Consider the following 53,951-nt stretch of genomic DNA (forward strand, 5'->3'; position numbering starts at 1 on the left):
CGTGGCGCACTTCGGAGCGGTACAGCGCCAGGTCCCACTGGCCGAGCCATGCTTCGCCACGGCCACCGATTTCCAAGGTGGTGGCGGTCTGGTTTTTCAGGCTGACGCCTTCGCGCTGTAATCCAGTGGCCGGGCCGCTGCCCGCTGGAAAGTATTTGTTGGAACCCCAGATCATCGACCACGCATGCGGCGGCTCGACCGAGCGGCTCAGGTTGCCGTACACCTGCAGCTGCGGGGTGAAGTCATAGCGTAGGCCGATGCGCGGCGCGTAGTCCCAGTCATGCTGGCTGAGCGGCGCCTGGCCTTCGGGATAGGTGACCTGGGTCTCACGGCGGGTGTAGATCGCGGCCAGGCCGGTGGTCAGCCACAGGTCCTGGACCAGCTCCAGGTCGTTGCCGATATGCAGCACGGTGTCGGAGCCCAGGTAGCTGTAGTCGCGGGTCTTGGTGCCGGGGGCGTAGGTTGCGGTGTTGCCGGCCGGCGTGCGCACGTATTCCGACGTGCCGTTGTTGGGCATCGCCTGGGTGGTGCGCAGGCCGAGGGTGGTTTTGCTGTCGTGGCCGAACAGCGTGTCCTGGCGGATGTAATTCAGGGTGCTGCTGATATCGGTGTAGGCCACCTTGAGACGGTTGGTGCCTTCGCGCAGGTCCATCGGGTAATCGTGATAGGCCAGCCCGACTTCCAGGCGCGAATTGTCGTCCAACTGCAAGGTGGTCTTGTTGGCGATCCAGGTGGAACCCGGTTGCAGGCGCTTGGAATCGCGGGCAACGTTGAGACTGTTGGCGGCACGCGGGTCGTGGCTGATCTGGGCGCGGGTGAGTTTGCCGGGGGTGTCGTTGGTGGTTTCGCGGTAGCGGAAATAAAAGCGGGTTTCCAGGTCCGGGTTGAAGCGGTAGCCGAAGTTGGCGGCCATGCCCTTGCCGGTGGCGGCGCTCTGGCGCTGGTAGCCGTCGGATTCCGAGTCGGTGAGGCTGATGTAGTAGTCGGCATCCCCCAGCACCTGGCCCGAACTGATCTCGCGCTGGGCATAGCCACGGCTGCCGGCTTCGTAGCGCACTTGCAGCTTGGGCGCATCGTAGCCGGTATGGGTCACGTAGTTGACCGCGCCGCCCAGGGCCAACGCGCCTTGATCAAAACCGTTGGCGCCACGCAGCACCTCGACGCGGCTTTGCCACAGCGGGTCCTTGAGTTCATAAGGGGTGCCGCCGGGGCCGGTCAGCGGCAAGCCATCGAACATTTCGTACAGCCCTGAAGCATGGGCGCCCGGGCTGCGGTTCAGGCCCGAACCACGAATGGACAGCTTCACCCCTTCATTGTTTGCCGCCTTGGCATACACCCCAGGCTGGTACTTGAACACGTCTTCATTGGTGCTCACCCGCCCCTGCTGCACGCTGCTCATGTCGATGTAATTGGTAGCACCGGGCACGCTCTTGAGCTGCGCCTGGGCGACTTCGCCGGCGCCGGCCTCGGGCGTGGTAACTTCGACCGGCGCCAATTGCAGGTCTTCGGCGTGCACCAGGGAGCTAAAGGTCAGGGCGGCGAACAGGAACGGAGGTGGGCGCAGCAGCATGGGCGGATCCTTGGAATTCGGGGGCGTGAAAGGCTGGGCCGTCACGCGAACAGTGATGGGAAGACAACGATGCCCGCCAAGTCACGCCTTAATAACGGACCAGACGCTTCCCACAACAGCGTCGGACCGGATTTATTTTTTAAGTCCAAAATCGAATTAATACATGCAAACTCAGTATTTAAAGAAATAACCAGTACGCATTACTGTGGAGCCATCGAGTCACCTACGAGATCGCCTCCCATGCCTGCATCCGCCACCGTCATCGACTTTACCCTCCACCGCAAACGCCGCCAGGCACGTGCTGCGGCCGAGTTGATGTGGGCGATGTACGCAGCGCGCGCAGGGTTGGCGGTGTTTACCACCCACGCCGCAACGCCCAGCGATACACGCCGGGCGTAGGCCAATGAATTTCCTGCATGTGATTCCCGAACCGCCCGAACCGCTGCCCAAGCCCAACACCGATGACGATGTGATCAGCCTGTGCGTTGCGCATAACCTGCAACGCCTGCGCAGCAAACGGCACTTGTCACTGGACGCCCTGGCACGCGCCTGCAGCGTGAGCCGGGCAATGCTGGCGCAGATCGAATCCGGGCGCAGCGTGCCGTCGATCAAGGTGTTGTGCAAAATTGCCAAGGGCTTGAAGGTGTCGGTGGCGGCGTTCCTGGAAGACCGCGCGTTCGAAGGGGTGGAAGTGTTGCCGGCGCAGCAGAGCAAGCGCCTGGTGAGTGCCGATGGCGCGTTTATCAGCCGCGCATTGTTTCCCTACGATACGGCACGCCAGTCCGAGTTCTACGAGATTCGCCTGCGGGCACTCGGCGAGGAAGTCTCCCAAGGCCACGGCCCGGGCATCCAGGAAAACCTGGTGGTGGCCCAAGGCGTACTGGAAGTCAGCGTCAATGACGAGCGCTACCTGCTGTCCACCGGCGATTCAATCCTGTTCTACGCCGACCAGCCCCACCGCTACCGCAACCCGGCGGACAGCGAAGCCGTGGCGTTCCTGGTGATCACCTACCCCGAACGGCTGGATTAATCACGGCAAAAAAAACGCCCCGACTTATCGGGGCGTTTTTTCATCGCGCGGGACCTGTCAGCAGGTGCAGCACATCATCGGCATGCCGTTGCAGCTCATCATCATGGGCATGGCGCAGTCATTCATCATTTTGTTCATGAGCATGCAGCAGTTGTTCATCATGTCCATGCTCATGCCCGGCATCGGCATCATTTTGCACATCATGCCGTCAGCCATCATGGTGCATTCCATGACGCACTTCATCATCGGCATCGGCATGCCCATCATCGGCATCATGTTCATGCCGGTCATCATGGCCATGGCGTCGGCCGACATGCACATCATCGACAGGTTGGCGCACTGCATCATCATCGGCATGCCGCAGTTCATCATCATCGCCATCATTTCGGCATTGGTCTTGAACTGGGCCATGTCCATGCCGGCTGCCGGCTTCATGGTGCACATCATGGCGTCAGCGGCCATTTCGCATTTCATGGTTGCCATCATCATCGGCATGCCCATCATCGGCATCATTGGCATGGAGGTGTTCATCGGCATCTGCATTGCATTCATCATGTTCGAAACTCCGTAATCGACAGGAAATGGCTAGGTTCTGGCGCCGATTCTAGAGAGACCGGAGGGCTGCGCAAGACGCCGGCAGAGCAGCAGGAATGGGTGTTCCCAGGCACGCTTAGTCGAACAAGACAGCTGTATTTGGCGTGATAACAGTGATTAGGACGCTATTGCGTTACTTATATCCGTTACCTGGCGGATATGGACGTCATGGATATTCGATTGAGGAATCTCGTCCAATCTTAAGGAAATAAACGGTCTAACGGATGAGCCTAGCCGTCGGGCTTTTCCAGCGACTGCATCAATTCATCGGCCTCCGACCCTGGTGGTAGCCTGAACCCATGCATTTCATCAGTGGCCAGAATTTCCCCCAGAGCAGCGAGCAACTGCGCCTCTGTCGGCGAGTCTCGCAGCAATTTATGCGCGGGCAGCAACAGCTCAGAGGGGACGCCGTGAACGCTCGCGGCGTCGATCACAGCAAAGAGGATAAAGCGCAGGCGTATTTCGCGGTCCGTCGGCCAAGCCGTTTTTCGCTTACCCAAGGTAGGGCCTCGTTTTTTCAGAAAAATCCGAGGCTATTGCGCACAGGGAGGTGTTTCAAGCATCGGAATGCAAGATAGGCCGCTTCCTACATCCAAAGCAGAAACAGCATACCGAACAACCCAATTACTGCACGGGCAGGAAATTCATCAACAACAGGCTTTGTGCATAGTTAAGGCCAATACGGCGGTAGCGTTCGTCGAGCATCTGGGTCAACAGGTCCAGACGCGCAACAATCTTGCCGAACTCGACGGCGAAACTCAGGTTGCTGCCCTCCTCCGAAATCTCGTTGGAAAACAGGAGCAGGACGCCATTTGCATCCTGGCGCTTGCTGAGCAACCAGGTGGCCTTCTCGATGTTGCGCGCGGCATTGCTGACGAACTGCGGGTTGATCGAGTCGGTAATGTAGAACTCGGTACGCCCACCGTGGGCGGTCACGATCATACTGCCGATGGCATAGATAAACGCCCCGACCCGATCGCCCTGAAACTCAGGGCTCAAGGAGTAGCTCAGCGCCGCCAGGTCGCGACGCTCCCCGAGGGCGGGTAATGAGCGGCGCTGCTCAATGGCCAGGCGGATCTCCCGCGCAGCGCTCACCGCATCCGGATAACCCGACTGGCGCCACTGGTTGGGGTTACGCAGGTAGAGCTTGTTCATGAGCAAATACAGGCTTTGCAAGTTGTCGCGCATGCCCAGGGTCGCCATGCGATCGACACTGGTCTGGAAGAATTCATCGGGTTTGCCATCGCTGAACTGCTTGGCGATATCCCGCCCCTGCTGCTGGGTGCAGCCACTGGCGCAGAGTATCAACACCACGGCCAGCCACAGGGGCCGAGGCACTCGTCGAGTCTTGAATAAAAGTAACGTGCGATCCATCGGCACCCGATCTGGTTCTTTTGCCCACGCGGGAAATCGGCAGGGCTGGGACAAAGATAGATTGGATAAATGAAAAAAAGTGCAATGGGCTGGGCATATAGTTGTAAGCAGAGCCCGCCGGGGACTGAATCGGCCCAATCGTGAAAGATTCGTTTCAGGGCCTATACTCCATGGAACAGTTACGAGTGTTGTGGGCGATCCAGGGAGGATCTACATCGCGTATGGCACTTCCCCCCGCAGCTGTACAGGAGGGTCGCACAGATGAAACATCCCATTCGAGCTCAGATTTTTGTCCAGGTGATATGCCTGCTTTCGGTGGCTCAGCTTTTCTGCTGAGCCATGGGTCACTGCCTTTAAGATCAGCTGCGCGTGTGGCTGGGGCAGTTTTCGCCCTGTATTTGGGCCCATCAACTTAAATGCCATTGCTGCCGCAGTAGCGTTCGCGCGGGTTTCAAGCGCAGACGGCCCGACACTACGCGTCTGGTATTAACGCGAATGTTTCATTTATCCAGATTCACCAGCTCGTGCATCCGCGCCCCTATCATTCCCCGCAACCATTCAGCGTGAAACGCCATTTCGTCCAGAGAGATACCCTCACCCAACCGATATTCGAAAACCTTGTCCTTGGGTACCTGACCCACGAGGTGGAAATGCCCATAGCGATCAAACCGGGCGAGGACGTAGGGGCAGACGTAAATGATGTTGCTGAATGGCACCCGCACTTCGTAGGGCCTGCGGCCACGACGGATAACCGTGAGGCTAAGCAGTTGCTGGTTTTCATCGAACGTGAAGGCCTCCACATGAGGCGTAGAGGCCATCCAGGCAAACATCGCACCGATGAGCACTGCGGTACCGAGCATGAACAGGATGAGCGCCGACGTCGTAAACTCGATTCAGCGCTGGGCGGCGTGCCCTGAAGCGCTCCGAGCCCGGCCAGGAGCAACATCACCAGCCCATAGCCCGGCAACAGCATCAGTAGCGCAATGTAGAACCCCAGGATCCCCCGACCACTGCCGCCAACGCTCGGTAGATCCGGGCCGTAATACCAGGTGGGTGGGTGCGCGACCGGGCTTCCAGTGCTTGGCGCTCCGGGAAGCGTGGCGACGAGGTGAGGTGGGTCTTGACGGTTCATCCAACAGGCTCCAGGGGTTGCAGCGTTCAATAATGGGCGAAAAGCCAGGAACCTTTGCGTTCCCCTCAAACCGTTAGTTGGACGCCCGCCTACGGGCGGCCTTACTTGAGCAGGGCAATCACCGCGCAGACAATCATGATCGCCAGCGCCGGCCACTGCATGGGCATGAAAAAGAAGTGATGGCGCACGCCATCTTCATGCACCTGCCGATTCAGGACAAAGCCCAGCACGGTATTGATGGCCGAGCCAATCCCCACACCCATCAACAGTTGCATCAGTGAGGTATTGCCGGGTTTGACGCTGGGGTCGGGCCACACCCCCATCAGCAGCAACACCATGGCCACCGGCGTGAACAGTGTCAGCCAGCCTGCGCCGCGATAGATCATCGTTTAATCCTCATGAATGACACGATTGGCTCAAGCCGGTTCGCGTGCTTGCTCTTCAGCCGCAAACACGGCATCGAGTGTGTTGAGGAACAGGTCGTGGCTCAGAATGCCGGTGGCGATGGTCGACAACACGGGTTTGCCGCTCTCGTCCTTGATCACCACCTTTTCGGTCCAGGCGTTGAGGTCGACGGTACGCAGCGACGACATCGGCACCTTGCGCCCCTGGTATTCGAGAAAATCCTGGCTCACCACAATCGGCGTCGTGGTGATTTTGAGGAAGTTGCCGCTGACACGCTTGCCCCAGACCTGCCCGGAGCTGATGCAATTGAACCTGACCGCCCCACCCGACTCCAGCGTCGCCCGCACCCCCGGCAGACGTGCACGTACGTGCAGCTCACGGACCAACTGCTGGAAATCGTGAAAGCCCTTGAGGCTCTCGATCACTCGATGAAACGGCTCCGTGGCATTACGACGGTAAGCCACGTTGGTGATCATGCCGGTCAGCACGGTTTGCCCGGAGCCAAACAGATACAAGTCATCGATCTCGGCAAAGGCGGTGTATTCGCGCTGATCGTTGATGATGCGCTCGATACCATGCTCATACACGTCGTAAAGCGGCGCACGCAGTTTCCTGTGCCAGGCGTAAGCGGCAAATACACCCAGCCCGAGAACCGCCAGCAAAGCGCTGGTGGCGTAAATCAAGGTATGGGGGCTGCTGAAGCTGAAGGCCATGCCACGGGACGTCTGGAGGCTGACCGGCCCTTCATTGCCCGGTGGCAGGATCGTGCCCAGATACAACACAAACCCGGCGAGACCTAACAACACAACGCCAAATATCAAACTGAAAATCAGAAAACCCTTGCCGTGACGGAAACTGGCGATCAGTTCGCCGGTGGCGGAAGGCGCTTGGGAGGGGGATGACTGCATAACGCTTGCGTCCTTGTAATGGGGTTGCGCGCACCGCTGTTTATGCGGGGCCGATTGAACCCTGCCGTCATTGGGCGGGCTTGGCACGGCAGGTTGGAACATGGCTCATTAACATCGTTCCCTGTGCATATGGGTTAATGCCAACGGGTTCACAACCTTCGCGACATTGGGGCCGGAAACACGAAAGCCCCGCTAAGGCGGGGCTTTCGTTTAAGTCCTGGCGGGAAACCACGCCTGGGACCCTCGTCATCTTTCGGACAATGCAGCGCTTGTTTCACCAACTGGCAAAAGACGTCCCCGGACGCGGAATCATTATCGGGCTTGGCGAAGCACAAGCTCCGACAGACGGGTCTTAACTCGGAAGCAGAACTCACGAATTTGAAATTGATAAGCGGGCATAACCATGTAGTTTAAATCGGGACCCAATGAGTCTTTAATTTCCATGTATTTGGCAGTCTTGGCAGCAATGGCCTGGTATTGCGCCTCGTATTTATCGTAAGACGCTTTGTTGTAGACCTTTAAAACATCCAGTTCTTTACGGCATTGCTCAGCGCGATTTTGGTTCAAGTTTGTTTCTGCTTCTGACTGAGCAGACTCCAAAGAAGCTGCTTTTGGGGCGTCAGCACTGGCGTTCGCAGGTGCAGCCTCGTATCGCACAGTCCACTTTTCTGGAGTCGAAGGTGCGACCTCAGGCGGTGCTTCCCGGACGACGGCAGGAGGTGGAGTCACATCAGGTTTTTCGGGAGTTTTCGTAGCGCATCCAGAGAGGGCAAGCCCTACCACTACAACGATGCCACACATTTTATCCATCGGTTCCACCAAGAGGTAATTACGGATGGCTGAGTCGTTAGGTTCTGGGTAAAAGTAATAACTCATTCAATGATCGAGTGTAATTTTTCTACCAGCCTCAAGGCGCTCAGCCTCTCTTCCTTGAGTGCGCAGATGAACGATAGTAGTAAAAAAATAAAAAGATGACGAGCAAAAGCTGGCTGAAAAAACCACGAATTAAATGAGCCAGTGGAAGTGGCTTCAGTTGCTTGATTCAGGTCCCGGGCTGCATCGGCAATCATCAGTATTGGCTGCGCGAGTCTGCTACAGGGCACAGTAATCAGAAGATCGCCAAACCCCAGAAACGCAAAAGCCCCGCATAGCGGGGCTTTCGTTTGAATCTTGGCGGGAAACCAGGGATTCGAACCCTGGGAACGCTATTAACGTTCGCCGGTTTTCAAGACTGCCGAGTTAACTATACAAATCAATATCTTAGGCATTCATCATTTCCGCACTTGAATATTTTCTCGTGCCCTGCAGGCCCCGCAGATCAAGGGGTGTGCATCACGTTGCGGAAATGATTTGTTCCCTCCCCGGCGTCCTGCCGACCGAACACAAACTACCCAAAGAACACCAACTGCTAAGCTGTCCACTCCATCAGAGGAACGCCGATGTCCAACTCAGACCTACTCCCCTCCCTGCTATCCAAACTCTACGAAAACCAGTTGGCACTTGAAGCCTCCATCATGGAGCTGTCGAACTGGGTGGAGCAGCGCGGCTCCGCAGATGTAGCCGAGAACATCCGCGGTGCGCTGCACACCATTGATGAGAATGAAGAGTTCATCAAGCTGACCTTGGCCGTCCTCATGGCGCCCGACTGATCGTTGGGTAAACCACAGCCAGCCGCCTAGAACAAGCCGCCTAAATCTGAAGGCACCCAATTCATAATCACAAGCTCCCCGCTGAGGTCGGCCTTTCCTTGCCGCTGATTGGTTGTGCTGTACCGGATATCCAGGGTTTCAAAGTGGAACCCTTCGAAAACGCGCCGAATATCTGGATGGTCATTGATGCTCACCATCACCTTGCCTTTGCAACGACGCATAAAGTCAGCCATCCGCTCATAGTTCTCAAACGGGAAGTCCACCCCATATCCGGCAGTCTGCCAGTAAGGCGGGTCCATATAGTGGAACGTATGCGCTCGGTCGTAGCGCTCAGCGCACTCAAGCCAGCCCAGATTCTCAACGTAGGTACCAGACAGACGTTGCCATGCCGCAGACAGGTTCTCCTCAATCCGCAGCAGGTTGATGGCCGGACCGGTGGTCGCAGTACCAAACGTCTGCCCCGTCACCTTGCCGGCGAAGGCATGATGCTGCAGGTAGAAAAACCGGGCGGCGCGCTGGATATCGGTGAGCGTTTCCGGCCGTGTCATCTTCTGCCACTCAAACACCTGGCGGGAGCTGAGCGCCCATTTGAACTGGCGTACGAATTCTTCCAGGTGGTTCTGCACCACGCGATACAGCGTCACCAAGTCGCCGTTGATATCGTTGAGTACCTCGACCGGCGCGGCCTGAGGCCGCAGGAAGTAAAGCGCGGCACCGCCGGCAAATACTTCGACGTAACATTCATGCGGCGGAAAGAGCGGAATCAAGCGATCAGCCAGGCGGCGCTTGCCGCCCATCCATGGAACAATTGGGTTTGTCATCTTTGCAATCCTTTGCAAGGTAAGTGTTCATTGGGTGACATGCTAATTTTTGCGACCTCAAATGTAGGTCAGCGGGCAATAGCTCTCACATAAGCCTGACACGCTCGCAGCGCAATCAATCCTTGGTCACCGGCGTCGGTGATGGCGATAATTCGTTGAGCATGCGCTGGGTCAAGTTGGGCTCGACGGGCTGCATGAACCACGCCGACGGTGCTGGTGGTGGCAGGCACATTGCAGCCACCGGCTGAATCGGCGGCGTCGAGAAGGACTGACAGCCGGACATCAGAAGTGGCAAGGCGATCGCGCAAAACAGCCTGGTTGCGTTGGGCATCGGATAATTCCCTGGTGTGTTTTTGGTCCTGCCCGGCGAGCTGCTGCTCTAGGGCCAGGCGCTTGTCGGTCTCGTCGCGAGCCTGTTTGGCTGCTGCAGCACTGACCAGGCCGAGATCCGTCTTGAATTGGTCGGCCTGATCCGCCAACCTTCCGCCGTAGCGCCAGTCTTGCACCTGCCAGGCGCCGGCGGCGCTGATGACCATCGCCAGCAGGATCGCGCCCAGAATCTGCCCGGGCGTCATGCCAGCACCTTCAGCGCCTTGTCGTACAGCGCCTGGCGGTCGGCCAGGCCGTTGACTCCACCATTGATACGACGGGTGATCTTCATGAATTCCCCCTGATCCGCCAGCGTGTTCAACCCACGGGTAGACCAGAACCACGCCGCCGACATCGCGGCGTGCTGCGGCAGCTCGAGAATTTCTGGCTTACTGAGCAGGTCCAAGCCAAGGGCTTCCCCGCACGCGGAGTAATTGGCTCGTCCGGTGATCTGGATCAGGCCCCGTCCGCGATACTTGGAGCCATCACCCTTCACGGTGTTGCCCAGATCTGCGCGCCCTTCATAGCCGACCTGCTGCGCCGTCGGCCCCCAAATCTCTCGCACCAACCGCAACTGGCCCGACTCGTGCCCGACCTGGGCGATGAACGCGGCAGCCCGGAGCGAGCCGACAATGCCGTAACGGTTCATAGCCGTGTTTAGCACAGAAACAAAAACGCCGGCTTGGCGGCCGGCGTTCGGAAGGATCTGCAGCAACTGCTGCTGAGTAATTGGCATACAAGCTCCTAACGTGAATAGCCCGCACGCGGCGGGTATGGATGGTGCACTGCGTCGCTACGCCAGGCTGACAACCTTGACGGGCTTCGTGGCTTTCTTCGTTTTCTTGCCCTTGGCTTTGGCCTTGCCCTTTTTGCCGCCGTTGCACTCGACGGTGGTGGACCAGCCGGCTTGGGTGAATGTCTGCTCCACCGAATCCACCAAATACTCGCCATCGAGTCCCACCTTGAAGCCCTGGGCGTTGATTGAGCGCTCCGCGAAAAGATCCGTGCGCCCGACCATTTCCAGGCGCACGCCCGCCGTCGAGCGGTTGAACGCAGCCAATCGCGCCTTAGCCGCTGACTCGGCGGCGGTCTTGTTCGGGTGAATATGGCGGTCGGTGTGCACTGCCGGCAGGCCATCCGGCACGTCGTCGTTGTCCAGGGATACAACCGATAACTTGCCCGTCTTCTTGTCCTGGTGCTTGGCCGCCACGGTCTTGTGCGCGTTACGGTCGCCCAGGCGAAACTGCCAGCGGCTTACGTCGCTGCGCGTGATGGTGATCGCGCCAATCACCTTGCCGCTGGCACTTAGCCCAGCTTGGCGCTGCATCACCATCAACTTGCCGTCGCCCACCTTGGCGGTGCAGTCGTATTGCTTGGCCAGGCGCGTGACAAAGCTGAAGTCAGATTCGTGGAGCTGGTCAGCCCGAGCGACTTTCGTGGCGATGGTGCAGGCCGGCGTCCAGCCATTGCGCGCCGCGATGTCGGAAACGATTTTCGACAGTGGCACGTCTTCCCAACTGCCGCTGCGGATCGACTTGCCAGTGCCGCGCATGTCGCTCGCCTTGCCCCGGATAACGATGGTGTCCGGCGGACCCGATACCTCGATCTCATCGACCACATAACGACCCAGGCGCACCAGGGACGTTTCCGCATAGCCAAGGTAGACCTCGATCCCGGCGCCGCGCTTGGGTAGCGTCACCAGGCCGTCGCGGTCATCAATGCGCAGCTCAAATTCGTCCGACTCCATGCCGGGCTTGTCCGTGGTGCGCAACAGCAAAAGTCGATCGTTAATCAGCGACGTGATATCGGAACCGTTCGCGACGATTCTAAATTGGGGAGTCATAGGGCATTGGCCAATAAAAAACCCGCAAAGGGCGGGCTGTAGGAAAGGGAGGCGTTACGCGTAACGGAACAAGGGCGCAGCCGATAGAACTGAATCAATCCCACAGCGCAACTTGCTCATCCACAGGGCCTGGCAGATCCGGCAAGACAATCACCACACCGGCACGGTAAGGCTGATCCTCGTCCGCCAGGCCCTGATTGGCCGCCAGCACGGCCTCAACACTGCCCACCAGATGGCCATAGAAGTTATGGCAAATGGTATCGAGCAGATCCCCGTCAGATGTTCTGCATGTCGTCGCCATAGCGCACAAACTCCAAGGTAAACGCCTGTTTGCGGGGGATACCGCCCTGCATCAGCGCGCTCTGGTCTTCGTCAATGGTCTTGAGGCACCAGGTGCCCAGCACAACGCCATAACCCGTGGTCAGGGTCACCGGCTTGAGCTGGGAGCCTATCGAACGCAACGTGTTGAGCTGTTCCAGACCGCCACGGTAGCCCGGGAAAATATCGCCCTTGAGTGTGATCTTCTCGTCACCCATGCCCACGGCCTGCTGGGCAGACCGACGCGTCAGGCGCTCCTGGGAGGCCCAGCGGTACTCGGTCGAGCGACGCAGCGAATCAAAGGCCGCCGTATCGAGGTTGAAGTAATACGGCTGCGCTTTCGGGTCCAGCGGCTGAATGATCAGCAGATGGGGGAACGGCTTCACCGCCTCTTTCGCCGGCGTGCCGTCCGTAGCAAACGCACCGGTTGGCAGGATGTTGGCCAACGACGGGTCAATCTTGCCAGCGATCTTGTTGATCGCGGTAGCCGCCCGGCCGGCCTGCTCTTTCAAGGTGCCCAGGCGCTCGTCAATCTGCGACAGGGCGCGTGTAGCCCGGTTGTAGGTGGCCACCACCCGGCCAACCTTGGCTTGAGCAGTGGCAATCCCACGCATAACCCGCTGAAGCTTCTCCCCCACCGCCGGACCAATGAACGGCAGATCCTCCAGCTCGTTGGCCGCGCCGGTGATTTCGCTGATCGCACCGTTTACCGGCCCAATCACCCCGTCGATACTGCGCCGGCCCGCTTCACCGGCCGAGGCCAGGTACTTCAGGCCGGACTGTAGCTGTGCCAGTGATTCCATATTCCCCCCTTAGAGATGCGGCGCGTCGTAGAGCTGTCGGTTTTCGAGCTGCTGGGCGATCTCCCGACGATGCTGCTCGAGCAGCGGCTGCAACCTGGCCGCAAGCTCATTCGGGTCTTTCACATCGCCTTGTACCGTGAGGGTGAAGGGCGCGCTAATGTCCACCTTGGGCTCGATCTTCGCCGGCTGTACCTTGGCAACCACGGCCGCCGCAAGCGGTCCAGCCGTCGCATCTGCGGCGGCCTGGGGCATCATCATGGCGCGCGCAACATCGCCCGGATTAAGGGCGCTTGGCGTTGCCGGCAACGCGCCCTGGCCTGGATTGGCCAACATCAGCGGCCCCGTACGCGACGGGGCAAACGACTTGGCAATATCCCCAAGCACCGGCGGAATGTCCTTGCCGGCATCCTTCATCATCAATGGACCGGCCACGGGCATGACCTTCTTGCTTTCGTCAGAGCCAAACATCGACTTGCCGATGGCACCGCCCAGGGCGTCACCGCCCAAACTGCCCAGATACCCCCCAATCAGGCCGCCCACAATGGTGCCGATTACCGGCACTGCCGAACCAATGGCCGCACCGGCCGCCGCTCCGGCAAGCGTGCCAGCAAGTCCGCCAGCCGCAGCGCCATAGCCTTCGGCTTTTTCGTCCTGGGTTTCAGCGTTGTCGTAAGTGTCTTTGACCTTAAAACCGGCCTCTATCACGGCCAATACTGCCGGCCCCTTCATGCCCGCCCCAATGCCACGCCCGGGGCCTCGGCCGCCACGACCGCCGCCCTTGCCCTTGCCTTTCCGGTCCTTTACACCGGTGTCATCAAGGTCACCCATCCCCATGCCACCAGATCCGCCCACGGGCATGTTGGTGACAATGACTTTTTGCGGGATGTTGGGGTTACCCATCAGCGAGCCGCGCCCAAGGTTGAGCAGGCCCTTGGCGATCTTGAATCCGCTCATAGCGGTCTGAAACGCGATCACGGCCGCCACGGCGGCGCCGATCCCTGTCACAACACGGGGCGATTCGTCCGACAGCTTGGCCAGCCCCTGGGTGACATAGGCCAAACCATCCGCCACTTTGTCAGTGACAGGCCGGAATGCATCGCCAATGGCGCGCATGGCCTCGTCCATACCCTGGGCCATTTCCGCCCATTTTTGCGCTGACGCCTGCCGGCGTTCCTCAAGGTTCTTATCAAGGATCCCGGTGGCACTGGCCGAGTCTTTCTTGAGCTGCGCGTACAGCTCTTTGTTCTGCATGAAGGCCGTCAAAGCGCCCTTAACCTGCATGTCCGCGAACAGATCCCCGGTACGCAAAGCCTGCTCCAGGGAGGCAATCATGGCCTTGGCTTTCTCGGGGTCAGTCTCCTTACTGATCTTCGCCGTAGCGGCGGCCATCGCGGCGGCCTTCTTCGGATCCGTTGCCGCAATGTACTTCTGTGCCAGCTCAAAGCTTGATTCCAGGGTCGATTTACCGTTCTGCAAGCCGGTATTCATCGACGCTTGGTAATCGATCCCGGCGTCCTTGTAGGCCTTGACCGTATCGCCAGAACCGATTTTCTCCATCCAGTTCTTGAGGTTGTTGGCCGCTTCGTCGGCACCGCCAGCGGTCTTCATTTGCACCTGAAGCATTGAGCCCAGTTGCGTGACCGCATCCATGCCGGTGATACCGATCTTGCCCATGCCCGCCAGCAGCTCGGGGAACCAACGCGCCATGTCGGCCGCTTCAAAGCTGCCCGCCTGGCCCTGATAGGCGATGGCCTCCAGCGCCTTTTGCATCACGGCCGGGTCGGAGATTTTGGCGTTCTGCCCCAGGGCGTTGATCATGCGGGCCGTTTCGCCGCCGTCCGAACCCTGGCCCACGGCAAACTTGGCCGCTACCGGCGCGTACGACAGGGCCTTATCCAGCTCCATGCCGGCACCCACCAAAGCGTTGACCACCTCGGCCACCTGATTCCGGGCCATGCCGGTATCGCGCGACGTGCCAATAATGGTCTTGGCCATCTGCGCCTCTTCGGGCTTATTGGCAATGTTCGCCTTGATCGCAATGTCACGGACAATCGCGCCAAAGTCCGCGCTCACCTTCGTCGGAATGGCCATCGCTGCCGTGGCGGCCGCCGCCTGGCCAATGCTGCTTTTCATCTGCTGCTTACCAGCATCGAGCTGCATATGGCCCTTGGCTTTAAACTCGGCCTTTGTCGCCGCCTGCCCCATGGCCGCATAAGCCTTGGTCAGGTTGCGCACTTCAACGCCCTGCTTGCGCAGGCCGTCCAGATTGTTGTCCAGCTTTCGCCGTAGCGCATCCGCGCCTTTGTCGCCGGCCATGTGCGCTTTGCGCCATTCATCGCGCAGGCGCATGGTTTCGCCAATGGTCTTTTCCAGCACCCGCGCCCGGGAACCTTGTTCCTCCAGCTTCTTGATTTTGTTGCTGACGTCCTTGAACGCCGCCCCCACCGTCGAGCTGACAGCCCCGCCAATGACCAGGCCGAGAGCAAGTTTGTTTGCCATGTGCGCGCCCTATACGTCGGGAAGATCAACAGCGGCTCAATCCGTGAGCCACCACACCATCACGTTAAAGGGCATGGCCAGTATCTCGGCAGACGAGAAACCCGTCTCTTTTGCCAAGCGTTTGGCCAGCGCCTTAAGCGTGCCCTCGTTACACGTCGTCTTCTTCAACCAGGCGAAAATAGCCCGCCTGAAGGCGCATGTAGTCCTTGAATTTGAGGGCCGTAAGTTCCGCCTCGGTGGCCGTGAGCAGACTGCAAAACAAGCTCAACTCTTGCTTTTCATTGTCGCCATTGCCGGCGATTTTGGCGGCCATAACATCCTTTACGCTGGGCGCGCGCATCATCAACTTGTCGGTCACAACCCCATTGAGATTGGCCTTGTGCTTGAGCGTCACGGTAACGCCTTCGTCACTCAGGACCAGCCAGGCCGGGAGCGGTGCAGCGAGAGATACGTTGGTCATGTCATCAATCCTTAAAGGCCCAGGGCCGTACGCTCAGCGGCCAACTGATCAACACCGTTGATCACCTGCACCATGTTGGCAAAGTCGATTTCGTACATCACACGACCGTCGATTTCGAGCTTGTAGTAGGTGACGGCCACGGCGTGCTTGATTTCGGCCTTGTCGCCGGGCTTCCAGTCGCCCATATCCACCTCTTTGAGCGAACCGCGCAGCGTCAGGGTTACCGCTTTGACGGTGCCTTTCTGGCCCCTGAACGAACCACGGAAAACGAGGTTGCACGCGGTCTGATCCGCCAGGCCAAAGAACTTCAGCGCCTCTTTACGCACGCCGTTGGTGGTGAATGCCGCTTCCAGCTTTTCCAAGCCGGTGGGCAGGTCAACCGGACCGCTCATACCGCCGCCCCGGTATTCCTCGGTTTTGGTCGAAAGCTTGGGCAGCGTCATGGACGGCACGTCACCGGAAAAGCTCACGCCATCAACAAACATGACGCAGTTGGTCAACATTTCAGGAATCATTGCTCGGCCCCCTTAGGCTGCTTCAAGTACTTCGGCCAGCCACTCGTTGGTGACCTCGATCAGGAAATTCGGGTTTTCAGCAGGCGGCACGTCGGTGAAGCGAATGCGCCAGAAGATTTTCCCCTGCTCAATTTGGCTAAGCGTGTTGCGCTCGGTGTCCGCGTAAACCTCGAAATTGATCACCGCGCCGGCGTTCTTCTGGTCGCGCATGAAAGCTTGCAGGCCCTGCGTCACGTCAGACACATAGGTTTTCGTGATCGAACGGTCTACCGCCCACTTGTGGCCCGCCTGGATGGCATCCATGAGGATGTCGCAGGTGCGCACACGGGTGACAAACGACCACTTGGCATCAGCCGAACAGGTACGGTTACCCCACAGGCGGTAGCCGCCATCACGGATGATCGTGGTGATGTTCGCGTTATTGAGCAGGTTGGCCCGGCACGTCTCATCGCCGTCCAAGTACTCCACCGGCCGGGTGGTACCGGTGATGCCGACAAACTCTTTGTTCGACGGCGACGCCCAGTAGCCGTACTCGGCATCGGTCCAGGCAAACAGGCCCGCCACCCAGGCGGAGGAAGGGGAATTTACGGTTACGCTGTCGACGGTGCTCCAGAACTGCACGCCCGGATCCACCAGGTAGATCCGCTTACTGCCGAAGTTCAGCGCGTAGGCCATGGCAGCCTCATCGGTGGTGTTCGGACCGTCGACAATGGCAATCGCCCGCAGCTTGCCGGCCAAGGCATCCATGGCGGTGGCCACCGCCTGGGTGGCCGAGTGCCCCGGGGCAATCAGCAACTTGGGCTGGGCGTTGTGTCGGCTCTTGCCATCCAGCAGCGCCTGAAGGCCCGTGCGCTGCCCATCAGCCAGAACGCCACCGATGATGGCGGTCGTTTGCAGCGCGGCGTCAGCGAGCTTAGGGACGCCAATGGCGACGATTACAGCCTTTGCCCGTACATAGATCGCCTGGCAAGCCCGGGTGATCGCCGAATCAACACCGAACGCGGCAATGGCTTCACGCTCGGACGTGATCAGCTTCAGCTCGCCGGCTTTGGCAGTGCCACCGCCAAGCACGCCCGGGGTGAAGGTGTCGCACAGGCCGATGATCGAGGACGACGGGAGCGAGATGGTGCGCGCGCCGGTGTCGATCAGCGAGGTAGTGACGCCGTGAAAGAAACTCATAGGGCTCAATCTCCAGAAACGAAAAAGCCCCGCATGAGCGAGGCCGTAGGTTGTTCGTGTTACGCGTAACGCTTGGCGCCCAGCGAGGGCGCCGGCAGGGGGTTAGATGGACTTCCAGGGGTTGAGCTTGAACGTCATCCCCTTGGCCGGCTCACCGGTGGCCATCGCATGCTCGGGCTTGATCTTGAAGCCCAGGCGCAGCACAAAAGCCCGATCAGCGCTCAGTTGCCAGACGCAATACAGGCCGTACCAGCGAGCCAGGCCACCAGGGCGCCGAGCGCTTACGAACTGCCAGCCAGCCTGCCCGGGCTTGTCCTCGACCAACGCGGCGCCGAGGTGATCAATCAAGCATTCACCCACGGGGCAACTGAACACCGGCAGCAGACGCATGTTGTTCACCGGGTTGCGCAGGGCTGCCCACCACCAACGGGCAAGCCAGCTGGTGACAGCAAGTGAGCCGATCGGCAAACCAGCGCGGCGCAACAGCGGGAGCAGACCGAACAGCACCAGGGCATCGCAGTTGTCTGCCCACCAGTTGCGCTTATCGCCGTCGAGTCCGTCGAAGTCATTGCCAAAGAGCCAGGCCCAGCGGCGCAGGTTGACGATTGGGCGGCCATCGCTCAGCGACACCCCGGCAACCGGAAACAACACCGCCAGCGAGACCACAGGCACGCCCAGGACAATCAGCACCAAGCGCAACAGCACCAGGCCCAACCATTGCAACCCGGCCAAAACGAACGCGCACAGCCAGGCCGCGCTATTGAAAGCGTCTTTCATCGTTGTACTCCCAGAGGGAAAAGCGGAAAAGAAAACGCCCCGTCAGTGCGGGGCGTTATTGGGATTGGTCGGCGATCCAGGCCGGCGCGATTGGCCGACGCTCGCTATCAGGGAAGTCCGGCGATTGCGGCCAGTCGCGCAGGGCCTGCATGTACACAAGCAACTCTGCGAACTGCTCAGCGGTAAGTGTCGTCTGTTCCGAGATTTCAACTTGATCACGGTGACGCTCACGCAGCCACATAACTGAAGCTAACGTAAAGTCCCGCCACTCGCGCTCCAGCTCAGCAGGATCAAGGGCAAGCGCAGGCGCATCAACCAAATAGGGCAAACCCTTTTCATCATGAGCGCGGATCTTCCCTACTGGAGGGTTGCCAATTACTGACAGATACAGAGCCTCGGATATCTCTACCGCATCAGGTGGCATTACAGAATGAATCCCGAGCAAATAGCTCGTCTGCGTACTTTCACTATAAAAACGCTTCATCAGTAACCCCTTAATACCCTAAAGACCACCAGTGGTAACCAGACGTGGCCATGCCAGTACCGTAGCCATTCATTCGGAACTGAGAGACGCTAACCTTTTGCAAACCAACCCCAACAAACGTACTTGCACCGGATTGAGAACCATCGGCAGTAGCCGAAACGTTAAGGCACTGATTAGGGAACGCCATAGGAAACGAAATTAGCGCTGTTAAGTCATCAAGACTGCCAGGCACATACCCCCACTGAATGACCAAGCCCCCCAGCCAAGACGGGAAAGCGACGTAACCATTCGCGGCGAGACTGACTGCAAAACCAAAGCGCAGCTTTTTAGGCGTGACCATTACGGCGTCGTTTGCGCTATCGAGCATTTGCGCTGCCGTGGCCACCTTGGCCGTGCCCTGATTGATTTCCGTCGCCTGGGCCGCAAGAGCCGCCAGCGCTGCAATATCAATGTTTCCCTGATTGATCGGCGCGTTCCAAGCCTTGATGCACCACATTACCGCCAAGTTGCGCGGGCGAGTTTCTGTTCCGCCGGTTGCATTTGTCCTCACGCCCGGATTAGTTATCGGTAAGGCGCCAGGATCGCCATAAAGCCACAAGGTCTGATCAGTGCCCTGGGTGCCAGTGTTCGTTACCGTATGATCGTGGCTCTTCAGCTCATCAGTCTGGTAGCTTCCAATCGCCCGGCCTGCATCAATGCCTCGACCATGATCCCAGCCCCGTAGGAACTCGGCGCGCGACTCAGGCAATCGGAAGTTTCCGGCGCCCTCGTCGCCTTTGTTGAATGCCCCACCCAGGAACGTGGCAAGGTCTGGATAAGCCGCAGCGCTTTTTACGCTACCGTCCAGCTCCAGAAAGCCCGGCGCTACCTTGTTCACCGGGAAAGCGATCATCGACCCAACCGGCAATGCCGAGGCCTGGGCAACTATCGACTCAATTTCAGGCTTCGTGTAAGTGTCGGTAATACCGTGGCCCGCCAACGTGGTCGGGTTGGTACCCGCGATCACGCGGCCGTACTTATCGACGGTGACATTGGCATAAGAGCCAGCACTGACGCCGGTGCGGCCCACAGCCAATTCAAAAGCCAGAGCGGTAGTGCCCAGCACAATCGGCGCATCCGTCACCAGTTGCCAAACGCTGTCGCCGTTGACGGTGCCGGTTTCGACACTCACGAACAGGCCCGGCGTTACCTCGACGCTACTGTCTGCGTCCTGGGTGCGCTTCCACACGCCGGTCGAAGAAACCAAGTACAAGCCGTTTTCCTTCGCGGCCACCTGATCTTTCACCAGCACGCGCGCGTCTGCCGGTAACAGCACGCCGTCGATAGTCTGCACACCGCTCAAAGCGATGTTGGCCGTGGTGGCCACCAACACCGAATGCTTGAAGTCCATTTTTGCCATGGCTTCAACAATCTGAGTGTCAACGTATTCACGGGTCGCCAGGACAATCGCAGGATCAATCTTCAGGACGACGCTCGCGGTATTCGCGACGATGAAATTCATCCGAATGATTTGGGTCTTGCCGGTCCCCTGCACGAGCAAGGGTTTGAAACTCGGCGCACAGTTGGCCACCGCTACCAGGTCGCCATCGGCGTCATACAGGCCGATTTCCCGGATCCACTTACCGCCCACGTCTGCCGGGATAACCTGCTCGGTGATAATGATGTTCGGATTTGCCGGATCGGTTCGCACCTGATTGACCGCCGCGCGGCGCCATTCGTTGATCAGGCGCGTTTGCGTGCGGTTGGGGATTGGGTCCGCGCCGTTGGCATCCCCCACGCCCATTTGGGCGAAGGTCCAGGGCTGGCCCAAGGCGGTAGCGTTTGCCTGTTTCGCCTCCCCCACTGCCGTGAGAATGGCGAAGAACTGACTGTTCTGATCAATCATGGGTACACGTCCAGGGTGTCAATTTCATCAATACACATGACCAGGCCATAAGTGCCGGTCACCACGATATCGCGGGGGGTTGGTGGGTAAACGTCGATCACTTCACCCTCGCTTACACAGGCGCCGATGCCGATGTAACCGGTGGTTTCCAGACTGATCGCCAGACCGGTCATATGCCGACTGACAGGCTTGGCGTCATCAATGAGCCGGGTCAGCTCTTCGTACATTTCTTCGGTAATGCCGGTGTCCAGAACGCCGACCTTCAGGGCGAACGTGCCCGGCACCCCTTCGGGCACCTTCTGCCACCACTCCATGACCTCGATCAGATAGCCCAGCGGCTCGACCACGCGACGCAATGCGCCAATGGTGCCTTTGTGCTTGTGGATGTAATACGAGGCCTTGATGGCGGCCCGCTTGGTCGCCTCACTCCACCGGTAATCCCAGCGGTCGACCGACCAGGCCCACGCCAGGTGCAACAGCAAATGCGCCGGACAGGTATCGGCGTTGTAGAGCGTGCGCAACGGAACAATGGTTTTTTCGTAAAGCGCTGCCTCCATGGCGCGCTCCAGCTGCGTGCTATTGCTGGGAAGTAGGCTTTTCATCCGCCAACCTCACGCTGTAACCAGTGCAGTACGCGGCCTGGGCTTTAGTAGGGGCCAGGTCGACCCACCCGGTCAGCTCGACACGTGAAACGCCGGCAACATGCACCTGGGCGTCCACAGCGGACCGCGCCACCTCAACGCCAAGACGCTTACGGGGGTTGACCCATTTCGACAGACGGCTCAAGGCTTCAGCCAGAGCGGCGTCGCCTTCTGGTCCTGCGCTGTTCATGTGCAGGATCGCGTCAATTCGGTAATTCAGAATTTCGGCGCCCTGGACTGTCACCCGATCACCCAGCGGCCGCACGTCGTCGTCATTGATGGCTTTAGCCACCGTGGCCAACAGCGCCGGCGTGGCCGTCCCGTCCCCTTCGGTACTCAGCACCGTTACGGTAACGCGTGCCGGCGATGGGCTTTCCGCCGTGGCGTCCCGCACGAGGCCGGACGCGTTGCGCGCGTGCAGGATGTAGCTGTTACGCGGGCCCGCAGTGGTAAGCCCCTCATAGGCCAACTGGATACGCTCGCGGTACGAATCATCATCTTCAAGAACTTCAGCCACCGGTGGAACCGCCAGCAGATCCTCGGGCTGAATAACCAGGCGCTGAAGGTTGACGTTTGCGCCCAACTGATCGAGGTCACCCTTGATCGCATGGGCCAACAGCAGCGCCTTGCATGCGTCGTTAACCCGGGCGCGGTTACCAACCTTGTTATAGGCTCCCACCTCCAGCACCTTGGTAACAGGATCGCTTTCAAGCGCGGCGTTCCAGTTGTCGCCCATATAGGCGCGGAACGCTGACAACCCTTCTTCGTAGACATCTTCAAAGTCCAGCGGCTCAAGCACGTCCGGCGCCGGTAAGGCCGATAAGTCCACGATGCTCATACGCTTACCTCCAAGACAAAACTATCGCCCAGGTACTCGCCGGCAACGAGCATGTTTATTTTCCCATCCAGCAGCGAAAGCGCCGTCACTCGCTCAAGCTTCAGGCGCGGCTCAATGCGGCCGAGGGCATGGGCCGCTTCGGCCTGGACCGCGCTTTTCCAGCCAGCATTGATCGGCAAGTCAACGAAACCGCGTAGCTTGCTGCCGTACTCCGGCCGCTGCCGACGACTGCCCAAGGGCGTACTCAGGATGTCGGCGATGGACTGCCGCAAATGCTCGATGCCGGATATGGGTTGCCCGGTGTGGCGATCCATTCCGATCATCTGGCTTAGCCCTCCTGGGCGGCGTATTCGCTATGAGCCTTCAGGAAGGCCACAGCCTCTTTGTCGGACTCCGGTACCACCACCAGGCCATTGGCCACCGGGTAGGTACGATCGGTATCAGGCACGACCAGCGTGCGCGACGTGTAGACCAGATCACGGAACGTCAGCGACGCTTGCGCGGCCGGAGCTTGAACTTCGGTTACAGGCTTCTCGATGGGCTTGGCCATGATTTCTCCGGGCATGAAAAAACCCGCACGCGGCGGGCTGTAGGTGATTTTTGGTTAATGCTTGTGGTGATTGTCACTATTACCGGCCGCCAGAACATCGGCGTCGCCGGTGATGCTTTGCGTTACGTGTAACGTGCCGTCGATTTCTACCGCACCGATCAACGCAATTTGAGGCGATTTGATCGCGGCCCAACCGGGCGCCAGATCGAACTCGGTACCGCCCACCGTGGCATTCACGGCGTTATCCGTAACGGTTACAACCGTGCTGCCCACCTTGATAGTGACTGTTCCAGTGGGCAGCGTGATTGTGTAGGTCTTGGCCTCCCAGTCGTAAACCAGTGAGCCGCCATCATCAAAACGCCAGACCTCCACATGATCCCGGTTATCCGGCTGGCCGCCGGCATTGCCGTACAGACCAGGGAGAAACGTGCCCATGCCAGCCTGGCCGCTTGGGTTAAACAAAACCCCCTGCTCGCCCAGGCTAGGCGCTCGCCAGTGCCGCGCCTTGCCCGCCGCCAGGCTGTGCCAGCGCACCCAGGCGCTCGTCCATTCGCCATTGCTGACACGCACCGCCGGCGCCGCCAGATCCACACCGACCACCACACAGGGCATCAGCATGGCGGCAATCATGCGGTCATGTTCGGCACTGACGTAGCTCATACCGGATCCTCGGGGTAAACGGGGCCGGTATCACTGGTGAACTCCCCTCCAGGCGACATAGGGCCGCCTGGGGATTCGTCAGGCCATGGCCAAGTGAACTCCCCAACCTCGAAAGGCTGGACCCACTGCACCGACCACATGACGAACTGCTCAAGCTCCGCTGTAGGGGCTTCAGGCTGGGCGTGGACCTGCGCCGGCGGGCCGGTGACAAAATCCAAATCCCACCACTGATCCTTTAGCACCGTCATCATTTGGCCGGCCAAGATAGCGGCCTGGAGCGATGCCTTGGGCCGGTCTGCCTCCACCAGAATGCAGGATTGGAAACGACCAATGATCGCCGTTTTCCCCTCTCCCCGATCCTGGCCCGGGGCCATATCAGTGATCCCGTACAACAGCGCCGGCGTCATCACCTCGGCGCCCAGCTCCGGAAACTGTTCAACATGCACAACCCGGGGCATCTGTTTGCTAATTATGCGAGTGATCGCATCATGTAATGTCGTCAGTTCGCTCATTGGATACGCTCAACACCAAGTCGACCATGCCGGAACCATCGGGCTTCAGACGGACAACCTTGTAACGGCCACCGCCCAACAGGGTCGGCAGCTCAATGGTTAAATGGTCGCCCTTCTTGACGCCTTGCACGTCGACTACTCGCGCGGTCAGGGTGGGCTCTAACACCTCGTCGGCATTGATTGCCCCGCCCAGGCGTGCGGCTCCGGTTTTCCCACCGCCGATTTCGGCGCCGACAAAGGGGGAAGCAAACGCACCGAAGACCCCACGACCATCTGCCAGCGTCGCCGGATCGCCCAGGCGCTCAACCGCCAGGGCGTCCATGCGATCAGCCAGGGCCCGAAAGCCACCGGCCATTACTGGATCAACAGGGCTTCAGCGAAGCCGCCAGACGCGTCAGTCAGCAACTTGCCGAACGGAACAGCGTCTGCTGTGCCATCTGCGACCAACCCACCAGCCAACAAACTGACCTTGGCGCCCTGCTTCAGGGCACCGGTAACCGGCAGCAGCCACGAACCACCCAGGGCACCCACGCACGGCTCGCCCTTCTTGGTGGTATCCATCGGAACCACCACGAGGGAGTTAATAGCCAGCGGAACGCCGGAAGTCGTCCCAGCAGTTGGCGAAGTAAAGGTGACCGTCTGCCCGGCGCCTTGATAATTCTTAGACATCGTTCAATTCTCCATAACGCAAAAACAACAAACCCCGCACTAGGCGGGGTTATCAGGGACAGCGGGGTTTACTTGCCAGCGGCGCTGTAAAGGCCACGGAAGTCGGCAGGCGCAACGCCTGCGTCGATACGCACCTTGCTGGCCACGCCGTCGACGCTGAAGCCGTTTTGCTGCTCCACATACGGGGTGTCGATACCGTTGAGGTACGCCACCTCAATCGTGTCGCTACCCTGCTTAGCAGCCATGTACCAGGCCGTTGCTGACGCATCATCAAGACGCGGCTCACCGATCACTTTGGCAAAGCCGCGGATAGGGTTGATGATGCCCGAGTTAGCATCAGCGCCCGGCACAGAGGCCGAGTTGATAATTTGGTTAGCCTTGTCTTCCAGGGCGACCGGGGTCAGCACGTAGGCCGGGCGAATGTTCAAGGTGCGAGGCTTGCCACCCTCCACCTGGGTTTTTTGCGAAGCCATTGCAGTCTTGCCAGCGATCAAGCTGGCAATGGACAGCTCAGACGCCGGGCCGGCCGCGTTATTTTTGCGCGAAGCATCAAACAACGACTTACCGTCGCGCATCTTCGGCGGACTGGTCAGCACCGCGTAGACCAAATCGCCGATGGTCGCGCGCGCTGCCTGGCCCATCTTGTACGGCACGTCACTCAACAACGACAGATCGTCGTTGATGATCGCCTGACGGGTGATCGAAAACAGCTCGCCGTAGGTGGCCAGCGTGATCGGCTCGCCACGATCACTCAGGGTGATGTGCTTGTACTCTGCGCCCGGGCGCACTTCGCGCAAGCTCGGGAACTCGCCCAGGCCGACCCGCGAAGAGGTTTTGAAGTCGCTCAACTGGCCTTTTTTGGTCCAGAGCTGGAACGTCTCGGGGGCGTCTTCCCAGCCGGTCAAAACCGACTTTCCGGCAATATCCAACAGGATTTGCCCAAAGTCGCTGGAGCTGTGAGTGAAGGCCAGGCCGACCATCTGCATAGGATTGAGCGTGGCCACCAGAATGCCGCGCTCGGTCAGCGAGGCGCGCGCCAGTTCGTTAAGGCGCATATGGTTGAGCCCGTTACTGGCTTCGATTTGGGCAATGCCGATACGCGCCTCCAAGGAAGCACGCACCGAATCACCAACCAGATTGCCGTTGGAAATATGACCGTGCAGGCCCGGGATATTGGAAGGCGTGGTCTGCTCACCCAACTTAGCCAACAACTGCACCCGGGCACTTTCAACAGTGCAGGACATGTCAGCTACGCAAGCCTGCAACAGCTCAGCATGAGCCGTCGCAAAACCGCCGAAAGCGGCAGTGATGCCGGTACGGCGCACGCCTTCCTCAGCAATGACCTGGGCGCGAATCTGATCAGCTGACAAGGAATTTGCCGGAGCCGGTGCAGGCGCGGGTGCTGGAGCCGGGGCAGGCACTTGGTTACGGGGGTTCATCAGACTGTGAAAAGCTTCTGGCGGCATGTGTTCAAACTCCTGCATGCGTTTCGATTTGAGTTGTGCGGCAGCTACCAGCGGATCAATCAACTGATCAGCGAAGCCGGCTGCCACCGCCTCGCTGCCATCCATCCATGTTTCATCCTTCAACAGCGCGTGGATTTCTTCCGCGCTCTTGCCGGTCTTGCTGACGTAGGCCTGCACCAACGTTCCTTCAACCTTGTCGAGCAGGTCGGCATAGCGGCGCATATCGTCCGCGTCCCCGCCCTGCGCTCCCCAGGGCTTATGGATCATCATCATGGCGTTAGTCGGCATATACACCTTGTCGCCCGCCATCGCGATCACGCTGGCCATAGAAGCCGCCAGACCGTCGATGTACACATCTACGCGGGCCGGGTGGGCCTTGAGCGTGTTGTAAATCGCCATGCCTGCAAACACATCGCCACCGGGCGAGTGAATGCGCAGATTGATTTGTGACACGTCACCACAGGCGGCCAGATCCTGGGCGAACTGCTTGGCGGTGATACCCCATCCGCCGATCTCGTCATACAGCAGGATCTCGACACTACCGCGCGCCATGGCGCGCATTGAGTACCAACTCTCCACTGGCTGGTTTGCCGCCGTAATCACGGACGAAACAGTCGACTGAACCGACGCCCTGGGCATCGTCAGCGGCGGCGCTTCACGCTTTCTCTTTTTCGCTTGATAGGTCTGCATTGACGGTCACTTTCCCGTAGAACTTGTGATAGGCGTCGGAGCTGAACACCAGCCCTTTCGCCCGGTTGCTTTCGATTTCCGCCTGACGCGAGCGCTTAAGTTCTTGCGGGTTTCGCCCACGCGCTCGGATCACTTCGGCCTCATCCGCAAAACCGCCCTGCACCAGCGCATCCCAGGCGGTCGCCTCATGCACCGGGTTAATCCAGGGCATCACCGGCCCCTGATAAACCGCGCCGTACACCGAATCCATGTTTACGTCGCCTGGCGGCACAAGTACGCCACTGACCAACGCCATTTCGATAAAGGCCCGGTAAACCTTGCGCGACCAGTAGTCGATGAATTCGTGCTGCAGCAGGTCGTAACCCAGTTGCGACTCCACCAGCTCCTGACGCTGGGCCGAGTAAGTGCCCGTGTAACTGCGCGTCGCCGTGGAGTAGCCAATGCGCGTACCGGCCGCAACCGCACGCAACTGACCGTTGCGGAAACTCTCCACAAACTGGCTGGGCCGGTTGCTTTCGATCATCCCCACGTCTTCGCCGGGCAGCAGCCCGTCAAACACCATGCCTGGGGCAATCGGAATACTTCGGGCACCAGTGGCCTGACCGTCCTTGCCGGCAGTCGTAGGCGCAACCACGTAGTCGTCGGTCGAGCCCTTTTTGATGAACATAGCCAGGGCTGCGCTGATACGGGCAGCAACGCGCTCGCTTTCTTCGTAGTCCTTGATGTCCGCCAAGCGCGTCAACACGGCGTGCAACAGAGGCTGGCCCCTGTTCTGCCCAATTCGCTTGCGGTACGCGATGTGCAACATCCGATCAGCCGGCACGAACTTGGTATCCGCCGACATGCTGAAACCCAAGGCACTGCCGGGGTGACGCTTCAGCAGGTTGTATCCGACGACGCGGCGCCAGGCGTCGCGTGTGATGCCCTGGCAAATCCCTTTCGATTCGTCGTTGTAGCTCCAGGGCAGGTAATCCGGCTCCAGCAACTCCAGAGTGAAAGGCACTTTATGCAAGTGTTTGAAGTTGGCCACCTTGCCAAACAACTGCTGGGCCAGCGCCTCACCATCACGTAGCCAGGTGCGGCACACCAGCCGCTCCATTTGCGCCCGGGTTAGCTCACCCGAGGTTTCCGGCCGCAAGGACCACTCGGCCCACAGGTCTTTGATTTGCGCCGCGAACTTCAGGTGAATATTGCCCGCGTGATCCAGGGGCAGCGGCTCCACCGCGATCCCGGCACCACCCACTACCCGCTCTTCCAACCGGTCGAAAATACCCGTCACCAGGTCGTGGTCTTCGTCCAACTTTCGAGCCTGGCCGCGCAACGATTCAGCGTCGCGCTGCAACGAGTTGTCAGCGCTTCGCGTTTGTCGCTTCGCCTTGTGTGCGCGCGTGACCTCGGCAGCCTCAAAGGCTTGGATTCCGCTACGCGCCGCCAGGCGCCGTAACCCCGCACCCGGGCTAACCGCTGCAATGCAGCGGTCGAGGAAGTTCAACGAAACTCAGCCAGGGCATAACCCGGACTGCCCTGCGCGGCCGCGCACTGGGCGTTAACCCGGCGCTCCCATTCGCGTCGACCTGCTTGGATTTGCGGCAGTTCGGCCATGGTGTGGGTGCGGCCATTAAAAATGGTCGTTTTACCCAGCAGAATGGCGGTCTCTGCCTCCAGATACTTGTCCAGCATCTCCTGCGCGTTTATAGCCATCCGTTACTTTCCACGTTATGCCAGTCGCCAGGGGCGTCGGCTTGAGTTGATAGGGGTTCAGGCCGCGCCGACTCAATCGGCGGCTCTGATTCTTCTGGCTCATCCACGTCCGGCACGACCGGGACTTCCCAAGTGCCCGAGGACGGCACGAACTGGGCTTCTAAAGCGAGCTGGTCCAGATCTAGGCCGAACCGCTCCTGACTGATCCGCAGGGCGGCCAGCGCGTACACGAAACAGTCGAGGGCTTCGTTGCGGCGTTTTCCGTTGGTCCAGCGCTGTACCCGGCGGCCTTTGGAAACCACCCATTCTTTGCGCTCGCTGGTCAGTTGCTTCATTTCGTCTTCGTCACACACCAGCTCGTTGAGGGGCAGGTGTATGCACTCAGGCACCGGACGGTCGCCGTCCGGCTCGATTTTCAAGCGGCTGTAGATCAGCTCCTTGGCGTTATCCGTACCAACCTCAGTAAGGTAAACACGGTCGCCCTTGGTCTTTTTCTTCGGGAAGTTGGCAATCTTTTTGCCGTAGGTCGCAGCGCCGAAAACGGGAATAACCCAGGTGACGCCGTGCTTTTTACTTTCCTTACGCACTTCGTCCGAGTAGTGGCCGCCGGAGTCCCAGCACCAGCGTTCTACACGCATTAGCGTGCCGTCCTCGCGGGTGAACTGGCGGCGTATTTCCTGGCCCACTTTCTTGCGCAGCTCAACGCTTGCCGGGTCACCAGTCAGCACCCAACGGTGAACCAACCACGCTTCTTCACCGGCGCCGAAGGCCCAAACCCGACCCTCATAACGGTCATCCTGCGTGTCAATTCCACCGAACAGCGCGACGCCCCGGGCGGGTACTTTCAGGTAGTTGCTGCGCCGCTTGGCCAGCACTTCCCATTCCAGTTTTTCGCCTTGGTCCTCTTCCCAGGCTTCGCCCAGGGTGGTGTTGATAAAGGTCTTGAGCTTCCCCCGGTCCTTGCCGACCTTCAGCCATTCACTGACCACCGAAGCCCAGGTAACAAACTCGGAATACACGGTCCAGATGTGGAACGTGACAGATCGCGGAGTGGTGATCGGCTGGTCATCAGCGGAAAACCACTCCATGCCGTCGCGGGTCCAAATGCCTTGGCGCTCGCAGATGTAGCGCCCTGTAACTGACGCCTGGATCATTTCGTGGTACTCAAACGAGCAACCGTTGCCGGACTCGCACAAGTACCAGGCCTTTTCTACCTGGCCGTACCCGTCGAGCCGCCAGCGCATGCCGTAAGGCTTGTCGAAGGCTCCCCATTTCAAATGCTGCTCTGTGCCGCAGCACGGACATTTGATGTTGAACCGCAGGAAGTGCGGCGATTCATCAGCCGCCCGACTGATTTGGCAGCCCTCGCCCACTGACTCGTCATCCTCACCACCGGCAACGATCACCCCAGGAGTAGACCCACGTATTGATTTAGGGAACGTCGCACCTTCAAGGCGCTTATCCCCCAGCATCGTCGGGGAGCCCTCACCCTCGATATCGGCGTCGAACTTTGACAGTTCGTCGTAGATCACTTCATCAGGGCTTTTCTCCCGGTAATTGCGCGCCGCCTTACCTCCCAGGCACCAAAGCATTTTCGAGTTATCAAAACGCTTTTCGTCTAGGGTGTTGTCTCGGTGCTTCACGCCGTACCAGGGCGCCAAAGCGCGCACCAGGGGCACATCGCGAATCATCGTTTCGATGTGGCGCTTCATCATGGTGTCGGCGTCCGGATCGGTCGGGCACCAGGACAACACGTTGCGTTTCTTGTGCTGGATCTTGTAGCCCTTGTTGGCTACCAGCATCTTGGTATAGCCAACCCGTGCGGACTTCAGCACGTTGACTACAGCGATCAGGTCATTGCCCATCGCATTAAGAATGGCGATCTGAAACGGCGCCGTGGTCCAGCGCCCCTCCTGATAGGACGACTCGGAGGACAGGTAAAAATGCTTATCGGCCCACTCAACCGCCGTCAGTGGCGGTTCCTTGTAGAGACCGGTTAGGCCCTTACGGACGCTATCAATCAGCGCCCTCATCCAGGGCTTCGACGAACTCATCTAGAAGCTCCGGCAAGGTGTCGGCCAGGTTGACCGCTTCGTTCCGCGTAACGGCTATTTCACGTTGGATAGCCTCGATGTGACGCACCTCGATATCCGGGTGCTTGCGTTTCACTTTGATGTGAATGGTGTCCAGCGTTGAGCCGAGCATCGCGCTCAACTTGCCCAGGGCGAACAGGCAGAAATCCACCGGCACCAGCTTTTTGGCTTTCACCCGATTACGCATTTCCTGGGCGTCGGCTTGCTCAGTGGTCAACCGCAGTTTCTGCTGCGCTTGCTTGTACTCAATCAGCGGATCGATGGGTTGGCCGTCGTCATCGAGCGGTTGTTGTTTCTCGCCCTTGTGAACCAGCCGGTTATCCAGCACAGAACGCACGTCATAAAACGACTCCCGGCCGATCTTGGCGATGGGCGTCACCCCCCATTTATCGAAGGCTTGCGTGGTAATCCCGAGGCTGTCCGCCATGCGTGATTTGTTCAGCCACTCCGGCTTACGGGTGATCGATTGATTAGCCATAACTACACAACAACCAACCTTTGAAAATGGGTCATATATAGCGAAGACGCGGGGCCCGAATTACCCCCATGAGGGGTGGGGGTCCGGGAGTACCTTTGATTTTTCGCAGCGGCCGCCCTGTCAAGCTAAAAAGGCGAGAAAATCGAAGAAAAGGCCACTTTTTTCACCCTTTTTTCTGATTTCATGGCGACTATGGCCATTACCGGGCCGAGGCCATCGCCTCAGCCCAGGCGGTCGCTGCGTCAGCTTGATAGTTCGCGTTTACGATGTTTTGCCCGATCTTGAAGAACGGGAAAATGGTTCGATACCTGGGCGCTGAATCCGCGAAGATGAACACCGGCCGAACTGCATCGCCCATGCCCATCGACTTGCGCTCCCACACACCCTGCGTGCCGTCAACATCACCTGAGAAGAAGCGATGGGCGTTGCCCTTACGTCGACTTTTAGCACTGCCACTGGCGTTTGCCTGATAGCCCCGCGTCGATTCAGCAGCACCCAGGCCCGATAGGATCTTCATCATAGTGCCGCGTGACACGTTGCCGTACTGATTCATAAAGGCCGTGGTGGGTACGGCAAATTGGCCACTGCGCATGATGCCGCGCGCTATCAACGATTTCTCGAAACGCTTGTGAGGCCGCAGGCCACCACTCACCGCCTGCTGTAGGTAAGTGTCGGCAGGAATGCCCGACGCCCATGAGTCTTTGAAGTAGACCTCAGCCGCTCGCGCCTTGGTGGCCATTTTTACGAACAGGCTATTCAGCGTGGTCGGGGTGGGCCGGTCCAGGCGTTTCTGCATCACCGTGATTGTGCCCTTCTTGACCCGCTGGGCCAGTAACGTCGCGGTGCGAGCCATCACAAATGGAATGTGCTTTTTCTCTAGCTCCCGCATGCCCGCAGAAACAGGGAACGCGTCCAGCGACATGTCGACCTTGAACATAGTACCTCTCCTGCTCTGTCGCTTTACTGTCCGTTGGTTGTACGGCCTGTAGCCGGGTCGCTAATGCCGGCCTTGCGCGCCAGGAATTGTGTGTAGAGGCCTCCTGCAACGTCTGCGCCTATCACGGCGATTACGATGCCCAAGCCAGCGGCCAGGTAGAGGTTGTTCCAAAGCGCCATCGCGAGCAGCAGCGTGGCCATACCCAGCAGGCCAGAAGCGAGAAAGCGCAGTGCTACTCGCTGAAGGATCTGGCGAAGGCCCAAGTCACTACCTGATGCGCGAAGCATTTCTCCAGACAAACCGGCGAGGCTCAGCAGAACCAACAACCACAGAGGTACATCGGTCAGAGCCTGATGCTCGGAGTTCATCTTAAGTCCTCAAATAGGTCGGCCTCCACGTCGCTGGCATCCGCTTTAGGCAAGGAGACAGGTGTGGGGCCGAAAACAAAAAAGCCCCGCTCAATGGCAGGGCTTGTAAATAGGAACAAAAAGCCCGGCTCAGTGGCCGGGCTTTGAAAGCGTTTCGCTGCGTTCACAGCAATTCACGCTGCAATGAAAACAGATGTATTCCGCGCGGAAAAGTGTTTTTTACTCCATCGATAAACGGTAAATTACCAATGGACGTACCGCCCCCCCTTAAAGAGCATGGAAGTCATAAACGTGAACAACGAATCTCCGCCTAAAACCGACTCACTTTGCAGCCAATCACACTTAAAGGATTATCTAGAATACTACAAACAACTCACAAACCCTGGATACGCTGTCTTAGTAACTGGCGACTGGGGATCAGGCAAAACACATCAAATAACACAGATATTAAAAGAGAAAGAAATTTATTACATAAGCTTATTCGGATCACAAACCACAGAAGAAATTTATTCAACTGTTTATGCAAAAATGCATCCAGGGCTCGCCCTGACGAAAAATGTAGCGAAATCTACCGACGGAGCTGGGGCCGGCCCAGTCAACGTAGGCGGACTAGTTGCAGGTTTAGCAAACGCTATTATAAGGGATCATGTAAAAAACGACAAAATCATTGTCTTTGACGATCTTGAAAGGAGTAAGATTGACACAAATGATTTACTCGGAATATTCAACAAATATGTAGAGCATCATAAGTGCAGGGTAATCGTACTTGCACATGACAAAAAAATCGCTGAGACCTTTAAAGGGTCTAAAGAAAAGGTATTTGGCCAAACTATCGTCATCACTCCTCAAACCTCGCAAGCATTTGACAGTTTTGCAGGAGATATAAAAAACACAGCTACCGCAAAAATTATAAAAAAACTCAAACAAGTTATATTAGATATTTTTAACGAGTCTGCAACATATTCACTTCGCATCCTCAAGCATTCTGTAGAAGACCTTAGCAGACTATTAGACATCTTAACATCCCAACACAAATCGAATGAAGAGGCATTAGTCGAGTTTAGCAGCCTTTTTGTAGCGCTGAGTTTGGAAGTCAGAGCAGGCCGTTTAGATGAAGACAACCTTAGAAATCGATCCGATACCATATTCAGATATCAAATGGCTGCAAACAGGGACCCTAAAACCGCACGCCCTGTTATTTATGATGCGGTCGAGAGATACAAAAGCATCGATTTAGGAAATCGAATCCTGAATGACAATGTGCTTATACTATTGCTCGTCAAAGGTATTTATTCTACACCCTTAGTCCACGAGTCGTTGAATGAAAGTCTGTATTTTACAAAGGCTGCCGATTTACCTGCGTGGATGGTCTTCATGAAGTTCGATGAACTGAGTGAGTCAGACTCACGTACGGCAGCAGAAAAGCTCATTAGTCAGTTTGAAGCGAGAACAACTACCACCCCTGGCGAAATGTTCCATTTATTCGCTCTCAGATTTCTTCTATCCGAGATGACCTTAATACCTCAAAGCCTTGAACAAGTAGAAGAGGACTGCAAAAAATACATAGAAGATCTTCTTGACCAGAAAAGAATACAGCCATTAAGAGCCCACCTCCAAGTATGGGGAGAGGCATTTTCCGACGGCTTCGGCGGATTTACTTACTGGGTAGAAGAAAGCTACAAACCGCATTTCTCAAGAGTCACCGGCCACTTCAGGGAAGCCGAAAGCAGAGCTACAGTACAAAGCTATCCTGAATTTGCCAAGACGCTAATTGCTTTAATGTCTTCAGACGGTGCTAAATTCGCTGAAAAAATCAGCCATACTAATGGTGGAAATAACGAATTCGCAAACATCGAGATTATGCCGAGCATCAAGCCCATCGACTTTGTACAGGAATGGATGGGATCACCAGCACAAAACTGGCGACACATAAGTCGAGGATTAGAACAAAGATACTCATCAGGGCAACTTTCCTCCTCTCTCAAAAGCGAAAGAGCTTGGATATCGGAAGTTATACAACTTATTGACAGAGAGAAAAACAAAGCCGTACAAATCAGGAAGAAGCGACTTAGTCGAGTTCTGTCAAGCAACCTGAGAGCTTTAGCTCTTAGATCGTAGATCTAAGAAGGGCCTCCCCTAATGGCGGCCCAACTCTCAAATAAATTTTATGCTACCTCTCGCAATGCACTTATAGCGCAATCGACCCATGCAGTTCCAGCCCTTGCCAATTCTCTTGTCTTTCCTTCACTGATTCCATAGTGCTTACCCACTCGGGTCATAGGCCACTTCGCGCCATAGTAAAGCCAAATTATGTCGCCCATCTGCTGATCCCTACGATGGAGCCTAGCAACCGCATTGTCGATGGCAATTGCCCAGTCATCAGTGATGCAATAATTTTTGGACGACGACACTTGAGTCATTGCCTGCCGCATCAGCGCCAAAGTAGGAGAAACGTAACCAGGCACACCCATCCCATCCGTTCTCCACCAGCCCCACTGTTCCAGCAAGTACTCGGTATCTCCCAATGGCCGTCCTGCTGGCTTGCGAATCATCATGCTCTCAATCCCCTGTGTAATTTGTTCCACCTGCTCCCAGGCGGTTTGGTTGCTCGTATTGGCTCTGTGGCCCTGTTGGTGCTGGAGGCGTCTTTAACGCTGAAATCTCACGTTGCTTCTGATGCAATTTAAAACTCAATTGAGTGACCAGCTCATCGACGGAAAGCACCAACTTAGTTCCCTGAACAACCCAACCTGAGCCGTTGCAATCCGTGCAAACCAGCTCATAAAACACCCCGTCCACTACCGCCTTACCCTTGCAGATCGAGCAGGGTTCAAGCTCGATCCGTTCCCGCTTAAAGCCAGGCCCCTGTCGTTTCTGCACGTTTTAAAACCTCGCCCTTAACAAATTGTGGTTCTGGCTCGCAGGCCCCGCCGTTCAAGGCGTCTACGAGGTTTTGCGAATCTTCATATCTAACGCCTGTCTGCGCGTGAATCGCCTTGAAGCCACGCGCATCTAACCAGTCGTGCCACTTCACCAACGCCAGGCGGCGCTGCTCTTTGGCCTGGGTGTTGATGTAGGTGGAAGCGATCTTGCCCAGGGAGTGGTTCAGCAACATCTCGCCGATGTGGCCGTCGACGCCGAGGTCAGTCCAGGCGGTGCGGGCGACCTTGCGCAAATCGTGACTGGTCCAGGCGCCCTGCCCCAACCGAGTGAACACGGCACTGGCTTGGTTATCACTCAGCGGCTTGCCACGGCGCGACGGGAACAGAAAAGCCCCTGTGTAGCCCTGGGCGGTCTGGCGGTCACGGTAACGGCGCAGCAGTGCGCGCACTTGATCAGTCAGCGGCACGCGCAGCTCGGTCTTGCTCTTGGTGTGTTCCGCCGGCAGGAACCACTCACGCTCAGGCAATGCAACGTCAGCCCACCGCGCCTGGCGGGTTTCACCGATCCGGGTGCCGTGGCACAGCATCATTAAGGCCAGCATGGCGTCACCTGGCGCGCTGTCGAAGCGCTCAGCCAGCAACGTCACCAACTCCGGCACCTGCACATCGCGCAGCCGGGGGGGCTTGGGCTGAATGCGCGCCGACGTGAAGTTGCTGAACTTCAGCTCGACCATCGGGTTAACCGGGATCAGGTCCAGCTTGCGCGCCTGACGAAAGGCCATCGCCAGCAGACGAAACAGTTGCTGAACATACGACAGCGACAGCTCAGCCTGCACCGGCCACATCAGCAACCGGTCGAGGGCCTGGGCATTTACATCGCGAAGCAGCAAATTATTCAGCCGCGGCTTTAGCTGGCAGCTGATCGCAGACTTGATGGCCGCCCGGCGCTTGTCGGACAGCGCCCGTGACTTGGCCATGCGCTCGCCGAACCAGTCGAGCAGCTCGCCGACGGTCAGCCAGCCCGACACGCTGGCCGCCCCATCCGCCGCCACACGCAGGCGCACTGCCGGCAACGCCGCGATCACCTGCTTGGTGTTCAGATCGGGAAAGGCGCCGATACGGTGCCACTGCCGCTTGTGGAGCAGATACCAAGCGCCGCGCGCACGGTTCTTGGCGAAACGAAAGTGCAATGCAGGGTGGCCGGCATCGCGCAGGTCACGCACATGCTCGAGCTTGGCGTTGCGCACAATCTCGGCATCCGACAGTTTTACTGTCAGGGTTTTGATTAGGGTATTCAAACATTGCCCTCCTTTCGGGCAAGTAGGTCAACGACCTCAAAAGTCGATGGCCACATCCAATCGCCGTAGCGCTTGGCCATGGCCTCATCAGCGAACAAAGCCACGGCATGGTCAGGCAGGACGTCCATGTCCAATTTGAAGCCGCAGCAATGCACCGCATAGCGGTAATTGGCCGGGACCGGAACGGCCAGGCGAATCGGTGCCATCAGTTTTTTTCCTTTCTGTAACGACCGGCCAGACTGCTGACCTTTTCGGGTTTGGTCGGCTCAACCCAGCCCACTGCGAGCTGTTCGAATCGGCTGTACTGACCGTGAAAAGCGGCGCGCACGGTGCCACCTGCAATATCACGGCCCTTGCCGATAATGATTTCGGCAATGCCTTTGGCTTCGGAGTGTTCGTGGTAGACCTCGTCGCGGTACACGAACAGAATGATGTCCGCGTCCTGCTCGATGGCGCCGGATTCACGCAGGTCAGAACACAGCGGGCGCTTGTTGGGCCGCTCTTCGCATTTACGGGAGAGCTGGCTGAGCAGGATTACTGGAACGCCTAGCTCGCGGGCCATGAGCTTCGCGGTGCGTGTCATGTGGCTAACTTCCTGCTCACGACTGGACGGGCGCGAGTCGGACTCCACCAATTGCAGGTAGTCGATGACAATGAGGTCCAAGCCATACCGACGCTTATGGCGGCGAGCCGCCGAGCGCAGTCGATTCATTGACATCGACGCGCGATCCGACAGGAACAGATTCGACTTCTTGAGCTTGCCGGCGGCACTCATCAGCTCGGCGCCGTGGGTGTTCGGGGCTTTGCCATTTTTGATCAGCTGTAACGGCACCCGCCCTTCGGACGCCATGAAGCGATCCATCAGGCCCGTGTTATCCATTTCCAGGCTGAAGGCAATCACGCTTTTGCCATCACGGATGGCCGCATGAGACGCGATATTCATCGCGAGCGTGGTTTTGCCCATGGCGGGACGGCCGGCAATCACGATCAGTTGGCCAGGCTTGAGCCCTTGCAGCTTCTCGTCCAAATCAGGAATGCCCGTGGACAGGCCGTCAATTTCATCACCACGATCAGCCCGGGCCTGCAGCACCTCGATGTAGTCGTTGAGAAAGTCCTCAGCCTTGACCACTTCGGATGTTGCCGATTGGCTGTCAATGGCGTGGGACTCAGCCTGTACCGCTGCAACCTTGTCAGCCGCAGGCTGGTCACCGTAGGCAATGTCGTTGATCCGCACGCTCAGCTCGATGATCGACCTATCCAGGCTGCGCTCACGAACCGTTCCGGCGTAGGAAGCGGCGTTTGCAACGCTTGGCGTATTGCGGGCAATTTCTGCGGCGTAGGCAAACGAACTCGCACCACCAGGCAGATCCCCCACATAAACCCCGACGGTCACGATATCGACGGGATGACCATCACCGTGCAAGGCCAAAATCCCACGATACAGCTCGGCGTTGTCCTCGTAGTAAAAGTCCTCGGGCACCAGGTCGGCGGCCAATATGTCGATCAGCTCAGGGCGCAGGAACATCGCTCCCAGTACACCGTGTTCAGCTTCCAGGCTGTAGGGATCACGCATTGTAATTACCCTCCACGACCTTCACGAAGTTGCTCGGGGCAATCAGCCAATCGAAGTTGCAGCGGAAAGGATTACCACCAGAGGCCGAGACCTTGCCCATCAGAAACTCGCTGGAGCGAACCAGGGCGAAGTACTCGGCCCAGAAACTGAGATCCTGATGAACATCGCTTTCGTTCCAACGCGCGCTGACCTTTGCAATCCGGTCCTTGGTCAACAACATGACTCGGGGGAACTCCGGGATCGTTGCGTTGAACAAATCGACGATGGCCTGGGTTGGGCATTTCGGCTTCGAAATTTTCGTTGGTTGCTCTGTGCCAACAAGAGGTGACGGTTCACTTGATGGTTCTATTACGGTTCTGGGTGCGGCTGCTGCGGGGGTTTGTGTCGTGAGCTGCGGGGGTGATGGTGCATTTGCTGCGGGGTGTGCCTCCTGCGGGGGTGCATAAGATGCGGGGGTTAGGGTGTAAATTGTCGAACGCCCCATCCGTTCCCGGACAGACAAAATACCCACCTGACCAAGCCACTTTATGGCGGTCTGAACAGTCCTTTCAGCAAGGCAAGTACGCTCAGAGATACGAGCGACCGAAGGCCAGCAAACACCCTCGTCGTTCGCATTGTCAGCTAGAGATATCAGGACAGCTTTTTGTGGGCCGCTCATGCCTTGCAGTGGCCAGCACAGGCTCATGATGATGGTGCTCATGCAGAAACGTTCCGGATAGAAGCCAGGGAGGCCTTTAAGTGATCGAGGCATTCCCGGCGGAATTGAGACTTGGATTCAGGCGAGTACTGGATGCCAATCAGGACCGCGGTACTCATAGCGGCGGATTGATTCGTAGCGCGGTGTCTAGACACCTTTTCAGCATTGTTGAAAAGTGTCGCGACATCCCCAGAACTATTGACTGCGGGGGCGTTATTGGCCATTATTCATCTCGTTAAATAGCTGTACTGAACCGCCCTGCCAGGCGGTTTTTTTATGCCTGTAATTCAGGCGTTATAGATGTCCGGCGCATCCGTGGTAGCTTTTTGCTTCCCAACGAAAAGGCCTGGGAGGCCGGACATGACAAACACACGATTTCCAACCATTACCCGCGAAGAGCTGCTGGCGGCGGTTAGCGTTCTTCCGGAGGGAGCGGAAATAAGTTTCTCCGGGCTTGAGTTCATTGAGTTTGAACCGACTCAAAAAACGCCAGGCGCTTACAGAGTGAGGGCTCTGTTTCGTCCAAACGTGTACCGAACGGCGGCAGGCGAAGTGGTGGTTGATAACCCTGAATGAGGTAGTACAACTTCTGGCATGTTTCGTCGGCGGTGCCATGCGCATGGATTGAGTGCACGGTGCCGCCGACCTTCAGTGTGATGAACGATTTTCCATCCTTGCTCACCGATACCGAGGCGGAAATTTGGTGCTGGGCTCGAATTTCTTCCGCTTTCCGGTACAGCTCGCGAGCTTGCGCATCCAACTGATCGGCCAGCTCATCAAGAGCTACTGTTCGCCGCACTTCATCGTTCAGCCCTTCCATCGCTCACCTCTCTCGTATTTGTTGTTCAAGCAGCTTTCAGCGATTCGCGCAGAACATGCAGCGCTTCGATTGCCTCAAGGATTGCTTTCTCGCCCTGGGCTTTTTCGTGCTGGCTGATGTGGTTGTCAGCCGCTGCATCGAAAATCAATCGACCAACATCACCGCACTCGGCGGACAGAAGTCCCAGCGCAGCCATTAGCGGTTTGGCTGCCGGCTTTTCACGAGCCACCAGCTCGAAGCCGAAGCGATCAGCAAGCGAAATCAGAGGACGCATGTCGCCGGTGTGCAACAGCACGCCGAACAGATGCTCGATAGTCAGGTGATGAGCTGCGTTATCCGGGTTCGAGCGCTGCAGCAGGCTGACGTGTGCCAAGCACATTTTCGCGGCCAGTTGCTCTGCCCCACTTTCCTTGATGGAGGTGTGGCAAGCCCTCAAGAAATCTTCCATTCGTAAATCCTCGCTTTTTGTTTCAGTGGCGCTCGGCCAGTAACGGGTTGCAAAATCTGTTTCATGGAACTCAGGCGGACTTCTTCAGCGCCTGAGATGGATCGTCGTCGCGTTTGGCAACCAGTGCGCCACCAGATTCCTTTTCGAGGACGCATTGCATGGGGTAGGAAAAACCGCCGGTGGTACGGCATTGAGATACGCGGCTTCCGCTCACCGCGAGGGCTTCACCGATGGCGCGGCCGGTGCCGAAATATTTCAGGGCTTCGTCGTAGGTCATGGGGATCGTCTCTATTGGCCACAACAAGTTTAGAGTTCTTAACAATACAAGGCAAGTTATCTAAACAACGAAATGTTTAGAATCCTAAATATGGAATTCAAAGATCGCGTCATCGCGCGCATGAGGAAGCTGAAACTCAGCGCTACAGACATCAGCAAACTGACAGGCGTATCTAAGGCTACCGTCAGCTTCTGGGTGTCCGGAACAAACGGCGCAAAGGGTAAAAATCTTCTTGCGCTAGCGAAGGCATTGGAATGCTCACCTGACTGGTTGTCGGAGGGTACTGGCTCGCCAGATGATTCCGCGTCCGTGGAAGGCCCTAAGGCAGGATCTACCAGTGCAGAACTGGTGGCACACATGCTTGGGACCAAAGCGGGAAAGAACCTCTCAGAGAAAGCACGCGAGATGATGCTCGCAGCCGCGGAAGAGGCAGACAGCCCCGCTGTCAATGGTCAGCAATATTTACCAGGAAATATTGCAGCGCTCCGGCCGATTAACGATGAGATTCTCATTCCGCAGTACGATATCCGTGCGGCCATGGGTCACGGGCAAGTCCCACCGGAGTACAACGAGGCGGTACGCAACCTCGTAGTGCGTGAAGAAATATTGCGTGAGAAAGGCGTCACCTACACTGCCGCTAGTGCCCTCGCCATGATCACCGGCTGGGGCCAGTCGATGGAAGGCACGATCAATGACAAGGATCTGGTGATTGTGGATCGTGGTGTGAAAGAGTTTGTCAGCGAGGGAATTTACGTGATGACTTGGCACCAAGAGCTGTACATCAAGCGGGTCATGCGCCTTGACGAAGACAATTACCGACTGATCTCGGACAACCAGCATTACGAGAATCAGACGGCCCGTATTGAGGATGTGACTATTCATGCGAAAGTGCTTTTTATTTGGAACGGCAGAAAAGCATGAGCATCAATAAGTCGGGGGGCTCCGTCACGCCCTGGCAGGCTAACTGGCATGCGGATTTTAACTTGGTGAATACAGAGAGCAAGGAGCGCTAGTGAGGAAGGTTCTGCAATACCAAGGGCCGGCAAAATTAAGGGCGGCTGAAAGAAGATTTGCGCGGTCTATACGCGCGAGTATAGGACGCCTTAATAAAAAAGGCGGGCGCTCTGAAAAGAGGAAACATGCCGAAAAACCTCACATAGTAGACGCCCCTACGAAGATGGACCTTTACAGCCCAAAAAATCATCGGGCCTTCGTTTTATTCCTTAAGCGAATTAGACAGTGCGTCAGCACGACTAGTAGAACTGTAATAAATCTAAAAAATTGCTCACGGATAACTGCGGGAGCTGGGCTGCTTTTTTATGCAGAGATTGACCGCCTTGTTAAAGCATATCCGCATAACAGTATAAGATGTATAAACCCAGAAAATTTGAGAAGTGGCCCCGGTAGATCTGACAATAGTAACTTTGTAGAAGGCGCCCTCAATCAAATCGGATTTTATCGATTGATCGGACAGCAGAACAATACGAAATCATCCGTAAGATCCGTAAAAAGATGGCATCAATTATCTGGCGACTCTGCGGATGGCAGCCTTGCTAGCTCGCTTTTACAAACGCTGTCAAAAGAAGTCCCTCCTCAAATTTTGAAGCGCTTATACCGAGGAGCAATTGAAGCAATTGCCAACTGTGTAGAACATGCCTACCCGTCTCCTAGACAGGATGGTTTAGGAATACCCGACCCGCGCTGGTGGATGCTTGTTGGCATAGACGATGAGAATTTAACAATTATCGTTTGTGATTTAGGCGTTGGTATACCAAGCACGCTACCTACGAAGCATAGCGACTCATTCCTTAGCAATTTAAAGATAAAGCTAGGGATTACTGGAAGCTCTGACTCTGAGATGATCAGAGCCTCAACGCACATCAAAGAGACCAGAACCCAACTTACGCATAGAGGCAAGGGTGGTAAGGATTTTCGGAGCATGCCCGAGCTTTTCACATCATCGTTCCTAGCTATTAGAAGTAATAAGGGTTCATTTTTTATTACCGGGAAAGACCATCCGCCTTTTAGGGCTGTATCTTCTCGCAAGTATATTCCTGGCACAAACAATTCAGAGTCTACCATTGAACATGACGAGTCAATATGTGGTACGCTTGTTGAATGGGCAATCCAAGTGAAGGATTTGCAAAAATGAAAGATATTTACGTTAAAAGCTTTAGTGAGTTTCCAGGCCCGAGAAAAGAATCAATCGGCCCGAATTCAGGTGAGCGCTTCAGAGATGAAGTTTTATACAAAGCGATTCAAGACTTCCCCAACGAAACTTTTCGCATCCATTTAGATGGAACTGCCGGGTATGGCTCATCTTTCCTTGAAGAGGCCTTCGGCGGTCTCGTTAGGTTAGGAGTTTCAGAGCAAACCATGAGGGAGATCATTAAAAATTTAGTTTCGGAAGAAGATCCCTCTCTGATCGTGGAGGTTTCTGAATACATAAACGATGCCATACAGGCTCTAAAGGAATAAGCATGGCATCTAGCACATTTCAAGTTGCATTCTGGATTATTAGTATATTGTTTGCGATGTTTGGTTTAATAGTCACCATTATTGGATGGCGGGTGAACGCAGCAAACTCTAGAAATCTGGCGCGAGTGAAGGATATACACGATTCCATTGATGATTGTGTAAAAGCGTTATCCGACTTAGAAGATCTTGCCTACTCCTTTTGGCTTGATGCAGATGAAAAGGCTAAGCCATATCAAATGATCGTAGGCCATCGCCGACTTACGCATCGACTCAAGCAGCTTCAAGCGCTTACCAGCGGGCCCATTCCAAGTCACGCGATGATCAGCCTACGGCAGAGCTGTACGCTCGATTGCGAGACCAGGAAAGAACCGTTGAGTGGGGAGGATGTGCGTATTAAGCGTATTTCTCTTGCCGCGTCTAATATTTTACAGTCCAGCATCCTGCAGAAAAGCTGGGAGGAGAATACAGAAAGAGCGGCCTGATACGCGCTCTGGTATTTATTACCTAGTAGCCCAACCCAGCGCTTGGCTTCTTGTAGTGCCCTTACAGATCTGAATCCGCTGCCCGCCATAAAAGCGGGCTTTTATTTGCCTGTCAGAAAGGCGTGACATCCTCCACTGCCAGGAACTCGTTATGCGCTTCAACCTGGTGATCGTTCTCCGATGATGCTTCCCACTTCAACGTAACCGACGCGTCATCGTTGAAAGTCATGTCTATGCCGTCCGTCTCGGATAGCAGCCCCATCACCTCTTCCCACTCTCGATCCCCATCTGTGTCCAGCCTGTGAATCGTCACGCATCGCAGATCTTGCGCGAACGGATGATTGATCATTGAAGAAACCCTCAGGCCCAATCGCTCGATACCAGTCATCTCTTGCCTTACCGCTAGTTTCGCCTGTTTTTTTACCATGGCGTGCTTTCCATATTTATACTGTATATGCATACAGCTCTCGCACAGCATAACGCGTAATTTTCTAAATCGTAAGTCTTGACTAGGAGATTTCCCCTCGCATCTATGCAGGCCTCTTGTTAAGTACTCTAAAATAATCATTGACGTATTTTGTTTAGTTTTCTAAATTATATCCATCGCAGCGGCGTACACCCACTGCGAAGCACCGCCGCTCTTTAAAAGCATACGCAACAAACAACAGACCGCACTGCCTCTACCGGCGACCGGCGACCGGCGACCGGCGAGCAGACAGGCCCGAAAGCCTCGGCTGGGAACGCCTGTTGTAAGGACCTGTGATCCATGGCGAACAGACGCTGTTTGACGCGTTGAGGAGGAAGCTCCCCGCCCACCCACGAAGACGACCGGCCAGCCCTGCAATCAGCAGCGGGCCACACCGCTGACGCAATACCCCGGTCTGACGCCAGTAGCGTGACCGGGCTTTTTTACGCCTGCCTTTATCCGTCAGCACCCTCCCCTGGGCCCACCGGCACAGACCAGGCGGTCAGGTTGCTGACGAATGAACGCAAACCACACCGAGGGATCAGCTATGCATCCATCATTTCAAGAGCGCATCGACGAACTCCGTGTGCTGCTGCAACAAACCAACGCTGCGCGAGCCGCGTTCTTCAGTCGCACTGATCGACCGATGCCAAAACAACCGGTGCGCTATCAGGTAACAGGCGAAAGCGTCGGCATGTTCCAGATCGTCGACCTCGCCACTGGCAAGACTCACGCCTTCCGCCAGGCCTATAAGGCTGCTCACGACCTCGCAATGCAGTTCGAAGCAGCGTCCAAGCGTGTCACGCTGATGGCCCAAGAGAACGACGTCAAGTTCGCCGACACCCCACGAGGCGCATCAACAAGATCAACGCCGCGCGGCGCCGGCATACATGGCTGGCAATCCCGGCAAGTGGAATCGAAGAGGTAGGCCATGGCTGAAGCAGCGCCGCAAGCGCGAGAAGGCCGCAGCGAATGACGCGGTATTGGGCGTTGAGAAGTTTATGGTTGAGGTGGTCGGCGTGTTCAAGGCCGACCTAAGCGCCTGATGAAGCAGCACGACGTCAACAACCAGCAGGAAGTGTTTCAGAACCTGTAGCGCACCGTGATTGCCGCCGACTTCGAAACGGCAGCGCAAATTTTTAAGTGCGTCACGACACCTTTTTGTTACCTAAAAGGTGTCGAAATCATGCTTTGAGATGAGCGCGATAGAGCTAGCCGCCGATTCGGGTGACGAAATAGTTTCTCCGAGCGTTTAGAGAAAGTACACGTGCTCGGGCTTGAATTCGCGTCGGACAGAATGCGATTCAGATGGACAGTCAGAGTGACCAACTAGCCCAATCCAAAACTCTTCATCAAACCAGTCCAGCAAAAAGAAATAATGACAGGCGTCTATTAGTGTTCCCCGCTCCCACTCCGAACCAGAACTTGCAAGGCCTTGAATGTCGTAATGTTCTTCAAGCTCATAAAAGGAAATCTTTTCCTTTTTTAGCCATTTTTCGTCCAAGAAGCTTGCCAACTCGGAGACCAGCTCTACGCTGATTGCGAACTGGTCTTTGTAGGGCTGGTGCCAAGACGCGGAATCATTACCAATAGGGTAAACACCATTGTCCCAAGCATATGCGTAAGCGGGCGTAATGTTTTTGCCCGGGCGACCGCTCGTAAAAAGCGTGAGCAGTTGAAACTTTTGCAGGTTAAAAAGCATTTCCGCAGTAGCTGACATTTTCGCTCCTTGATCCGGCTCCATGCCGGTCACCTGTAATACTCCATATCAATGAATCACGCCAGCCGGCGAGGCGAAGCCCTTAAATGGCAGATCTCCGTAAGCCCACACCAGCGTGCCAGTTATTACGAGGAAGAAAATTACAAGATCAGATTTGTTGAACCAGGGTAGAAATTTTTGTCGCAATTCGTTGAGGCCAACCCAGCCAAATCCAGAGGGCGTAATCGAAAGTCTCGCTCGCACCAAAACCGTTTCTGCCAAGAGAGCGAAGACGGTAGTGACCGCACCACTTCTGCTGAACCAGCCACCGAGATCAACGCCAGACAAGTGTGGATAGGGAGCTATCAACGAAAGGATCGGCGCAAGAATCGCCAAACAAATCAGGCCCAACGCAATTTTAATGCTGCGCCGTAATTCGCCATCCGATGGTTCTTTCAACGACATAGCTCTATCCCTGACAAACAAAAAAACCAATATACCGGCGAGCCCCCGCTAAGCCTACTCACAACATTGTCAGCATAAGCGGCAGGAAGTACAGCATGTTCATCATGCAGGATTTTCCAATGACCTCAGTACGTTATCCATGTCAAAGCGACCTGACATATCGCTGCGGTAGCAGCACAGCCTGCAGCCCACTTGTTCCACTTCGTTTGTTCATCGGCGGTTTTAAGGATGTCGACTCTGCCTTTGGAAGATTCCTTCGTTAGCAAAACACCAGCCATGCCAGACGAACTCTCATCGTGAATTACCTCGACGGTTGCTGATTTTACCCAAAGTAAACACGACCCTAACGAAAACCCAGCAACGAGAACGGTGAAAATAAGCTTCGTCGATAGCATTTGTTGCTCCATTGATTTTAGAACCATTTACCCCAAAACCGCGCTCCCCACCAGCTCATCCAATACTTCACTGCCCGGGCATGACTCGGCAAGGATCCCCTATGTCCGCACAACAGATCGACGAAAAGAAACTCGAGCGCGCGATCCGAAAGATTAAGCACTGCCTGGCACTGGCCCAGAGCGCTAACGAGAACGAAGCCGCCACCGCGCTTCGGCAGGCACAAGCGCTGATGCGTGAGTACCGCCTGACCGAAATTGATGTGAAGTTGAGCGACGTGGGCGAAGTTGAATCAGCCCTCTTCCGCACCAAGCGTCGACCGGCGTGGGATCAACAGCTGAGCATAGCGGTGGCGGACGCTTTCAGCTGCACGACACTGCGCCGCAGGAAGTGGAGTCAATCAAAAGGCCAAGTAATTGAGTGCGCGACATTCGTCGGCGTTTCACCCGCTCAGAACATCGCCCTGTATGCGTATGAGGCGCTGCACACCAAGCTCACGCAAGCCCGCAAGGGATACTGCTCAGGAGTCAGATCTGGCGTCTACCGCAGTCAGTATTCGGCAGAAACTGCAGGCGATCACTTTGCATTGGCTTGGGTTTGGGAAGTCCAGTCGAAGCTGAAAGCGCTTGTACCTCAAGGCGACGCTGATCCCCTCGGGAATCCCACAACCGGGCAAAACCTAGTCGCGATTCAGGCGCAGGACAAGGCATTGATCAGCGAATATCTGGCAACCCAAGACATTAGAGATTCACGAAAAAGTAAGGCTGTGGAGTTGGATTTGAACGCCCAAGTCGCCGGGATGCTAGCTGGCAGCAAGGTTGAACTGCACGCAGGCATCGCGCGCGGTGGTGAAGACACTCTCGCCCTATCCGTTAACGCCTGAGCCCCTCCCCTTCAACTCCCGGGCATGGCCCGGCAAGGACTCCACCATGGAAATGAAAAGCGAAACACTTGCGGAGGAAGAGCTGGCGGCGATCACCGGCTACATGATCCCGTCTGGGCAGATTGCGTGGCTCAACCGAAACGGCTGGAAGTACGTGCTAACCCGAGCGCGCCGTCCAGTTGTCGGCCGCGTCTACGCCCGGATGAAACTGGCGGGCGTGAAGCCTTCAGCTGAAAACGTTGCGACCGAAGCGTGGTCGCTGGATTTGTCACGGGTAGGATGAAGAAATGCGAGCAAAAAAGGCGGCAAACAGGGACCTGCCGCCGCGAATGATTCGGCGTGTACGCACGCTGAAAGGCGGTAAAGAGTGGGTTGGATACTACTACGACGGGAGAAATGAAGACGGGAAGCGGGTGGAGATCCCGCTCGGGGGTGACTTAGACATCGCCAAGGCTGAATGGGCAAAGCTCGACTGCAAGCCCGTGCCAAAGAAGAATGCTCTCCTGGGCCAGGTGTTCGACCGCTACGAGAGAGAGATAATCCCCGGCAAAGCGCCGAAGACACAGAGCGATAACCTGCTGAGCCTGAAGCAGCTGCGCAAAGCCTTCTGCGATGCGCCCATCGACGCGGTGACGCCGCAGATCATCGCCCAGTACCGAGACGGCCGAACCGCCAAGGTGCGAGCCAACCGCGAGATCTCCCTGCTCTCGCACATCTACAACATCGCACGGGAGTGGGGGTTAACCGAGAACAACCCTGCCGCCGGCGTGCGCAAGAACAAAGAGGCACCGCGAGACTTTTACGCGACAGAGGAAATTTGGAGCGCTGTGTATGGCATTGCCGCCTCAGAACTGCGTGACGCGATGGACCTCGCTTACCTAACCGGGCAGCGCCCTGCCGATGTGCTGTCGATGCGTGAGGCGGATGCAGTCAATGAGTTCCTGCAGGTGGCTCAGGGTAAGACGGCCAAGAAGCTGCGCATCCGGCTGACCGCCGCCGGCGCGCTCAATGACCTGGGCACTCTGGTGGCGAGGCTGATCGAGCAGAGACGCTTGCGCGGGGTCAGAACCCCTTACCTTATAGTCACCGAGGACGGTAGGCAGGTTACAAAGCACATGCTCCGTCTCCGCTTCGACGATGCTCGCGACAAGGCGATCACCATCGCCAGAGAAAACGGCGATGGAGTGTTGGCAGCCAGCATTCGAAAGTTCCAGTTCCGCGACATCCGCCCCAAGGCTGCAAGCGAGATCCTCGACCTAGGAGATGCAAGCCGGCTCCTGGGACATACGGACAAGCGGATAACCGAGACCGTTTATCGACGCGTCGGGGAGATCGTGAAGCCGACTCGCTGACCGCAATTTGCAACGAGTTGCGGAAACCGCCTGAAATGATGCGGAAACGATCGGCCTGTACGCTGATAGCTCCGCCGAAGCCCAGAAACACAAAAGCCCCGCATTGCGGGGCTTTCGTTTGAATCTTGGCGGGAAACCAGGGATTCGAACCCTGGGAACGCTATTAACGTTCGCCGGTTTTCAAGACCGGTGCATTCAACCACTCTGCCAATTTCCCTTGTGCATCACAGGATTAGGGTAGCCCATCCTGTCTCAGCGGGCGCCATAATACCCGAATGAAACACACTGTCAAACTCTCGCCATCGCTTGTTACAGAGCGTCTGTTATGATCTTTGCGACTGAACGTTTCAAAACCGAAGGAGTGTCGCCATGCGCGAACAGAATTACGCAGTGAATGGTAACGCGCAGGCTGAGCAGCTTGAAGTCAGCCGCGTGTTGCGCAACACCTATGGCCTGCTCGCCCTTACCCTCGCATTCAGCGGCTTAATGGCGTTCGTGGCCCAGCAGATGCACGTCGGCTACCCGAATATCTTTGTCGTACTGATCGGTTTCTATGGCCTGTTCTTCCTGACCAACAAGCTGCGTGACTCGGCCTGGGGCCTGGTGTCGGCGTTTGCCTTGACCGGTTTCATGGGCTTTATCCTCGGCCCGATCCTCAACCGTTACCTCGGCATGGCCGGTGGTGCGGAAGTGGTCAGCTCGGCGTTTGCCATGACCGCCCTGGTGTTTGGTGGTCTGTCGGCCTACGTGCTGGTCACCCGCAAGGACATGAGCTTCCTGGGTGGCTTCATCACCGCGGGCTTCTTCGTGTTGCTGGCGGCGGTGGTGGCGGGCATGTTCTTCCAGATCAGCGGCCTGCAACTGGCGATCAGCGCGGGTTTTGTGCTGTTCTCCTCCGTGTGCATCCTGTTCCAGACCAGCGCCATCATCCACGGCGGTGAACGCAACTACATCATGGCGACCGTCAGCCTGTATGTGTCGATCTACAACCTGTTTATCAGCCTGTTGCAGATCTTCGGCATCATGAGCCGCGACGACTGATTTACTCGCTGCATAAAAAATGCCCCGTATCGAAAGATGCGGGGCATTTTTGTTTTCGGGGTATCAGTACTGGTTGGGTTCCATTTCCAGCTCGACCTTGAAACGCTGGGCGATGTCGCGCTGGATACGCTGGGCCAAGTTGGCAATATCGTGCCCTGTGGCGCCGCCATAGTTGACCAGCACCAGCGCCTGCAGGGCATGCACGCCGGCATCGCCGTCACGAAAGCCCTTCCAGCCGGCCTTGTCGATCAGCCAGCCAGCGGCCAGCTTCATCTGCCCATCCGCCTGAGGGTAAGCCACCAGGTCCGGATACTGTGCCTGTAACTCTTCAGCCAGGGCTTTGGACACCAACGGGTTCTTGAAGAAGCTGCCGGCATTGCCAAGCACTGCCGGGTCGGGCAATTTTTCGCTACGGATGCTGCAAATCGCGCGACTGACATCGCTCGGTGTCGCCTCGGTGATCCCCTGCCCTGCCAGGCGCTGCTGCACTGGGCCGTAGTCGAGCTTGAGGTGGCTGGCGCGGCTCAGGGCAAAGCGTACCCGCAGGATCAACCAGCGCCCGGTTTCGTGCTTGAACAGGCTGTCGCGGTAGGCAAAGTTGCATTCTTCCAGGCTGAAATCGCGCAACTCGCCCGTCTGGCGATCGAGGGCGGTCAAGCCGGCAAAGACGTCCTTGATCTCCACACCGTAGGCACCGATGTTCTGCATGGGGGCGGCACCGACGGTGCCGGGGATCAGGCTGAGGTTTTCCAGACCACAGAAGCCCTGCTCCAGGGTCCACAGCACAAACGGGTGCCAGGCCTCGCCTGCTTCGGCTTCGACCACCACCTGCACGCCATCATCCTGCAGCACGCGAATACCCTGGGTGGCCATGCGCAACACCAGGGCAGGAATGTCCTGGGTCAGCAGCAAGTTGCTGCCACCGCCGATCACCAGCAAGGGCAACGCCTGGGTCGACGCATAGGCCAGTGCCTCGCGCACATCGGCGTCACTGCGGGCCTCGGCGAACAGTCGGGCACGCACATCAATGCCAAAGCTGTTGAATGGCTTGAGCGACACCTGCGCCCGCACTTGCAAGGTCATAACCGCCCCTTCAATTCGATCACCAGTAAATCACACGCCCGCTCGATCAGGTCCAGGACCCGTTCGAAGCCTTGTTCGCCTTCGTAGTAGGGATCCGGCACCTCGTCCACTTCAGCCTCATAGCGCCGCAGGAACAGGTCCAACTCCGCCTTGCCCTGGCCGGGCTGCATGGCCTTGAGGTTGCGCAGGTTGCTGTGGTCCATGGCCAGGATCAGGTCGTAGCGCGCAAAGTCGGCGCGGGAGACCTGCCGGGCCCTCTGGGCCGACAAATCGTAGCCGCGCACCAGCGCCGCACGTTGGCTGCGCTGGTCCGGCGGGTTGCCGACATGCCACTCGCCGGTGCCGGCGGACGCTACGTCGACCTGCCCCGCCAACCCGGCTTCGCGCAATTTATGGCGCAGTACGCCCTCAGCGGTGGGCGAGCGGCAGATATTGCCCAGGCAGACAAACAGAACCTCCATCAGGCCCCCAGCAGGCGACGGACGCGCTCAAGGTCTTCCGGGGTATCGACACCCGCAGGCGGTGCTTCCAGAGCATCGCCCACGTGGATGCGTACGCCGTGCCAAAGGGCTCGGAGTTGCTCCAGGGATTCGGTATTTTCCAACCAGCACGGCCCCCAGCTGACGAAGTCATGCAGAAACCCCGCACGATAGGCGTAGATACCTATATGGCGACGATACGGCACGCCTTCCGGCAGCAGGTCAGGGTTCCTGGCGAAGGCGTCGCGCGCCCAGGGCAAGGTCGAACGGCTGAAGGTCAGCGCCAGGCCGTTGACATCACTGACCACCTTGACCACGTTCGGGTTGAACAGGGTGTCGATGTCTTCAATCGGCTCAGCCAGGGTCGCCATACGCGCTTCACCGTGGGCGGCCAGGTTGGCGGCCACCTGGTCGATCACGCCCGGCGGGATCAACGGCTCGTCGCCTTGCACATTGACCACGATGGCGTCTGGCGCCAGGCCCAACTGCGTGGCCACTTCGGCCAGGCGATCGGTGCCGGAGTTGTGATCTTCACGGGTCAGCACCGCTTCGGCGCCGAACCCTTTGCAGGCTTCGATGATGCGCGGGTCATCAGTGGCCACCACGACACGCTCAGCGCTGCTTTTGCAGGCCTGCTCCCACACCAGCTGGATCATCGGCTTGCTGCCGATCAGTTGCAGCGGCTTGCCCGGCAGGCGTGTCGAGGCGTAGCGGGAAGGAATGACAACGGTAAAGGCTGTGGTCATTTATCCAGGCGCTCGTCGGTGGTCAGGGTGCGGGCTTCGCTTTCCAGCATTACCGGGATGCCATCACGGATCGGGTACGCCAGGCCGGCGCCCTTGCTGATCAGCTCGGTTTTATCGGCGCTGAGCTTGAGCGGGCCTTTGCAGATCGGGCAAGCGAGGATGTCGAGCAGTTTGGTGTCCATGAGTGTTTCCTGGAAAAAAGCGTTTAAGGCAAAAGACGGGCGGGCAGCAGGCGCATCAGCTGCGTGTCGAACCAGGCGACGAACGCCGGCGACGGCACCGCATCCACCGCAAGGTACCACCAGTCGGGCTGGGCAAAGGCGCGGCACTTCACCGCGTCCTTCTCGGTCATGACCAGTGGCAATGACGGGGTAAAACTCAAGACCTCGGCACTGTAGGGCGCATGGTCGGCGAAAGCATGGGGAATCGGCTGCCAGTGTAGCGTTTCGAGGGTGTTGAAGAAACGTTGCGGGTTGCCGATACCGGCAACCGCATGTACCTGCTGCCCCTCAGGAAAATACGCCAGCGACTGGCGCTCGCCGCTGTGCAGGTTGACCAATGCGGTAGGTTGCAGGCGAAATCCAAAGCCGTCGTCGCGATCCGAGCCGGCACCGTTGTAGAGCAGTGCATCCACACTGTGCAAACGCTCAACCGGTTCGCGCAACGGCCCCGCCGGCAGGCAACGGCGATTGCCCAGGCCCCGGGCGGCGTCGATCAGCACCAGTTCCAGGTCACGGGCCAGGCGGTAGTGTTGCAGCCCGTCGTCGGAGAGGATCAGGTCGAGGGTCTCGCTGGCAAGCAAGGCCTGCACCGCACGACTGCGGTCGGGATCGATCATCAGCGGCACGCCGCAGCGCTGCACGATCAGCAAAGGCTCGTCGCCCGCCACCGTGGCGTTGTGGCTCGCCTCGACGCGCCATGGCAACTGCGGCGGCTTGGCGCCATACCCGCGACTGACCACACCCACCCGCAGGCCACTGCGCCGACAGTGTTCGATCAACCACAGGATCAACGGCGTCTTGCCGGTGCCGCCCACGGTGATATTACCGACCACCACCACCGGCACCGGCGATTGATAGATCTCGCCCTCTCCCGCCAGGAACCGCGCGCGCTTGCGCTGCACCACCCGGCGATACAACGATTCCAGCGGACGCAACAACGCCAGCGCCGGATGGCCCTCGTACCAGGCCTTGAGCAAACGATCGGACATGGCCATCAGGGTTGGCTCGCCGCCTCGACAGTGCTCATGCGCAGATGGCTGAAACCGAGCTTGCCGGCAGCGTCCATCGCAGTGATCACGGCCTGGTGCTGGGTCTTGCCATCGGCACTGATGGACAACGGCATCTTGGTATCGCCGCCGGACTCTTTCTCCAGGGCCGCCATGAGGCTGGCGAGGTCGTTTTTCTCGAGCACCTGGTTATTCACCGAAAACGCGCCGTCGGCGCTGATGGCGATGTCCAGTTGCTTGACTTCCTGGTCTTCGGCCGGCGAACCACTCACGGCTTCCGGCAGGTCGACGCGCAGTTCGGTCTGCCGGGTGAAGGTGGTGGTGACGACAAAAAACAGCAGCAGGATAAACACCACGTCGATCAACGACGCGAGGTTGATGTCGACATTTTCCCGTTGCTTGCGGCGAAATTTCACGCTTTGCCCCCAACCAGGTCCACATCACGGTCGCCCTGCACCACTTCCACCAGCTTGATGGCTTCCTGCTCCATACCGACCACCAGTTCATCGATGCGCCGCTGCAGGAAACGATGGAAGAACACCGAAGGAATACCGACCATCAGGCCCGCCGCCGTGGTAATCAGGGCCTTGGAGATACCGCCGGCCAGCACGGCCGCGTTGGTGGTCATGCCCGAGCCCATGAACGAGCTGAAAATATCGATCATGCCCAGTACCGTCCCCAGCAAACCGAGCAACGGCGCCATGGCTGCGATGGTGCCGAGGGCGTTGATATAGCGTTCCAGTTCATGGATGACCCGGGCGGCGGCCTCTTCGATGCACTCCTTCATGATCTCGCGACCATGCTTGGAGTTGGCCAGGCCGGCGGCGAGGATTTCACCCAGGGGCGAGTTGGCGCGCAGTTCCTTGAGTTTGTCCTTGTCCAGCTGCTTGTTCTTGATCCAGCTCCAGACCTGCCCCAGCAGATGCTCGGGGGTGACGCGACT

67 protein-coding genes and 1 tRNA gene (2 of these 68 cut by a window edge) are annotated in these 53,951 nt (G+C 57.5%); 14 read left to right on the top strand and 54 right to left on the bottom strand.

All coding sequences use genetic code 11. From position 1 onward, the window contains the following. Positions 1-1,570, bottom strand: partial view of a TonB-dependent receptor family protein gene (locus tag F6S08_RS18040; protein WP_315872076.1) — the 5' portion only. 548 nt of this gene lie to the left of the window's left edge; the window shows 1,570 of its 2,118 coding nt (coding positions 1-1,570); its start codon is at positions 1,568-1,570; its stop codon lies off the left edge, out of view. 240 nt (positions 1,571-1,810) lie between these two features. Between F6S08_RS18040 and F6S08_RS18045 the strand changes: the two genes are divergently transcribed. The 3 genes from F6S08_RS18045 to F6S08_RS18055 all read left to right on the top strand — a co-directional run bounded on the left by F6S08_RS18045 (position 1,811) and on the right by F6S08_RS18055 (position 3,171). Further along, the gene (locus F6S08_RS18045; protein WP_162844266.1) at positions 1,811-1,969 is read left to right on the top strand and encodes a hypothetical protein; all 159 of its coding nucleotides are present in this window, start codon (positions 1,811-1,813) and stop codon (positions 1,967-1,969) included. Between the two features lie 4 nt (positions 1,970-1,973). Beyond that, on the top strand, positions 1,974-2,600 hold the full coding sequence (locus F6S08_RS18050; protein ID WP_065927114.1) for a helix-turn-helix domain-containing protein: 627 nt from the start codon (positions 1,974-1,976) through the stop codon (positions 2,598-2,600). 64 nt (positions 2,601-2,664) lie between these two features. Further along, on the top strand, positions 2,665-3,171 hold the full coding sequence (locus tag F6S08_RS18055; RefSeq protein WP_174562737.1) for a hypothetical protein: 507 nt from the start codon (positions 2,665-2,667) through the stop codon (positions 3,169-3,171). A gap of 253 nt (positions 3,172-3,424) precedes the next feature. Here F6S08_RS18055 and F6S08_RS18060 read toward each other — a convergent pair whose 3' ends face one another. The 6 genes from F6S08_RS18060 to F6S08_RS18085 all read right to left on the bottom strand — a co-directional run bounded on the left by F6S08_RS18060 (position 3,425) and on the right by F6S08_RS18085 (position 7,889). Further along, complete coding sequence (locus F6S08_RS18060; RefSeq protein WP_065927112.1) at positions 3,425-3,694, bottom strand: hypothetical protein; 270 nt, start codon at positions 3,692-3,694, stop codon at positions 3,425-3,427. 124 nt (positions 3,695-3,818) lie between these two features. Then, complete coding sequence (locus F6S08_RS18065; RefSeq protein WP_027607308.1) at positions 3,819-4,568, bottom strand: hypothetical protein; 750 nt, start codon at positions 4,566-4,568, stop codon at positions 3,819-3,821. Between the two features lie 500 nt (positions 4,569-5,068). Further along, positions 5,069-5,428, bottom strand: a complete 360-nt coding sequence (locus tag F6S08_RS18070; RefSeq protein ID WP_315872077.1) for a hypothetical protein — start codon at positions 5,426-5,428, stop codon at positions 5,069-5,071. Between the two features lie 373 nt (positions 5,429-5,801). After that, a complete protein-coding gene (locus F6S08_RS18075; RefSeq protein ID WP_027607310.1) occupies positions 5,802-6,086 on the bottom strand; it encodes a hypothetical protein in 285 nt (94 codons plus the stop codon). A 30-nt stretch (positions 6,087-6,116) separates the two neighbouring features. After that, positions 6,117-7,013, bottom strand: coding sequence for a hypothetical protein (locus F6S08_RS18080; RefSeq protein WP_137212182.1), 897 nt, complete (start codon positions 7,011-7,013; stop codon positions 6,117-6,119). Between the two features lie 312 nt (positions 7,014-7,325). Beyond that, a complete protein-coding gene (locus tag F6S08_RS18085) occupies positions 7,326-7,889 on the bottom strand; it encodes a hypothetical protein (protein ID WP_315872078.1) in 564 nt (187 codons plus the stop codon). 563 nt (positions 7,890-8,452) lie between these two features. On the opposite strand from F6S08_RS18085, the gene F6S08_RS18090 reads away from it, so the two are divergent. After that, complete coding sequence (locus F6S08_RS18090) at positions 8,453-8,662, top strand: hypothetical protein (protein ID WP_315872079.1); 210 nt, start codon at positions 8,453-8,455, stop codon at positions 8,660-8,662. A 26-nt stretch (positions 8,663-8,688) separates the two neighbouring features. On the opposite strand, the gene F6S08_RS18095 is transcribed toward F6S08_RS18090, so the two are convergent. The 28 genes from F6S08_RS18095 to F6S08_RS18230 form a co-directional block, all read right to left on the bottom strand. Then, the gene (locus tag F6S08_RS18095) at positions 8,689-9,483 is read right to left on the bottom strand and encodes a DNA adenine methylase (RefSeq protein WP_315872080.1); all 795 of its coding nucleotides are present in this window, start codon (positions 9,481-9,483) and stop codon (positions 8,689-8,691) included. 68 nt (positions 9,484-9,551) lie between these two features. Further along, positions 9,552-10,058, bottom strand: a complete 507-nt coding sequence (locus F6S08_RS18100) for a lysis system i-spanin subunit Rz (protein ID WP_315872081.1) — start codon at positions 10,056-10,058, stop codon at positions 9,552-9,554. Beyond that, positions 10,055-10,588 (bottom strand): glycoside hydrolase family 19 protein, encoded by a 534-nt coding sequence (locus F6S08_RS18105; RefSeq protein ID WP_315872082.1) that lies wholly within the window; start codon positions 10,586-10,588, stop codon positions 10,055-10,057. The genes F6S08_RS18100 and F6S08_RS18105 overlap by 4 nt, the downstream gene beginning before the upstream one ends. Before the next feature lie 57 nt (positions 10,589-10,645). Next, entirely contained in the window at positions 10,646-11,695 is a 1,050-nt protein-coding gene (locus F6S08_RS18110) for a phage late control D family protein (protein ID WP_315872083.1), read from the bottom strand. A 94-nt stretch (positions 11,696-11,789) separates the two neighbouring features. Further along, positions 11,790-11,996 carry a tail protein X gene (locus tag F6S08_RS18115; protein ID WP_017848158.1) on the bottom strand — a complete coding sequence of 69 codons (207 nt, stop codon included), beginning with the start codon at positions 11,994-11,996 and terminating at the stop codon, positions 11,790-11,792. After that, positions 11,971-12,816: a phage tail protein gene (locus F6S08_RS18120; protein ID WP_315872084.1), complete on the bottom strand. Its 846-nt coding sequence runs from the start codon at positions 12,814-12,816 to the stop codon at positions 11,971-11,973. The genes F6S08_RS18115 and F6S08_RS18120 overlap by 26 nt, the downstream gene beginning before the upstream one ends. A gap of 9 nt (positions 12,817-12,825) precedes the next feature. Next, the gene (locus tag F6S08_RS18125) at positions 12,826-15,315 is read right to left on the bottom strand and encodes a phage tail tape measure protein (protein WP_315872085.1); all 2,490 of its coding nucleotides are present in this window, start codon (positions 15,313-15,315) and stop codon (positions 12,826-12,828) included. 148 nt (positions 15,316-15,463) lie between these two features. Beyond that, a complete protein-coding gene (locus tag F6S08_RS18130) occupies positions 15,464-15,775 on the bottom strand; it encodes a phage tail assembly protein (RefSeq protein WP_315872086.1) in 312 nt (103 codons plus the stop codon). Positions 15,776-15,786: 11 nt separating this feature from the next. Then, positions 15,787-16,290: a phage major tail tube protein gene (locus F6S08_RS18135; RefSeq protein WP_315872087.1), complete on the bottom strand. Its 504-nt coding sequence runs from the start codon at positions 16,288-16,290 to the stop codon at positions 15,787-15,789. A 12-nt stretch (positions 16,291-16,302) separates the two neighbouring features. Further along, positions 16,303-17,469, bottom strand: coding sequence for a phage tail sheath family protein (locus F6S08_RS18140; RefSeq protein ID WP_315872088.1), 1,167 nt, complete (start codon positions 17,467-17,469; stop codon positions 16,303-16,305). Between the two features lie 102 nt (positions 17,470-17,571). Then, positions 17,572-18,246: a hypothetical protein gene (locus tag F6S08_RS18145; RefSeq protein WP_315872089.1), complete on the bottom strand. Its 675-nt coding sequence runs from the start codon at positions 18,244-18,246 to the stop codon at positions 17,572-17,574. A 55-nt stretch (positions 18,247-18,301) separates the two neighbouring features. Next, entirely contained in the window at positions 18,302-18,730 is a 429-nt protein-coding gene (locus tag F6S08_RS18150) for a phage tail assembly chaperone (RefSeq protein WP_315872090.1), read from the bottom strand. A 10-nt stretch (positions 18,731-18,740) separates the two neighbouring features. Then, positions 18,741-20,615 carry a phage tail protein gene (locus F6S08_RS18155; RefSeq protein WP_315872091.1) on the bottom strand — a complete coding sequence of 625 codons (1,875 nt, stop codon included), beginning with the start codon at positions 20,613-20,615 and terminating at the stop codon, positions 18,741-18,743. Next, the gene (locus F6S08_RS18160; protein WP_315872092.1) at positions 20,612-21,217 is read right to left on the bottom strand and encodes a phage tail protein I; all 606 of its coding nucleotides are present in this window, start codon (positions 21,215-21,217) and stop codon (positions 20,612-20,614) included. Before F6S08_RS18160 ends, F6S08_RS18155 begins: the two co-directional genes overlap by 4 nt. Next, positions 21,192-22,094, bottom strand: coding sequence for a baseplate J/gp47 family protein (locus tag F6S08_RS18165; RefSeq protein ID WP_315872093.1), 903 nt, complete (start codon positions 22,092-22,094; stop codon positions 21,192-21,194). The genes F6S08_RS18160 and F6S08_RS18165 overlap by 26 nt, the downstream gene beginning before the upstream one ends. After that, on the bottom strand, positions 22,091-22,417 hold the full coding sequence (locus F6S08_RS18170; protein ID WP_315872094.1) for a GPW/gp25 family protein: 327 nt from the start codon (positions 22,415-22,417) through the stop codon (positions 22,091-22,093). The genes F6S08_RS18165 and F6S08_RS18170 overlap by 4 nt, the downstream gene beginning before the upstream one ends. A gap of 5 nt (positions 22,418-22,422) precedes the next feature. Next, positions 22,423-22,644, bottom strand: coding sequence for a hypothetical protein (locus tag F6S08_RS18175; RefSeq protein WP_315872095.1), 222 nt, complete (start codon positions 22,642-22,644; stop codon positions 22,423-22,425). Between the two features lie 54 nt (positions 22,645-22,698). Then, positions 22,699-23,304, bottom strand: coding sequence for a phage baseplate assembly protein V (locus F6S08_RS18180; RefSeq protein WP_315872096.1), 606 nt, complete (start codon positions 23,302-23,304; stop codon positions 22,699-22,701). After that, complete coding sequence (locus F6S08_RS18185) at positions 23,301-23,816, bottom strand: hypothetical protein (protein WP_315872097.1); 516 nt, start codon at positions 23,814-23,816, stop codon at positions 23,301-23,303. The genes F6S08_RS18180 and F6S08_RS18185 overlap by 4 nt, the downstream gene beginning before the upstream one ends. Next, complete coding sequence (locus F6S08_RS18190) at positions 23,791-24,138, bottom strand: hypothetical protein (protein WP_315872098.1); 348 nt, start codon at positions 24,136-24,138, stop codon at positions 23,791-23,793. The genes F6S08_RS18185 and F6S08_RS18190 overlap by 26 nt, the downstream gene beginning before the upstream one ends. Positions 24,139-24,170: 32 nt before the next feature. Continuing rightward, positions 24,171-24,485 carry a DUF2190 family protein gene (locus F6S08_RS18195; protein WP_315872099.1) on the bottom strand — a complete coding sequence of 105 codons (315 nt, stop codon included), beginning with the start codon at positions 24,483-24,485 and terminating at the stop codon, positions 24,171-24,173. 68 nt (positions 24,486-24,553) lie between these two features. After that, complete coding sequence (locus tag F6S08_RS18200; RefSeq protein WP_315872219.1) at positions 24,554-26,590, bottom strand: ClpP-like prohead protease/major capsid protein fusion protein; 2,037 nt, start codon at positions 26,588-26,590, stop codon at positions 24,554-24,556. Between the two features lie 16 nt (positions 26,591-26,606). After that, positions 26,607-28,133, bottom strand: coding sequence for a phage portal protein (locus tag F6S08_RS18205; protein ID WP_315872100.1), 1,527 nt, complete (start codon positions 28,131-28,133; stop codon positions 26,607-26,609). Next, complete coding sequence (locus F6S08_RS18210) at positions 28,130-28,342, bottom strand: primosomal replication protein PriB/PriC domain protein (RefSeq protein WP_315872101.1); 213 nt, start codon at positions 28,340-28,342, stop codon at positions 28,130-28,132. Before F6S08_RS18210 ends, F6S08_RS18205 begins: the two co-directional genes overlap by 4 nt. Then, entirely contained in the window at positions 28,333-30,396 is a 2,064-nt protein-coding gene (locus F6S08_RS18215; protein WP_315872102.1) for a phage terminase large subunit family protein, read from the bottom strand. Before F6S08_RS18215 ends, F6S08_RS18210 begins: the two co-directional genes overlap by 10 nt. Continuing rightward, positions 30,359-30,913, bottom strand: coding sequence for a terminase small subunit (locus F6S08_RS18220; RefSeq protein ID WP_046035594.1), 555 nt, complete (start codon positions 30,911-30,913; stop codon positions 30,359-30,361). Before F6S08_RS18220 ends, F6S08_RS18215 begins: the two co-directional genes overlap by 38 nt. A 199-nt stretch (positions 30,914-31,112) precedes the next feature. Next, positions 31,113-31,850 (bottom strand): hypothetical protein, encoded by a 738-nt coding sequence (locus tag F6S08_RS18225; protein WP_315872103.1) that lies wholly within the window; start codon positions 31,848-31,850, stop codon positions 31,113-31,115. 23 nt (positions 31,851-31,873) lie between these two features. Then, on the bottom strand, positions 31,874-32,218 hold the full coding sequence (locus F6S08_RS18230) for a phage holin family protein (protein WP_315872104.1): 345 nt from the start codon (positions 32,216-32,218) through the stop codon (positions 31,874-31,876). Between the two features lie 291 nt (positions 32,219-32,509). Between F6S08_RS18230 and F6S08_RS18235 the strand changes: the two genes are divergently transcribed. Next, a complete protein-coding gene (locus tag F6S08_RS18235; RefSeq protein ID WP_315872105.1) occupies positions 32,510-34,336 on the top strand; it encodes a P-loop NTPase fold protein in 1,827 nt (608 codons plus the stop codon). Positions 34,337-34,383: 47 nt separating this feature from the next. On the opposite strand, the gene F6S08_RS18240 is transcribed toward F6S08_RS18235, so the two are convergent. The 8 genes from F6S08_RS18240 to F6S08_RS18275 all read right to left on the bottom strand — a co-directional run bounded on the left by F6S08_RS18240 (position 34,384) and on the right by F6S08_RS18275 (position 40,213). After that, positions 34,384-34,773, bottom strand: a complete 390-nt coding sequence (locus F6S08_RS18240) for an antiterminator Q family protein (protein ID WP_315872106.1) — start codon at positions 34,771-34,773, stop codon at positions 34,384-34,386. 296 nt (positions 34,774-35,069) lie between these two features. After that, positions 35,070-36,398, bottom strand: a complete 1,329-nt coding sequence (locus F6S08_RS18245) for a site-specific integrase (protein ID WP_315872107.1) — start codon at positions 36,396-36,398, stop codon at positions 35,070-35,072. Next, positions 36,395-36,604, bottom strand: a complete 210-nt coding sequence (locus tag F6S08_RS18250) for a hypothetical protein (RefSeq protein ID WP_021492509.1) — start codon at positions 36,602-36,604, stop codon at positions 36,395-36,397. Before F6S08_RS18250 ends, F6S08_RS18245 begins: the two co-directional genes overlap by 4 nt. Beyond that, on the bottom strand, positions 36,604-37,971 hold the full coding sequence (gene dnaB / locus F6S08_RS18255; protein ID WP_315872108.1) for a replicative DNA helicase: 1,368 nt from the start codon (positions 37,969-37,971) through the stop codon (positions 36,604-36,606). The genes F6S08_RS18250 and dnaB overlap by 1 nt, the downstream gene beginning before the upstream one ends. Then, a complete protein-coding gene (locus tag F6S08_RS18260; RefSeq protein WP_315872109.1) occupies positions 37,964-38,671 on the bottom strand; it encodes a helix-turn-helix domain-containing protein in 708 nt (235 codons plus the stop codon). The genes dnaB and F6S08_RS18260 overlap by 8 nt, the downstream gene beginning before the upstream one ends. A 457-nt stretch (positions 38,672-39,128) precedes the next feature. Further along, the gene (locus F6S08_RS18265) at positions 39,129-39,488 is read right to left on the bottom strand and encodes a hypothetical protein (RefSeq protein WP_315872110.1); all 360 of its coding nucleotides are present in this window, start codon (positions 39,486-39,488) and stop codon (positions 39,129-39,131) included. A 25-nt stretch (positions 39,489-39,513) separates the two neighbouring features. After that, positions 39,514-39,936 carry a phage regulatory CII family protein gene (locus F6S08_RS18270; RefSeq protein WP_315872111.1) on the bottom strand — a complete coding sequence of 141 codons (423 nt, stop codon included), beginning with the start codon at positions 39,934-39,936 and terminating at the stop codon, positions 39,514-39,516. Between the two features lie 70 nt (positions 39,937-40,006). Further along, complete coding sequence (locus F6S08_RS18275) at positions 40,007-40,213, bottom strand: hypothetical protein (RefSeq protein ID WP_315872112.1); 207 nt, start codon at positions 40,211-40,213, stop codon at positions 40,007-40,009. A gap of 90 nt (positions 40,214-40,303) precedes the next feature. Here F6S08_RS18275 and F6S08_RS18280 point away from each other — a divergent pair, with 90 nt between their 5' ends. From F6S08_RS18280 to F6S08_RS18295, 4 genes are all read left to right on the top strand, one after another. After that, on the top strand, positions 40,304-41,134 hold the full coding sequence (locus F6S08_RS18280; protein WP_315872113.1) for a S24 family peptidase: 831 nt from the start codon (positions 40,304-40,306) through the stop codon (positions 41,132-41,134). A gap of 91 nt (positions 41,135-41,225) precedes the next feature. Further along, positions 41,226-42,365, top strand: a complete 1,140-nt coding sequence (locus tag F6S08_RS18285) for a hypothetical protein (protein WP_315872114.1) — start codon at positions 41,226-41,228, stop codon at positions 42,363-42,365. Beyond that, positions 42,362-42,691 (top strand): STAS-like domain-containing protein, encoded by a 330-nt coding sequence (locus F6S08_RS18290; protein ID WP_315872115.1) that lies wholly within the window; start codon positions 42,362-42,364, stop codon positions 42,689-42,691. The genes F6S08_RS18285 and F6S08_RS18290 overlap by 4 nt, the downstream gene beginning before the upstream one ends. Before the next feature lie 2 nt (positions 42,692-42,693). Further along, a complete protein-coding gene (locus tag F6S08_RS18295) occupies positions 42,694-43,173 on the top strand; it encodes a hypothetical protein (RefSeq protein ID WP_315872116.1) in 480 nt (159 codons plus the stop codon). A 112-nt stretch (positions 43,174-43,285) separates the two neighbouring features. Here F6S08_RS18295 and F6S08_RS18300 read toward each other — a convergent pair whose 3' ends face one another. Further along, positions 43,286-43,600: a DUF1654 domain-containing protein gene (locus F6S08_RS18300; RefSeq protein WP_315872117.1), complete on the bottom strand. Its 315-nt coding sequence runs from the start codon at positions 43,598-43,600 to the stop codon at positions 43,286-43,288. 586 nt (positions 43,601-44,186) lie between these two features. On the opposite strand from F6S08_RS18300, the gene F6S08_RS18305 reads away from it, so the two are divergent. Continuing rightward, complete coding sequence (locus F6S08_RS18305; RefSeq protein ID WP_315872118.1) at positions 44,187-44,567, top strand: hypothetical protein; 381 nt, start codon at positions 44,187-44,189, stop codon at positions 44,565-44,567. 324 nt (positions 44,568-44,891) lie between these two features. Here the strand turns inward: F6S08_RS18305 and F6S08_RS18310 are convergent, their stop codons facing one another. Both F6S08_RS18310 and F6S08_RS18315 read right to left on the bottom strand, forming a co-directional pair. Further along, entirely contained in the window at positions 44,892-45,383 is a 492-nt protein-coding gene (locus F6S08_RS18310; RefSeq protein WP_315872119.1) for a hypothetical protein, read from the bottom strand. A gap of 24 nt (positions 45,384-45,407) precedes the next feature. Beyond that, the gene (locus tag F6S08_RS18315; RefSeq protein WP_315872120.1) at positions 45,408-45,803 is read right to left on the bottom strand and encodes a hypothetical protein; all 396 of its coding nucleotides are present in this window, start codon (positions 45,801-45,803) and stop codon (positions 45,408-45,410) included. A gap of 496 nt (positions 45,804-46,299) precedes the next feature. Between F6S08_RS18315 and F6S08_RS18320 the strand changes: the two genes are divergently transcribed. Genes F6S08_RS18320 through F6S08_RS18330 form a run of 3 tightly spaced genes read left to right on the top strand, consistent with a single transcriptional unit; the run spans position 46,300 to position 48,431 of the window. Next, positions 46,300-47,079 carry a DUF2786 domain-containing protein gene (locus F6S08_RS18320; protein WP_315872121.1) on the top strand — a complete coding sequence of 260 codons (780 nt, stop codon included), beginning with the start codon at positions 46,300-46,302 and terminating at the stop codon, positions 47,077-47,079. Between the two features lie 46 nt (positions 47,080-47,125). Beyond that, positions 47,126-47,362 carry a DUF4224 domain-containing protein gene (locus F6S08_RS18325; RefSeq protein ID WP_315872122.1) on the top strand — a complete coding sequence of 79 codons (237 nt, stop codon included), beginning with the start codon at positions 47,126-47,128 and terminating at the stop codon, positions 47,360-47,362. 4 nt (positions 47,363-47,366) lie between these two features. Further along, positions 47,367-48,431, top strand: a complete 1,065-nt coding sequence (locus F6S08_RS18330) for a tyrosine-type recombinase/integrase (protein ID WP_315872123.1) — start codon at positions 47,367-47,369, stop codon at positions 48,429-48,431. A gap of 126 nt (positions 48,432-48,557) precedes the next feature. Here F6S08_RS18330 and F6S08_RS18335 read toward each other — a convergent pair. Next, a tRNA-Ser gene (locus F6S08_RS18335) sits at positions 48,558-48,648 on the bottom strand. A 152-nt stretch (positions 48,649-48,800) separates the two neighbouring features. On the opposite strand from F6S08_RS18335, the gene F6S08_RS18340 reads away from it, so the two are divergent. Further along, a complete protein-coding gene (locus F6S08_RS18340; protein ID WP_027607314.1) occupies positions 48,801-49,472 on the top strand; it encodes a Bax inhibitor-1/YccA family protein in 672 nt (223 codons plus the stop codon). 63 nt (positions 49,473-49,535) lie between these two features. On the opposite strand, the gene murB is transcribed toward F6S08_RS18340, so the two are convergent. The 7 genes in view from murB to F6S08_RS18375 are tightly spaced (at most 23 nt apart) and all read right to left on the bottom strand, a layout consistent with a single transcriptional unit that may run on beyond the window. Next, positions 49,536-50,555, bottom strand: a complete 1,020-nt coding sequence (gene murB / locus F6S08_RS18345) for a UDP-N-acetylmuramate dehydrogenase (RefSeq protein WP_065927095.1) — start codon at positions 50,553-50,555, stop codon at positions 49,536-49,538. Further along, the gene (locus F6S08_RS18350; protein WP_065948337.1) at positions 50,552-51,016 is read right to left on the bottom strand and encodes a low molecular weight protein-tyrosine-phosphatase; all 465 of its coding nucleotides are present in this window, start codon (positions 51,014-51,016) and stop codon (positions 50,552-50,554) included. Before F6S08_RS18350 ends, murB begins: the two co-directional genes overlap by 4 nt. Next, on the bottom strand, positions 51,016-51,780 hold the full coding sequence (gene kdsB, locus F6S08_RS18355; protein ID WP_065927093.1) for a 3-deoxy-manno-octulosonate cytidylyltransferase: 765 nt from the start codon (positions 51,778-51,780) through the stop codon (positions 51,016-51,018). The genes F6S08_RS18350 and kdsB overlap by 1 nt, the downstream gene beginning before the upstream one ends. Beyond that, complete coding sequence (locus F6S08_RS18360; protein WP_003174668.1) at positions 51,777-51,962, bottom strand: Trm112 family protein; 186 nt, start codon at positions 51,960-51,962, stop codon at positions 51,777-51,779. Before F6S08_RS18360 ends, kdsB begins: the two co-directional genes overlap by 4 nt. Positions 51,963-51,985: 23 nt before the next feature. Then, the gene (gene lpxK / locus F6S08_RS18365; RefSeq protein WP_315872124.1) at positions 51,986-52,996 is read right to left on the bottom strand and encodes a tetraacyldisaccharide 4'-kinase; all 1,011 of its coding nucleotides are present in this window, start codon (positions 52,994-52,996) and stop codon (positions 51,986-51,988) included. Further along, on the bottom strand, positions 52,996-53,424 hold the full coding sequence (locus F6S08_RS18370; RefSeq protein ID WP_027607319.1) for an ExbD/TolR family protein: 429 nt from the start codon (positions 53,422-53,424) through the stop codon (positions 52,996-52,998). Before F6S08_RS18370 ends, lpxK begins: the two co-directional genes overlap by 1 nt. Continuing rightward, positions 53,421-53,951, bottom strand: partial view of a MotA/TolQ/ExbB proton channel family protein gene (locus F6S08_RS18375; RefSeq protein WP_027607320.1) — the 3' portion only. Its footprint extends 105 nt past the window's final position; 531 of the gene's 636 nt are visible here — the last part of the coding sequence; the start codon falls outside the window, past its right edge — the gene reads right to left on this strand; its stop codon occupies positions 53,421-53,423. The genes F6S08_RS18370 and F6S08_RS18375 overlap by 4 nt, the downstream gene beginning before the upstream one ends.

Source organism: Pseudomonas sp. JV449 (genome assembly GCF_032424295.1).
In the GTDB taxonomy this organism is placed as follows: Bacteria; Pseudomonadota; Gammaproteobacteria; order Pseudomonadales; family Pseudomonadaceae; genus Aquipseudomonas; species Aquipseudomonas marginalis.

Bases quoted from the DNA above. Each gene is read 5' to 3' on its own strand.
- F6S08_RS18045 (WP_162844266.1), top strand. From the start codon at position 1,811: ATGCCTGCATCCGCCACCGTCATCGACTTTACCCTCCACCGCAAACGC.
- F6S08_RS18050 (WP_065927114.1), top strand. From the start codon at position 1,974: ATGAATTTCCTGCATGTGATTCCCGAACCGCCCGAACCGCTGCCCAAG.
- F6S08_RS18065 (WP_027607308.1), bottom strand. From the start codon at position 4,568: ATGGATCGCACGTTACTTTTATTCAAGACTCGACGAGTGCCTCGGCCC.
- F6S08_RS18070 (WP_315872077.1), bottom strand. From the start codon at position 5,428: ATGCTCGGTACCGCAGTGCTCATCGGTGCGATGTTTGCCTGGATGGCC.
- F6S08_RS18075 (WP_027607310.1), bottom strand. From the start codon at position 6,086: ATGATCTATCGCGGCGCAGGCTGGCTGACACTGTTCACGCCGGTGGCC.
- F6S08_RS18080 (WP_137212182.1), bottom strand. From the start codon at position 7,013: ATGCAGTCATCCCCCTCCCAAGCGCCTTCCGCCACCGGCGAACTGATC.
- F6S08_RS18085 (WP_315872078.1), bottom strand. From the start codon at position 7,889: ATGAGTTATTACTTTTACCCAGAACCTAACGACTCAGCCATCCGTAAT.
- F6S08_RS18090 (WP_315872079.1), top strand. From the start codon at position 8,453: ATGTCCAACTCAGACCTACTCCCCTCCCTGCTATCCAAACTCTACGAA.
- F6S08_RS18095 (WP_315872080.1), bottom strand. From the start codon at position 9,483: ATGACAAACCCAATTGTTCCATGGATGGGCGGCAAGCGCCGCCTGGCT.
- F6S08_RS18100 (WP_315872081.1), bottom strand. From the start codon at position 10,058: ATGACGCCCGGGCAGATTCTGGGCGCGATCCTGCTGGCGATGGTCATC.
- F6S08_RS18105 (WP_315872082.1), bottom strand. From the start codon at position 10,588: ATGCCAATTACTCAGCAGCAGTTGCTGCAGATCCTTCCGAACGCCGGC.
- F6S08_RS18110 (WP_315872083.1), bottom strand. From the start codon at position 11,695: ATGACTCCCCAATTTAGAATCGTCGCGAACGGTTCCGATATCACGTCG.
- F6S08_RS18115 (WP_017848158.1), bottom strand. From the start codon at position 11,996: ATGGCGACGACATGCAGAACATCTGACGGGGATCTGCTCGATACCATT.
- F6S08_RS18120 (WP_315872084.1), bottom strand. From the start codon at position 12,816: ATGGAATCACTGGCACAGCTACAGTCCGGCCTGAAGTACCTGGCCTCG.
- F6S08_RS18125 (WP_315872085.1), bottom strand. From the start codon at position 15,315: ATGGCAAACAAACTTGCTCTCGGCCTGGTCATTGGCGGGGCTGTCAGC.
- F6S08_RS18130 (WP_315872086.1), bottom strand. From the start codon at position 15,775: ATGACCAACGTATCTCTCGCTGCACCGCTCCCGGCCTGGCTGGTCCTG.
- F6S08_RS18135 (WP_315872087.1), bottom strand. From the start codon at position 16,290: ATGATTCCTGAAATGTTGACCAACTGCGTCATGTTTGTTGATGGCGTG.
- F6S08_RS18140 (WP_315872088.1), bottom strand. From the start codon at position 17,469: ATGAGTTTCTTTCACGGCGTCACTACCTCGCTGATCGACACCGGCGCG.
- F6S08_RS18145 (WP_315872089.1), bottom strand. From the start codon at position 18,246: ATGAAAGACGCTTTCAATAGCGCGGCCTGGCTGTGCGCGTTCGTTTTG.
- F6S08_RS18150 (WP_315872090.1), bottom strand. From the start codon at position 18,730: ATGAAGCGTTTTTATAGTGAAAGTACGCAGACGAGCTATTTGCTCGGG.
- F6S08_RS18155 (WP_315872091.1), bottom strand. From the start codon at position 20,615: ATGATTGATCAGAACAGTCAGTTCTTCGCCATTCTCACGGCAGTGGGG.
- F6S08_RS18160 (WP_315872092.1), bottom strand. From the start codon at position 21,217: ATGAAAAGCCTACTTCCCAGCAATAGCACGCAGCTGGAGCGCGCCATG.
- F6S08_RS18165 (WP_315872093.1), bottom strand. From the start codon at position 22,094: ATGAGCATCGTGGACTTATCGGCCTTACCGGCGCCGGACGTGCTTGAG.
- F6S08_RS18170 (WP_315872094.1), bottom strand. From the start codon at position 22,417: ATGATCGGAATGGATCGCCACACCGGGCAACCCATATCCGGCATCGAG.
- F6S08_RS18175 (WP_315872095.1), bottom strand. From the start codon at position 22,644: ATGGCCAAGCCCATCGAGAAGCCTGTAACCGAAGTTCAAGCTCCGGCC.
- F6S08_RS18180 (WP_315872096.1), bottom strand. From the start codon at position 23,304: ATGAGCTACGTCAGTGCCGAACATGACCGCATGATTGCCGCCATGCTG.
- F6S08_RS18185 (WP_315872097.1), bottom strand. From the start codon at position 23,816: ATGAGCGAACTGACGACATTACATGATGCGATCACTCGCATAATTAGC.
- F6S08_RS18190 (WP_315872098.1), bottom strand. From the start codon at position 24,138: ATGGACGCCCTGGCGGTTGAGCGCCTGGGCGATCCGGCGACGCTGGCA.
- F6S08_RS18195 (WP_315872099.1), bottom strand. From the start codon at position 24,485: ATGTCTAAGAATTATCAAGGCGCCGGGCAGACGGTCACCTTTACTTCG.
- F6S08_RS18200 (WP_315872219.1), bottom strand. From the start codon at position 26,590: ATGCCCAGGGCGTCGGTTCAGTCGACTGTTTCGTCCGTGATTACGGCG.
- F6S08_RS18210 (WP_315872101.1), bottom strand. From the start codon at position 28,342: ATGGCTATAAACGCGCAGGAGATGCTGGACAAGTATCTGGAGGCAGAG.
- F6S08_RS18215 (WP_315872102.1), bottom strand. From the start codon at position 30,396: ATGAGTTCGTCGAAGCCCTGGATGAGGGCGCTGATTGATAGCGTCCGT.
- F6S08_RS18220 (WP_046035594.1), bottom strand. From the start codon at position 30,913: ATGGCTAATCAATCGATCACCCGTAAGCCGGAGTGGCTGAACAAATCA.
- F6S08_RS18225 (WP_315872103.1), bottom strand. From the start codon at position 31,850: ATGTTCAAGGTCGACATGTCGCTGGACGCGTTCCCTGTTTCTGCGGGC.
- F6S08_RS18230 (WP_315872104.1), bottom strand. From the start codon at position 32,218: ATGAACTCCGAGCATCAGGCTCTGACCGATGTACCTCTGTGGTTGTTG.
- F6S08_RS18240 (WP_315872106.1), bottom strand. From the start codon at position 34,773: ATGATGATTCGCAAGCCAGCAGGACGGCCATTGGGAGATACCGAGTAC.
- F6S08_RS18250 (WP_021492509.1), bottom strand. From the start codon at position 36,604: ATGGCACCGATTCGCCTGGCCGTTCCGGTCCCGGCCAATTACCGCTAT.
- dnaB (WP_315872108.1), bottom strand. From the start codon at position 37,971: ATGCGTGATCCCTACAGCCTGGAAGCTGAACACGGTGTACTGGGAGCG.
- F6S08_RS18260 (WP_315872109.1), bottom strand. From the start codon at position 38,671: ATGAGCACCATCATCATGAGCCTGTGCTGGCCACTGCAAGGCATGAGC.
- F6S08_RS18265 (WP_315872110.1), bottom strand. From the start codon at position 39,488: ATGGAAGGGCTGAACGATGAAGTGCGGCGAACAGTAGCTCTTGATGAG.
- F6S08_RS18270 (WP_315872111.1), bottom strand. From the start codon at position 39,936: ATGGAAGATTTCTTGAGGGCTTGCCACACCTCCATCAAGGAAAGTGGG.
- F6S08_RS18275 (WP_315872112.1), bottom strand. From the start codon at position 40,213: ATGACCTACGACGAAGCCCTGAAATATTTCGGCACCGGCCGCGCCATC.
- F6S08_RS18280 (WP_315872113.1), top strand. From the start codon at position 40,304: ATGGAATTCAAAGATCGCGTCATCGCGCGCATGAGGAAGCTGAAACTC.
- F6S08_RS18290 (WP_315872115.1), top strand. From the start codon at position 42,362: ATGAAAGATATTTACGTTAAAAGCTTTAGTGAGTTTCCAGGCCCGAGA.
- F6S08_RS18295 (WP_315872116.1), top strand. From the start codon at position 42,694: ATGGCATCTAGCACATTTCAAGTTGCATTCTGGATTATTAGTATATTG.
- F6S08_RS18300 (WP_315872117.1), bottom strand. From the start codon at position 43,600: ATGGTAAAAAAACAGGCGAAACTAGCGGTAAGGCAAGAGATGACTGGT.
- F6S08_RS18305 (WP_315872118.1), top strand. From the start codon at position 44,187: ATGCATCCATCATTTCAAGAGCGCATCGACGAACTCCGTGTGCTGCTG.
- F6S08_RS18310 (WP_315872119.1), bottom strand. From the start codon at position 45,383: ATGGAGCCGGATCAAGGAGCGAAAATGTCAGCTACTGCGGAAATGCTT.
- F6S08_RS18315 (WP_315872120.1), bottom strand. From the start codon at position 45,803: ATGTCGTTGAAAGAACCATCGGATGGCGAATTACGGCGCAGCATTAAA.
- F6S08_RS18320 (WP_315872121.1), top strand. From the start codon at position 46,300: ATGTCCGCACAACAGATCGACGAAAAGAAACTCGAGCGCGCGATCCGA.
- F6S08_RS18325 (WP_315872122.1), top strand. From the start codon at position 47,126: ATGGAAATGAAAAGCGAAACACTTGCGGAGGAAGAGCTGGCGGCGATC.
- F6S08_RS18330 (WP_315872123.1), top strand. From the start codon at position 47,367: ATGCGAGCAAAAAAGGCGGCAAACAGGGACCTGCCGCCGCGAATGATT.
- F6S08_RS18340 (WP_027607314.1), top strand. From the start codon at position 48,801: ATGCGCGAACAGAATTACGCAGTGAATGGTAACGCGCAGGCTGAGCAG.
- murB (WP_065927095.1), bottom strand. From the start codon at position 50,555: ATGACCTTGCAAGTGCGGGCGCAGGTGTCGCTCAAGCCATTCAACAGC.
- F6S08_RS18350 (WP_065948337.1), bottom strand. From the start codon at position 51,016: ATGGAGGTTCTGTTTGTCTGCCTGGGCAATATCTGCCGCTCGCCCACC.
- kdsB (WP_065927093.1), bottom strand. From the start codon at position 51,780: ATGACCACAGCCTTTACCGTTGTCATTCCTTCCCGCTACGCCTCGACA.
- F6S08_RS18360 (WP_003174668.1), bottom strand. From the start codon at position 51,962: ATGGACACCAAACTGCTCGACATCCTCGCTTGCCCGATCTGCAAAGGC.
- lpxK (WP_315872124.1), bottom strand. From the start codon at position 52,996: ATGGCCATGTCCGATCGTTTGCTCAAGGCCTGGTACGAGGGCCATCCG.